Source organism: Microcoleus sp. S1D4 (assembly GCF_036700765.1).
GTDB lineage: Bacteria > Cyanobacteriota > Cyanobacteriia > Cyanobacteriales > Microcoleaceae > Microcoleus.
The window spans coordinates 1-57,671 of record NZ_JAUBPP010000006.1; the positions used below are offsets into that span (position 1 = coordinate 1).

The 57,671-nt window shown below is 46.8% G+C and carries 42 protein-coding genes and 1 pseudogene (1 of these 43 running past the window's edge); 23 read left to right on the forward strand and 20 right to left on the reverse strand.

Annotated features, from left to right (window positions below):
• Positions 1 to 685: 685 nt before the first annotated feature.
• Positions 686 to 979, forward strand: a complete 294-nt coding sequence (locus QT998_RS08260; RefSeq protein ID WP_333090219.1) for a hypothetical protein — start codon at positions 686 to 688, stop codon at positions 977 to 979.
• 14 nt (positions 980 to 993) lie between these two features.
• Here the strand turns inward: QT998_RS08260 and QT998_RS08265 are convergent, their stop codons facing one another.
• The 3 genes from QT998_RS08265 to QT998_RS08275 form a co-directional block, all read right to left on the reverse strand.
• Positions 994 to 3,975 (reverse strand): Ig-like domain-containing protein, encoded by a 2,982-nt coding sequence (locus tag QT998_RS08265; RefSeq protein WP_333113746.1) that lies wholly within the window; start codon positions 3,973 to 3,975, stop codon positions 994 to 996.
• 34 nt (positions 3,976 to 4,009) lie between these two features.
• Positions 4,010 to 7,294, reverse strand: a complete 3,285-nt coding sequence (locus QT998_RS08270) for an Ig-like domain-containing protein (RefSeq protein ID WP_333090216.1) — start codon at positions 7,292 to 7,294, stop codon at positions 4,010 to 4,012.
• A 346-nt stretch (positions 7,295 to 7,640) separates the two neighbouring features.
• Positions 7,641 to 9,878, reverse strand: coding sequence for a recombinase family protein (locus tag QT998_RS08275; protein ID WP_333113747.1), 2,238 nt, complete (start codon positions 9,876 to 9,878; stop codon positions 7,641 to 7,643).
• Positions 9,879 to 9,931: 53 nt separating this feature from the next.
• Between QT998_RS08275 and QT998_RS08280 the strand changes: the two genes are divergently transcribed.
• Entirely contained in the window at positions 9,932 to 11,296 is a 1,365-nt protein-coding gene (locus QT998_RS08280; RefSeq protein WP_333090212.1) for a proton extrusion protein PcxA, read from the forward strand.
• 429 nt (positions 11,297 to 11,725) lie between these two features.
• Here the strand turns inward: QT998_RS08280 and rodA are convergent, their stop codons facing one another.
• Positions 11,726 to 12,985, reverse strand: coding sequence for a rod shape-determining protein RodA (gene rodA / locus QT998_RS08285; protein ID WP_333113749.1), 1,260 nt, complete (start codon positions 12,983 to 12,985; stop codon positions 11,726 to 11,728).
• A 455-nt stretch (positions 12,986 to 13,440) separates the two neighbouring features.
• Complete coding sequence (locus tag QT998_RS08290; protein WP_194011581.1) at positions 13,441 to 13,794, reverse strand: VOC family protein; 354 nt, start codon at positions 13,792 to 13,794, stop codon at positions 13,441 to 13,443.
• A 618-nt stretch (positions 13,795 to 14,412) separates the two neighbouring features.
• Between QT998_RS08290 and QT998_RS08295 the strand changes: the two genes are divergently transcribed.
• Entirely contained in the window at positions 14,413 to 15,114 is a 702-nt protein-coding gene (locus QT998_RS08295) for a polysaccharide deacetylase family protein (RefSeq protein WP_333113751.1), read from the forward strand.
• A 35-nt stretch (positions 15,115 to 15,149) separates the two neighbouring features.
• On the opposite strand, the gene QT998_RS08300 is transcribed toward QT998_RS08295, so the two are convergent.
• Both QT998_RS08300 and QT998_RS08305 read right to left on the reverse strand, forming a co-directional pair.
• The gene (locus QT998_RS08300; RefSeq protein WP_333113754.1) at positions 15,150 to 16,340 is read right to left on the reverse strand and encodes an RNA-guided endonuclease InsQ/TnpB family protein; all 1,191 of its coding nucleotides are present in this window, start codon (positions 16,338 to 16,340) and stop codon (positions 15,150 to 15,152) included.
• Positions 16,341 to 16,707: 367 nt separating this feature from the next.
• The gene (locus QT998_RS08305) at positions 16,708 to 17,916 is read right to left on the reverse strand and encodes a lipid-A-disaccharide synthase-related protein (protein WP_333113756.1); all 1,209 of its coding nucleotides are present in this window, start codon (positions 17,914 to 17,916) and stop codon (positions 16,708 to 16,710) included.
• A 110-nt stretch (positions 17,917 to 18,026) separates the two neighbouring features.
• On the opposite strand from QT998_RS08305, the gene QT998_RS08310 reads away from it, so the two are divergent.
• The 8 genes from QT998_RS08310 to cydB all read left to right on the forward strand — a co-directional run bounded on the left by QT998_RS08310 (position 18,027) and on the right by cydB (position 26,275).
• Positions 18,027 to 19,190 carry a GuaB3 family IMP dehydrogenase-related protein gene (locus tag QT998_RS08310; protein ID WP_333090202.1) on the forward strand — a complete coding sequence of 388 codons (1,164 nt, stop codon included), beginning with the start codon at positions 18,027 to 18,029 and terminating at the stop codon, positions 19,188 to 19,190.
• A 225-nt stretch (positions 19,191 to 19,415) separates the two neighbouring features.
• Positions 19,416 to 19,550, forward strand: a complete 135-nt coding sequence (locus tag QT998_RS08315) for a hypothetical protein (protein ID WP_333090199.1) — start codon at positions 19,416 to 19,418, stop codon at positions 19,548 to 19,550.
• Positions 19,551 to 19,754: 204 nt separating this feature from the next.
• Positions 19,755 to 20,078, forward strand: a complete 324-nt coding sequence (gene trxA / locus QT998_RS08320; protein WP_194011591.1) for a thioredoxin — start codon at positions 19,755 to 19,757, stop codon at positions 20,076 to 20,078.
• 322 nt (positions 20,079 to 20,400) lie between these two features.
• The gene (locus tag QT998_RS08325; RefSeq protein ID WP_333090195.1) at positions 20,401 to 21,462 is read left to right on the forward strand and encodes an LOG family protein; all 1,062 of its coding nucleotides are present in this window, start codon (positions 20,401 to 20,403) and stop codon (positions 21,460 to 21,462) included.
• A gap of 369 nt (positions 21,463 to 21,831) precedes the next feature.
• Positions 21,832 to 23,037 (forward strand): urease accessory protein UreH domain-containing protein, encoded by a 1,206-nt coding sequence (locus tag QT998_RS08330; RefSeq protein ID WP_333113759.1) that lies wholly within the window; start codon positions 21,832 to 21,834, stop codon positions 23,035 to 23,037.
• Positions 23,012 to 23,485 (forward strand): hypothetical protein, encoded by a 474-nt coding sequence (locus QT998_RS08335; protein ID WP_333113761.1) that lies wholly within the window; start codon positions 23,012 to 23,014, stop codon positions 23,483 to 23,485. The genes QT998_RS08330 and QT998_RS08335 overlap by 26 nt, the downstream gene beginning before the upstream one ends.
• Positions 23,486 to 23,813: 328 nt before the next feature.
• Positions 23,814 to 25,256, forward strand: coding sequence for a cytochrome ubiquinol oxidase subunit I (locus QT998_RS08340; RefSeq protein WP_333113764.1), 1,443 nt, complete (start codon positions 23,814 to 23,816; stop codon positions 25,254 to 25,256).
• Between the two features lie 8 nt (positions 25,257 to 25,264).
• Positions 25,265 to 26,275 carry a cytochrome d ubiquinol oxidase subunit II gene (gene cydB / locus QT998_RS08345; RefSeq protein WP_333090185.1) on the forward strand — a complete coding sequence of 337 codons (1,011 nt, stop codon included), beginning with the start codon at positions 25,265 to 25,267 and terminating at the stop codon, positions 26,273 to 26,275.
• Between the two features lie 38 nt (positions 26,276 to 26,313).
• Here cydB and QT998_RS08350 read toward each other — a convergent pair whose 3' ends face one another.
• Both QT998_RS08350 and QT998_RS08355 read right to left on the reverse strand, forming a co-directional pair.
• The gene (locus tag QT998_RS08350) at positions 26,314 to 27,510 is read right to left on the reverse strand and encodes an MbnH family di-heme enzyme (protein WP_333113766.1); all 1,197 of its coding nucleotides are present in this window, start codon (positions 27,508 to 27,510) and stop codon (positions 26,314 to 26,316) included.
• A gap of 143 nt (positions 27,511 to 27,653) precedes the next feature.
• Positions 27,654 to 28,604, reverse strand: coding sequence for an MbnP family copper-binding protein (locus QT998_RS08355; RefSeq protein ID WP_333090180.1), 951 nt, complete (start codon positions 28,602 to 28,604; stop codon positions 27,654 to 27,656).
• Between the two features lie 211 nt (positions 28,605 to 28,815).
• On the opposite strand from QT998_RS08355, the gene QT998_RS08360 reads away from it, so the two are divergent.
• Both QT998_RS08360 and QT998_RS08365 read left to right on the forward strand, forming a co-directional pair.
• The gene (locus QT998_RS08360; RefSeq protein WP_333090177.1) at positions 28,816 to 29,238 is read left to right on the forward strand and encodes a BlaI/MecI/CopY family transcriptional regulator; all 423 of its coding nucleotides are present in this window, start codon (positions 28,816 to 28,818) and stop codon (positions 29,236 to 29,238) included.
• The gene (locus QT998_RS08365) at positions 29,238 to 30,077 is read left to right on the forward strand and encodes a M56 family metallopeptidase (RefSeq protein ID WP_333113769.1); all 840 of its coding nucleotides are present in this window, start codon (positions 29,238 to 29,240) and stop codon (positions 30,075 to 30,077) included. Before QT998_RS08360 ends, QT998_RS08365 begins: the two co-directional genes overlap by 1 nt.
• Before the next feature lie 333 nt (positions 30,078 to 30,410).
• On the opposite strand, the gene QT998_RS08370 is transcribed toward QT998_RS08365, so the two are convergent.
• Positions 30,411 to 30,536, reverse strand: a complete 126-nt coding sequence (locus QT998_RS08370; protein WP_333090171.1) for a hypothetical protein — start codon at positions 30,534 to 30,536, stop codon at positions 30,411 to 30,413.
• Positions 30,537 to 30,690: 154 nt separating this feature from the next.
• Between QT998_RS08370 and QT998_RS08375 the strand changes: the two genes are divergently transcribed.
• Complete coding sequence (locus QT998_RS08375) at positions 30,691 to 36,054, forward strand: trifunctional serine/threonine-protein kinase/ATP-binding protein/sensor histidine kinase (RefSeq protein WP_333113770.1); 5,364 nt, start codon at positions 30,691 to 30,693, stop codon at positions 36,052 to 36,054.
• 129 nt (positions 36,055 to 36,183) lie between these two features.
• Here QT998_RS08375 and QT998_RS08380 read toward each other — a convergent pair whose 3' ends face one another.
• Together QT998_RS08380 and QT998_RS08385 are read right to left on the reverse strand one after the other, a co-directional pair.
• A complete protein-coding gene (locus QT998_RS08380; RefSeq protein WP_333113772.1) occupies positions 36,184 to 38,403 on the reverse strand; it encodes a PAS domain-containing sensor histidine kinase in 2,220 nt (739 codons plus the stop codon).
• A 644-nt stretch (positions 38,404 to 39,047) separates the two neighbouring features.
• Positions 39,048 to 40,526, reverse strand: coding sequence for a leucyl aminopeptidase (locus QT998_RS08385; RefSeq protein WP_333090164.1), 1,479 nt, complete (start codon positions 40,524 to 40,526; stop codon positions 39,048 to 39,050).
• A gap of 245 nt (positions 40,527 to 40,771) precedes the next feature.
• Here QT998_RS08385 and QT998_RS08390 point away from each other — a divergent pair, with 245 nt between their 5' ends.
• Positions 40,772 to 42,973 (forward strand): lytic transglycosylase domain-containing protein, encoded by a 2,202-nt coding sequence (locus tag QT998_RS08390; protein ID WP_333113774.1) that lies wholly within the window; start codon positions 40,772 to 40,774, stop codon positions 42,971 to 42,973.
• 183 nt (positions 42,974 to 43,156) lie between these two features.
• Here QT998_RS08390 and QT998_RS08395 read toward each other — a convergent pair whose 3' ends face one another.
• Positions 43,157 to 43,654 carry a pentapeptide repeat-containing protein gene (locus QT998_RS08395; protein WP_333090159.1) on the reverse strand — a complete coding sequence of 166 codons (498 nt, stop codon included), beginning with the start codon at positions 43,652 to 43,654 and terminating at the stop codon, positions 43,157 to 43,159.
• Between the two features lie 109 nt (positions 43,655 to 43,763).
• Between QT998_RS08395 and QT998_RS08400 the strand changes: the two genes are divergently transcribed.
• Positions 43,764 to 44,129, forward strand: coding sequence for a phage holin family protein (locus QT998_RS08400; RefSeq protein ID WP_194066400.1), 366 nt, complete (start codon positions 43,764 to 43,766; stop codon positions 44,127 to 44,129).
• Positions 44,130 to 44,136: 7 nt separating this feature from the next.
• Here QT998_RS08400 and QT998_RS08405 read toward each other — a convergent pair whose 3' ends face one another.
• Positions 44,137 to 44,898: a cobalamin biosynthesis protein gene (locus tag QT998_RS08405; RefSeq protein ID WP_333113776.1), complete on the reverse strand. Its 762-nt coding sequence runs from the start codon at positions 44,896 to 44,898 to the stop codon at positions 44,137 to 44,139.
• Positions 44,899 to 45,017: 119 nt separating this feature from the next.
• On the opposite strand from QT998_RS08405, the gene QT998_RS08410 reads away from it, so the two are divergent.
• Positions 45,018 to 45,380 carry a hypothetical protein gene (locus QT998_RS08410; RefSeq protein WP_333113778.1) on the forward strand — a complete coding sequence of 121 codons (363 nt, stop codon included), beginning with the start codon at positions 45,018 to 45,020 and terminating at the stop codon, positions 45,378 to 45,380.
• Positions 45,381 to 45,448: 68 nt separating this feature from the next.
• On the opposite strand, the pseudogene QT998_RS08415 reads toward QT998_RS08410, so the two are convergent.
• Positions 45,449 to 45,589, reverse strand: a pseudogene (locus QT998_RS08415) (TetR/AcrR family transcriptional regulator); the annotation flags it as partial.
• Positions 45,590 to 45,663: 74 nt separating this feature from the next.
• Between QT998_RS08415 and QT998_RS08420 the strand changes: the two are divergent.
• A complete protein-coding gene (locus tag QT998_RS08420; RefSeq protein ID WP_333090154.1) occupies positions 45,664 to 46,029 on the forward strand; it encodes a hypothetical protein in 366 nt (121 codons plus the stop codon).
• A 377-nt stretch (positions 46,030 to 46,406) separates the two neighbouring features.
• Here the strand turns inward: QT998_RS08420 and QT998_RS08425 are convergent, their stop codons facing one another.
• A complete protein-coding gene (locus tag QT998_RS08425; RefSeq protein ID WP_333090152.1) occupies positions 46,407 to 47,021 on the reverse strand; it encodes a TetR/AcrR family transcriptional regulator in 615 nt (204 codons plus the stop codon).
• Between the two features lie 278 nt (positions 47,022 to 47,299).
• Here QT998_RS08425 and QT998_RS08430 point away from each other — a divergent pair, with 278 nt between their 5' ends.
• From QT998_RS08430 to QT998_RS08440, 3 genes are all read left to right on the forward strand, one after another.
• Positions 47,300 to 48,892, forward strand: coding sequence for a M16 family metallopeptidase (locus QT998_RS08430; RefSeq protein ID WP_333090151.1), 1,593 nt, complete (start codon positions 47,300 to 47,302; stop codon positions 48,890 to 48,892).
• 307 nt (positions 48,893 to 49,199) lie between these two features.
• A complete protein-coding gene (locus QT998_RS08435; RefSeq protein WP_333113971.1) occupies positions 49,200 to 50,681 on the forward strand; it encodes a M16 family metallopeptidase in 1,482 nt (493 codons plus the stop codon).
• Positions 50,682 to 50,944: 263 nt separating this feature from the next.
• Positions 50,945 to 52,171: a class I SAM-dependent methyltransferase gene (locus QT998_RS08440; RefSeq protein WP_333113780.1), complete on the forward strand. Its 1,227-nt coding sequence runs from the start codon at positions 50,945 to 50,947 to the stop codon at positions 52,169 to 52,171.
• A 119-nt stretch (positions 52,172 to 52,290) separates the two neighbouring features.
• On the opposite strand, the gene QT998_RS08445 is transcribed toward QT998_RS08440, so the two are convergent.
• From QT998_RS08445 to QT998_RS08455, 3 genes are all read right to left on the reverse strand, one after another.
• The gene (locus tag QT998_RS08445; protein ID WP_333113781.1) at positions 52,291 to 53,037 is read right to left on the reverse strand and encodes a Uma2 family endonuclease; all 747 of its coding nucleotides are present in this window, start codon (positions 53,035 to 53,037) and stop codon (positions 52,291 to 52,293) included.
• 190 nt (positions 53,038 to 53,227) lie between these two features.
• The gene (gene asnS / locus QT998_RS08450; RefSeq protein WP_333113782.1) at positions 53,228 to 54,619 is read right to left on the reverse strand and encodes an asparagine--tRNA ligase; all 1,392 of its coding nucleotides are present in this window, start codon (positions 54,617 to 54,619) and stop codon (positions 53,228 to 53,230) included.
• A gap of 118 nt (positions 54,620 to 54,737) precedes the next feature.
• Positions 54,738 to 55,103: a DUF2203 domain-containing protein gene (locus tag QT998_RS08455; protein WP_333113783.1), complete on the reverse strand. Its 366-nt coding sequence runs from the start codon at positions 55,101 to 55,103 to the stop codon at positions 54,738 to 54,740.
• 116 nt (positions 55,104 to 55,219) lie between these two features.
• Between QT998_RS08455 and QT998_RS08460 the strand changes: the two genes are divergently transcribed.
• Entirely contained in the window at positions 55,220 to 55,495 is a 276-nt protein-coding gene (locus QT998_RS08460; RefSeq protein WP_194010122.1) for a DUF6439 family protein, read from the forward strand.
• Between the two features lie 249 nt (positions 55,496 to 55,744).
• Here the strand turns inward: QT998_RS08460 and QT998_RS08465 are convergent, their stop codons facing one another.
• Entirely contained in the window at positions 55,745 to 56,233 is a 489-nt protein-coding gene (locus QT998_RS08465) for an ATP-binding protein (protein ID WP_194010121.1), read from the reverse strand.
• A gap of 676 nt (positions 56,234 to 56,909) precedes the next feature.
• On the opposite strand from QT998_RS08465, the gene QT998_RS08470 reads away from it, so the two are divergent.
• On the forward strand, positions 56,910 to 57,671 hold the 5' portion of the coding sequence (locus tag QT998_RS08470) for an alpha/beta fold hydrolase (RefSeq protein WP_333090143.1). It continues 132 nt past the right edge of the window; 762 of the gene's 894 nt are visible here — the first part of the coding sequence; the start codon lies at positions 56,910 to 56,912; the stop codon falls past the right edge of the window.

The window sequence follows — 57,671 nt, forward strand, 5'->3', positions numbered from 1 at the left end:
AGTTTTTTAAGTTCGTGTGTTTTTTGAGCTTAACCTAAAAATTGCCTTTTTTTTGATTTTTGATTCAGATTCCAATAACTTTTGTAGCGAGGCGAGCCTCGCGTCCCTCTTCCAAAACTGTCCGAAGTATTGTAAGGAAGGAGGACATTATAAATTACTTTGTTCACCTAAAGCAGAAGAACAGGTGGATTTTGATAATCGTCTCTCACAACTAATTAATAAAGCTACATCTCATGGGCAGAAAGCTAAAGGAGAACTACTTTAATTAGAGAATCTGAATAACTTCTAGGCTCGAACAGAAGAACGATTTAAGCCATTGTTAACTTGTCCAACCTGTTATAAGAAAAGCGATCGCTTTGAGCCTCTAGATAGCCAGTGCTTCCGTTGTGATTGTAAGAGTGGCAATGATGATTGCGGAACCGAGTGGGGAATGTGAATTTGTGGCAAGTGTAGCGAGCGTTACCCATACATCAAACTCTCTGATTCAGGTATTCTTAACTCATGGTACGATCGACAAGTAGGATCTGTCGATCGCATTTTCGGTAGAAACGTATTAGCAATCCCTTGTCGGAGTGATAAAGATACTAGAAGCTTTATCTGTCCTGCCTGTGGGGCTTGTAGTTGAAACCCACCTTCGGCACCCGCGAGCGTGTCACACCACGAATTTTGGGATGAGTGAGTATTTTTGACTGGCGATCGCCACAATGATTTCCTTGTACGTTGTCTAAAAAGTAACTTGATTTGTTCTCAAAATTCCGAAAAAACCGTGACAGTAGAGGATACCGAAGCTGGGTTACATCTGCGTTTATCTGCGGTTTCAAACCTCTTATTTTTCTCAAAGTTCGGTGTGATGCTTTGCCCTTTGTTGGGATTTTTCCTGAAGATGATGAGATTTACGTTTTTACAGCAGATGAATGCAAATAAACGCCGATTAACTGCCAACAAAATCGGCGTTTATCTGCGTTTATCGGCTGTTTAAAACCTCTTACCTTTCTAGATAAAAGTGAAGTCAAATCCCGAAAGAGAAGCAACTCCAGTTACACCATTTAACTTCGCCAAAATCTGAGAATCGTTGCCGGTGACGTTATTACCATTGCCGTCATAAATGATGTAAGTATTGCCGCCGGAATCGTAGGCAAACAAGAAAGCGGTTCCTCCCAAAATATTTGCAGAAACAGTTGTCTGCACGTTCAGCAGAACTTGACTGCCATTGCTCAGATTCGGGAATCCGGGGGCAAAATTAAACTGATCCTCGATCGGCACGCCGAGACCGCTAAAATCGGTAATCACATCGTATCCGCCCGTGGCGATCGCAGCATCGATCGCCGCCGAAGAAGCCGCATCAAACACCGGCCCACCCTCAGCAGGGCTAGTATACCGGAATTGATTGCTGCCGCCACCTCCGCTCATGGTATCTGCCCCCTGGCCTCCGATCAACACGTCATTATCCAAACCGCCATTAATCGTATCGTTGCCGCCTTGCCCGTCAACAGTATCGCTGCCAAGCAAACCGTTCAAATTGTCCGGCAATGAGCCTCCAATCAATTTGTTGGGGCCCGTATCAGCCGGCAAGATGCCAACGGTGACAGTACCTACGCCCGGAAGTGTCCCGAATCCGTCGCTGACGCTGTAGGTGAAAGTAGTGGTACCCGCTACGTTACCGGGGATGAACTGCACCCGATCGCCCAGATTGACAGCTATGCCCTGTGTTGGCGTACCGACATTGATAATGCTCAGCGGCCCTTTTTGCGGGCTCGAATCGTTGGCGAGCACATCGATGAAAGTGGGCAGCAAATTATTCGTACTCGTAAATACGATGCCGTCATCGCCAACAATCGGCGACAGAGTAGTTGGAACAGTTACCGAGGTATCGAAAGAATTGATATTAATTGCGACAGAGGCTGCAGCCGTGCCGCCTTGGTCGTCAGCTACGCTGTAGCTGAAAGAGCCCGCTTGCCCGATCGCATCAGCTTTAGGTTGGAACTGCAAGCCCAGCAATTCCTGAACCGTCAATTTTTGGTTGATAGCCAGCGGACTCGTACCGATAACTACTTGACCGAAAGTCGGATTGGGAAGTCCAGCTACGTTGACCGCCAGCGCTTGGCCCTCCGGGTCACTGGGCGCAGAAATGCTCAGAGACAAAGGCAAATTTTGCAAACCAGTCAGCGTCTTACCAGTTTCCACGATCGGCGGCTCATTAGGAGTCGGAGATGTGAAACTAGGCGGCACCGGCCCCCCGCCGAAAGGTGGAGGAGTTGGAGTAGCAGCAGTCGGAGTCGGGACGATGGAAGGACTCGGACTCGGAATTGTCCCGCCCGCAGTCGGAGTCGGAGTCGGACTCGGAACCTGTGTCGGCAATGTCCCCGGCGAAGGAGTTGGACTTGGAGTTGTCCCCGGTGATGGTGATGGAGTCGGACTCGGACTTGTCCCTGGTGTCGGAGTCGGTTCGGGAGTCGGAGTCGGTGCCGGAGTTGGAGTCGGAGTCGGAGTCGGTGCCGGAGTTGGAGTCGGTGCCGGAGTCGGAGTCGGAGTCGGAGTTGGTGCCGGAGTTGGAGTCGGAGTCGGAGAAGGCTTTGTCCCCGCCGGAGTCGGTGCCGGAGTTGGAGAAGGCGTTGTCCCCGAAGGAGTTGGAGAAGGCGTTGTCCCCGAAGGAGTTGGAGAAGGACTTGTCCCCGTCGGAGTTGGAGAAGGACTTGTCCCCGAAGGAGTTGGAGAAGGACTTGTCCCCACAATTGTGAAGGGATTGTCCTCTACGCGGGGTATTTGAGCCGTAGTGAACCGAGATTCATCTAGCGAGTTCGATCGCACATCCACCAACACCGCCAAAAATTCCCCAGTTTGCCTGTCCCGAATAATCGTGTTGCTAGAATTCGAGCCTTGACCCTGGAAGATTTCTAACTGTGTAAAGTTGAGACCTCCAGCCAGACCGATCGAATCTTCCGGCTTAAAATCTCTAATTAAATCAGCATCCCCGATGTCGCGGCCGCCTGTCGTGAGAAACCCGTTGCCACTAGGCGAAGTGCCCACCCTAGCGAGAACAAAAATATCCGATCCATCGCCTCCAGTCAGAGTATCAGACCCGCGATCGCCAGAAAGAATATCATCCCCACCACCTCCAGATAGAGAATCATTGTCATCCCCCCCGAAGATCAAGTCATCACCCTCACCGCCATCACCAGTATCATTACCCACACCACCGCTGATGACATCGCCCCCGTCGCCGCCCAACAAAATATCGTTACCCCTAGCGCCGATCAGACAGTCATTACCAGTGTCGCCAAAAATAGTGTCACTGCCCTTGTCGCCAAAAATCAGGTCATCCTCGGCACCGCCGCGCAGACAATCATTGCCTTTACCGCCGTACAGCGTGTCGTTACCTTCAGCACCCAAAACAATATCATTGCCCTGGTCGCCAAAAGCTACATCATTACCAACGTCGCCCGAAACCAAGTCATCGTCTTTGCCGCCCCGCGCCGTGTCATTGCCGCTGCCGCCTTCAACAATATCTTGACCGGCACCACCGTTGAGAGAATCGTCACCATCATCGCCCCTGACGATATCGGCCCCGTCGCGACTCAGAATCGTGTCGTCACCGATACCCCCGGAAATCGTGTCATTGAACAAACTGCCGACTAAATAGTTATTCCCCTCATTTCCCACAACTAAGCCATCGACCAAAACTGGTTCTGGGGGAGGCGTGGGTGCAGTCGGAACTGGCCGCGGCACCGGCGTGACCGAAATCCCCGGGCCCGTCCCCATCATCGTCGGAGTTGTCCCCGTCATCGAAGGAGTTGTCCCCGTCATCGAAGGAGTTGTCCCCATCATCGTCGGAGTTGTCCCCGTCATCGTCGGAGTTGTCCCCATCATCGTCGGAGTTGTCCCCGTCATCGAAGGAGTTGTCCCCGGTGACGGCGAGGGCGACGGCGTAGGTTCCGTCATCGTTTCGACAATAATTGCTGGTACTGCACTCGGCATTGTTTCGACTCCTTGCGACGCTACTCAAAAACTACTAAATAAACTTAAAGTCAGAGGCAGTAATAACTGTGCTCAGAGCTCCCGGCACTGTAGGAATAGTATTCAACACTGCCAAATCGAAAGCTGGGAGACTGTCATCTGCCACATTTGGGTCAAACCCGAGAACGTACTTGTCAAAAGTATTGTTCAAGTACACGAAGAAAGCTCCTGTTTTGCTCGAACCGTTTTGATTTTTCAACACTGCGTTGACAGCTTGAGCGTTGTCAAATTTAGATTCAAACAAAATGACTTCTTGATTGCTGATATTGTCGCCGCCGCTGCCGATATTCCTGACGATAAAACTGGTGAAATCGTTAGTAGTTCCAGAGTTGGTTAGACCGGCAAAATTTGACGACCTGAACAAGAATCTGTCGGTGCCTGTGCCGCCAACATTGAAGTCAGCAATAATATCCACACCTTCACTCGGAACTTCGTAGTAGAAGAAATCATCGCCAGCGCCGCCTGTGAGCAAGTCAGAACCGTTCCCGCCGCCCAAAATGTCATTGCCGGCACCGCCTTCTAGGGTGTCGTTGTCATCGCCGCCCAACACCAAATCGTTGCCAAATGCGCCACTGAGACAGTCGCTGCCGGCACCGCCGTCTACAGTGTCGTCGCCCGCTTCGCCGAACAGGGAGTCGCTGCCGCCCTCTCCCAAAATGTAGTCGTTGCCGATACCTCCGAGTGCGGTGTCGCTGCCTTCTCCGCCCAAAATCGTGTCTTCGCTGTCGCCGCCGGAGATGAAATCGTTATTGATACCGCCGTCGAGCAAGTCTCTGCCGAGGCTGCCGTCGAGGATATCGTCGCCTGCACCGCCGTCAATGGTGTCGTCACCTAAACCACCCAATAAGGTGTCCATGCCGGTGCCTCCAAGTATCGAGTCCTCGCCGGCTTCTCCCAATATTGAGTCATTGCCTGTTCCGCCATCAATGGTGTCGCCGTTGTCGCCGCCCAAGATGATGTCGTTATCATTGCCGCCGAACATCAGGTCGTTGCCCTGTCCGCCGATGAGGGAGTCGATGCCGTCTTCGCCGTCGATGGTGTCGTTGCCGAGTCCGCCGTCGAGGATGTCGTTGCCGATCGAACCTAGCAGTGAGTCGTTACCTCCTTCACCGAATTGGAGGTCGTCGCCGCCCCTGCCGTCGATGATGTCGTTGCCGTCGCCTCCAGAGAGGGTATCGTTGCCCGCCCCGCCGATGATGTAGTCGCTGAGGTTGCTGCCTGTAAAGGTACTTGCTGGGAGTGCGGTGCGATCGACAATATTATCTACCACCGTAATGCTGAAGGATGCAGGCCCGATCGTTGCAGACCCGTCGGAAGCTGTAAACGTGAAACTGTCGCTACTGCCAGCCGCCAGCAAGTTGTATTTGACAATGTTGTTGTTGATATCGTCTTGGCTGAATTTGCCACCGACGTTGAGAAACGTGGTGCCCCTTTGGACAAAACCTCTAGTAGCATCCGGGGCTTTGGTAATCGTGTAAACGATTTCCGACGGCGGGTTGTCGGGATCTGTTACCAACAAATCCGCAGCGGTGATTGTCTGGGTAGGAGCAGCTTTGGCAACCACCACACCGCCGTTAACTACTAACTGCGGCGGGTTGCTGACGTTGATGGTTACTACCGCCTGACTGGTGCCGCCCCTGCCATCTGAGATCGAGTAACTGAAGCTGTCACTACCCGAAAAGCCTGGATTCGGCGTGTACTTGAATACGCCCCCACCAGAGGGAGTCAGGGTTCCTTTGGTTGTTGGAGTAAAAGTGCTGACACTCAGGGGGTTCTTGTCAGGATCGGTGTCGTTGAATAGAACGTTAAGACTGAGTTCTTGACCCGAAACCGTGGTGAAGTTGTCGTTAACTGCTCTGGGAGCCTGATTCGGGAAGGGTGTAGGATTTGGTGTCGGACTCGGTGTCGGACTTGCTGTCGGCGTCGGTGTCGGACTTGCTGTCGGTGTCGGAAACATCGGTGTCGGACTTGCTGTCGGCGTCGGGAACATCGGTGTCGGACTCGGTGTCGGTGTCGGACTTGATGTCGGTGTTGGTGTCGGACTGTCTGTCGGAGTCGGTGTCGGACTTGCTGTCGGAGTCGGTGTCGGAGAAGGACTGGGGGTGGGTAGGGGTAGTGGGGTGGCGCTACCGGGAACTGTGGGGGCAATTACAAAGGAGTTGCGTCCTAGGGTTCTGCTGTCAACTCCGGGCAATACTGCTAAAAAGTCGCCGCTGACTCCGTTGCGAATAATTGTGCTGCCGGCTTTGCTGTCGGTGCTTTGGAAGATTACCAAATCTTCAAACTTGAGGTCGCCGCTGAGTCCGATCGAATCTTCGCCTTGGCGAAAGTCTGTGAAAATGTCCGCATCGGCGATATCCGGGCCGCCTGTGGTCACAAATGCCGGGTTAGTGCCGTTGCTGCTGCCGCTGGGGGAACTGAAGCCACCAATGACAAAGACATCTCTGCCTTCGCCTCCGGCCACGATGTCTTTGCCTGCTTCGCCCCACAGCACGTCGTTGCCAGCGCCGCCGTCGATGATGTCGTCTCCAGCACCTCCAAACACGATGTCGTCACCGTCGCCAGCAAAAATTGTGTCCGCGCCGGCATCTCCGTAGAGCCAGTCGCCTCCTTCGTTGCCAAATAGCAAGTCTTCGCCGTCGCCGCCGAAGAGCGAGTCGTTACCTTGGTCGCCCCACACGATGTCGTCGCCTTTGTCGCCCAAAAAGCTATCGTCGCCAGAGCCCCCGCGCAAGCTGTCGCCGCCTTTGCCGCCGTAAGCGGTGTCTTTGCCTTCGCCTCCGATTACTGTGTCGTTGCCGTCATTGCCGTACAGCAGGTCGGGGTTATTTCCCCCATCAAGGGAGTCGTTGCCTTTACCTCCGTAGATGGTATCGAGTCCTGAACCGCCGTCGAGTACGTCGTTGCCGGGCCCGCCGAACAGCACGTCGTCATCCTCGTTGCCAAATACTAAATCGTCGCCGTCCAAGCCTAGGACGGTATCGTTGCCTTGCAGCCCGGAAATCACGTCTGGGCCGGGACTGCCTCCTAGGGAGTCGTTGGCTTCTGTGCCCCGGATCACGCCTCCGATCGTTGAGGGTGCGGTACCGCCTCCGCCCAAGGTGTCGTCTATGCCACCAAATGTGTCGTCGCCGGAGGGAGGGGGAGTCGGTGCGGGTGTCGGTGTCGGTGCGGGTGTCGGTGTCGGTGCGGGTGTCGGAGTTGGCTCTGGAGTTGGCGTTGGTGCTGGCTCTGGAGTTGGAGTTGGCTCAATTATGATACGCGGTACTGCACTGGGCATTATTTTGGCTCCTTTAAACGACGGTTCCGATTAACTTTAAGAACTGATCAATCTCAGTTTGTTGCCTCAAATCTGGCTTATTATTGATTAATAATCTCGCTCATTTCTAGCATAATAAATCAAAATTGCCAGGGCTATTGATTTTTTTGAACTCTGGCATTTTTTGCGCTAGAAATAGTAATGTTTGCAAGTTTTGATGTGGGTTTTGGGTACACTCTAATATCGCCGGATTTTGCTCGACCCTAAAAGTCTGAATTTAAGTCAGCCTCGATGAGCTATCCAAGGGTGGAAAAAATGAAAATCTTTGCATTCATAATTTTCTTGATGCCTGCCAAATCTCTTAGTTTTAGCCGGACTGCTGACAAGAAACAGAACTCTGAATGAGGGGCAGAAGTGGCCCAGTTTGCTCTTGTCCGTTGACGGCTAGTTCGCTGTGACAAAGGTAAAGTACAGAACAGCGACTTAACAAATCTAGCAGAATTCGCCGCAGCCGCTGTTGGTCGGCGGTGGTTTCGTCTTCGGTTTCCCAGGGACGCCCCAGTTGCGATCGCACAAATAAGGGTGCACCAAACAATGTCGCCGCACCGCCACTCAGCCACAGGGACGAGCCGGCATCCAGCCAAAAGTGCCATTTGTGGGCGCGGCGGCTGCTGCGGTACTGGAAGATGTTGGCCAGGGTGACGGCTTGGGTTTGGGTTCCTTGGGCGCGGACGGGATAGGGGTTGGCGGTGACGGTTCCTTGGCGCAATAACTGGATGAACCAGGCGATGGTTTCTGATTCGCTGCTGTTTGTTGGTTCTTGGCGCTGCATTCGTCCGTGTATTTCCCAGTAGTGGGCGGCGGTTTCCATTAACTCTCGCAGGGCTGATAGCCGATCGTAGGCTAGGTATCTGTCGTTGATCAGAAATTTCTGGATGGCTCGATCGAGCAGGGCTATGGGACTCGGCAACAGCCGCTCTTGTTGTTGCGATCGCTGCTGTTCGATCCACTCGACAATTTGCTCGTAGGCGGCACAGGCTCGTTGTCCCACTCTGTCCCACCGGGGAAAGGCTGTAATTGGTAGCAATTGAGGTCGATCGACATCGGGACAAAAACAGCTATCGGCGATTAAACCTGCTCTCACTTGGTCGATCGATTTTTGATTCGGAATTCTTCGACTTCGCTCAGAAAAAGTTTGAGATTTTAGATGGAAATTGGGCTGGGAATCTTCTGTTTCCGCTACTTCCCGATGTTTCTGGCTGCCTAAAATTACTAGCATTTCGGCTACTGCGTCTCGATCGACTAAACGGCCTAGTCTCGGATAAACTAAGGCTAACAAAGTCAGCAAAGCTCGAATTTCTGGGGTAGTCGAGAGGGGACGCTGATCGTTGAGAGATTCGGCGGCGATGCCGTGTCTGGCTAGAATTTCCGTTAAACTGTAACGGGCGATCGCATCCATCCCCGGAGCAATTACGGCGATTTCTTGCGGCTCTACGGCTGCTGATTTCACTGCATCCACGATGATTTCGGCGGTTTCTCGCAGCAGTTGGGCCCGAGAAATTGTTTCGAGCGATCGAACCGATCCGGGCAAACTCAAGCCTAAAGGATAAAAACCCTCAGAATTTACTGCTAAACTTACCGCCAATTCGCCAATTTCTGGGGATAAACCCGCTTTTGCGTCCAATTTTTCGACGATGCGACACCTGCTTTCGAGTTGGGCGAGGTCTTCGGTGTCCGCCCCCAAACCCAAACGCACTCCTCCATCTGGATTGTAGGAGAAGGCTCCCGCCACGCCTCGATCGAGCATTCGATCGAACAAATGGCGGCTGATGGCTGGATAATCGTCAACATCATCTGCGATCGTAGCTTGGTATCTAGAGGTCAACTGCTGCTGGTAAGTAACATTTGGCAACAAGTAACGCCAGTAGAGTTCGCAAACAATCCCGTAAGTCAGCAGCCCCCGCGTCAAGCACCATTCCCACCACCTTTCGAGCAATTCTCCCATGCTAGCCCACAGGCTGTGCGAGTCGCCAAAGCCGACAAATCCCTGTTCCAAAATGCTCTTAATTTCTTCTCTGGGGGTGCCGCTGACAGCAGCAAGTTGTAATAAGTCTAGAGTTCGACGCACCATTCGGTTTGGACTGACTCCTGTTTGTTGCAAAATGCCTTCGTCTAATTCGCGACGCCAGAGTCGGGCGGCAAGTTCCAATTCTGTTTCCGGTTGCAGCCTCAGCGGAAATTGAGCCTTCAACTGCAGTGACTCAACTAGCAGCGGCCAAAATAGCAATACTTCTTGCTCAAAAAAACCGAAGGGTGTTGTGGAGTGAAAGGCATATTTTCCTTGGGTGGCTACGGCGATGCGATCGGCTAGTTCCAGCCGATTGTCGCCGTTAGCTGCTAATACTAAAATTGCTGGGGCTGTTTGTCCCGCCCGCCACCGCCCGGAATGCCCCCGGCTTGAAACTGTTGCGGGCAAAGACTTAACGGTTTCGCTCCAAATACAGAACTGCTCGACTAAACGAGCGGTTTTGCCGGTTTTGGCGGCTCCGACAATCCAAATTGAATTTTCTGCCGACGTTCCCAATTTTTGTAAATCTGTTACCATACCATGAATAATTTAGTCACTAATGTCTGCTGCGAACGAACCAGCTTTTAGTTATGAATACTTCTGCGTGGAATAGGTTTGTCAAATATCTCTACAGCGCTAACCAGTGGTATAGAGATACACCTGAAAGAGCTCTAGAACAAGCTTATGATGCTGCTTTAGCAATTAAGGCGATCGAAGATGAGCATTTTGGGGGCCAACGGATTTCGGAGCGATCGGGCGATTACGGACAAAGCACCCTGTCTTACTTTAAATCCGAACTGCAAAAATACCTCAAGGTGATCCACACCAGGATGGTTGAGTTTAATGCTAGCCGTTATTTTTTGGAATTGCCCGATCGGGTGGGGGCCAAACCGCAGGCGGCAGATAATAGCACAGAGCGCCGTCAGCACCGATTAGGTTTGGACGATCGAGATGGAGCGTCCCTTGTCTTTGAGAAGCTCGCATTTATTGATGGGGTCATCGACAAATATATTAATCAGGGTAAATCAACTGCGATCGTTCCGGTTTTCAGCTCGGAAAACCTACAATTAAAATCTACAAATAGCACATCTCAACCTAACGGAAACCCAGGTTCAGCTAATTCACTTCAAACTCAGGCGGACGAAGTTAATACTAACTCTGAAGAGGTTAATTTATTACCCAGATCGCTTCTGGGAACCTTGAATCGAATCACTAAAGAACTTAACCCAGAAGCAGAAAAAGACGTAGTTAAGAATTTTCGCAATTCCCAAGTAAAAACAGTCATTTCTCTCAGATTTATTTTGCTGCTGATTTTAGTTCCGCTGTTGGCGAATCAAATTTCTAAAAACTTTATAGTAGGGCCGATAGTTGACCATTTTAGAGTCCCGGAAGAATCTCGCATATTCATAAATTATGAGCTGGAAGAAGAAGCATTTGAAAAACTAGAGCAATTTGAGAGGCAGCTCAAATTTGAAAAGTTAATTGGCATTGCTCCGTCGCTTTCGGAAGAGGAAACGGAGAAGAAGATTACCGCAAAAGCAGTTGAGCTAGCGGAGGAATACCGTGGTGAAAGCGGTGGAGCCATTAAAAATATTTTTGCCGATTTAATTTCTTGCTTTGTTTTTGTCTGGATTCTCCTTGTTAACAAGAGAGAGATTGAGATTTTAAAATCTTTCATGGACGATGTGATTTACGGACTTAGCGACAGTGCTAAGGCTTTCATAATTATTTTGTTTACGGATGTGTTTGTCGGATTTCACTCGCCGCACGGTTGGGAAATAATTCTCGAAGGTTTATCGAGGCATTTGGGACTACCAGAAAATAGGCAGTTTATATTTCTGTTCATCGCGACGTTTCCAGTTATCTTGGATACAGTATTTAAGTATTGGATATTCCGCTATTTAAACCGGAGTTCGCCTTCTGCGGTTGCAACTTACAAGAATATGAACGAGTAATATCAAATCTGGTAGCATAGGAACAAATAAACCGCGAAGACGCTGATAACGCCTTCGCGGTTTATTCGATTTTACCACCTATAGAACCCATTTGACATCTTTGAGTTTTTGGGTTGGGTGACGAAAAATATAGAGAGAAACTGGTTTCTGAGATTTACGCAAGGGGCGAGAAACCGGGTATTCTTGGAGTTTTTGGTTGGGTGACGAGAAATATAGAGATCAACCCGGTTTCTGAGATTTATGCAATAGATATCAAATGGGTTCTATAGCAGTTCGATCGCGTTGTGAGGTATGCCCTATTGTTTGCCAAACCCCCATGCCCTATGCCCCATGCCCCATGCCCCAATGCCCAATCCCCTATGCCCTATGCCCCATCCCTCCGCTTCGCTCCGCCCGACAGCACCTCATCTTTCGCTTGAAATGCTATATCTAATTCCAACGCTTCTTGCGCTGTCGCTGGTTGGCTACCGACTCCACCAGTCCCAGTGCGAGAAAGTTACTCAGCAGCGACGCATTCCCGTAACTCAGGAAAGGTAGCGGAATTCCTGTCACCGGGGCTAAGCCGATGTTCATCCCAATATTTACGAATACCTGAAAAATTAACATTGACAGTACGCCGATCGCCAGCAATGAACCAAAATTGTCGTTAGCAGTCTGAGCAATAATCACCAACCGGAAACAAATTATCCAGAACGTCACCAGAACGCAAATACAGCCAATAAAGCCCAATTCTTCGCCGATCGCTGAAAAGATAAAGTCCGTATGCTGTTCGGGAATAAAGTTAAGCTGAGTTTGGGTTCCGTGAAACAAACCCCTGCCTTTGAGCTCCCCAGCCCCGATCGCAATCCGAGATTGAATCAAGTGATATCCGCTGCCTAAAGGGTCTTTCTCGGGGTTTAAAAAGCCTGTCAGGCGCATTTTTTGATAATCCTGAAGCACACCCCAAAAAATATGTCCGACGTGTCCCGAAACCACGTTCACCACCACAGCAGCAAAAGTCCCCAACCAAGGCCAAGGTAGGCTTCGCCAAGCGATAATCCCCGCAACGACTACCCAAGCAACCCAAATCGGTGTAGACAAGTTGTTTAGGAGAACCGAGATTAGAGGAGAAAACAGCAATATTAGCCAGCCGGGATTGACATTACCCCAGTAAAACATCCCCATTGTGATCGCGCCAAACACCAGAGAAGTACCTAAATTTGGTTCAGCAAAGATCAATCCCCAGGGTAGGGCCATAATCGCCAGCATCTTCAACATATCCCTGACTGTGGGGACAGTTTTGTCGTGCAGGAGAGCTGCTAAAGTGATAATCATCCCTACTTTGGCAAATTCTGACGGTTGCAGGTAAAAGCCGCCGATATTGATCCACCGCTGGGCACCGAGCCCTGTAGTACCGATAAATCGAACTGCGATTAGTGACAAATTGATAACTGTGTAAATCGGCCATTTCCACTGAAGGAGTATCTCGTAGCGGCAGCGGGAAATGATGATGGCTAGGAACAAACCGACTGCGCCAGTTACCCAGTGTCGCCACCAGTCGATCGATGCCTGGTTCATTTCGACGCTGCGGATCATGATTCCGCCGAAGATGGTGAGGCCTATGCAGGCGATAAACAGCCAAGGATCTGATTCTTCCCAGGGTTTGAAGATGGATTTCCAGCGGTTTCTGCTTTGTATTCTCTGCAACATGAGGATTTTAGATTTTAGATTTTAGATTTTAGATTATCGAACCGATGTTCGGAAGTTGTGGATATATTTCCGATTCTGAGCTTACACCCTACTGCGCGAGCATTGGTGTCAGTACGTCACTTTATTCGGCGACTCCTACAGAGGTTCCGGGCCTTCAGCTACGGGCTTTTGCTGATTCGCACCAATCCCGTGGCGTGTGGATTCCGCACCAATCTAGGGCTTAATTTCGCGTTCCGATTTTTTAATTAGTTAAAGCCCAAAAAATTGCTTGGGGGATCTTGGTTTTACAATCAAAACGCCCAAACGCCGATCGACAGGCGATTTCCACTGGCCCACAAAGTCAACACTAAGCGCAGCGCACGCGCTACAAACCCTGCACAGCAACCAATCTTCACGGTGGGTCGGGGGCGCGCCTTATCTGGATTTAATAGCCGATCGCCACCCAAGCCCTAAAATCATCCTTTGGCGGGTTCGTAAAGATACTCAAAACCGTTACCGTCGAGGTCTCTACCATAAAAAGAGGCTGTACCGTCACGGTGTTCGTGAATCTGAGTGACGGAAACACCTTCGGATTTAAGCTGTTGGTAGGCGGATTCCATTTCGGTGCGATCGTCAAACACAAAACCAAAATGCGGCCCTGCTTGGTCGTAACTCGGACTCAACAGCGCCAAGCCGTCCTCTCCCGCTTTCAAATAAGCCCAGTCTGCATCTTTCCACACTAACTCCATCCCCAAATTTCGGTAGAATTCAGCAGATTTTTCGATGTCTTGCACGCAGACGGCTACGTGTCCCAATCGTTTTAGTTTCATGTCTATAATTTTTATGGTTGTGTTTGAGTTTATTGTATCTTTTTTTTGATTTGTTTCTCGGTTAATTAGGTATGTTTTGTAAATCTTTGGTGCGAGCTAACTGTACCTTTTCTACTTTTTTGCTGGCATTCATTGGGCTGAACAGTTTAATAGTGCGATCGGATTTTTCTTGGGTTCTATCGGTGTTACCAAGTTATTGTTCTGTCAGAGCTAGTTGATAGCAAGCTTCGGCTCGGTTTAATTTGTTGGAGCGATCGAGTATTTCTAGGGCTGCATGGTGCTATGGCTCGGTCTAATTCTCCCCCTTCTCGGAACACAGAAGCTTTAGAGGTGAGTGCTTTGGGTTTTAGGCTCGCTTGTCTACCTCTGCTTAATGCCAGTTTGTCCCAAAAATGCTCCAGCCTACCCGCGATTTAAGCCCATACAGAATAAGTCATTTTTCAATTCTTTAATCTCAAACTTGTACCCTCGCGACTTGTGAGCCAGCGTCTTGTCTTGAGCGAAGCCGAAGGGAGCCGAAGCAAGCCGAAGTATCTCCAATCATTTCATGCCATCCGTTGCAATTTGTGGTAATCTGTCTGCAATCCACTTTAATGCTCGATCGAGCCTTGTCCAGCTATGCGAATAGGTAAAAATTTACAAAAGTTTCTGCTGTTCACGATAGCATTAGTCTTTGCAGCATCGCTGCTGATTAAAGTTACTAAATTTAACAATTATTTCGGTTTTAACCGCGCCGATACCGGAGAAAAAGTTGTTGCCCTTACCTACGACGACGGCCCTTTTCCTCCGTATACAAATCAGCTTTTAGATATTTTAGACCGCTATCAAATTAAAGCAACTTTTTTTGAAGTCGGTCGCAATATTGAGAAACATCCAGAAATCGTGCCAATGATTGTGGCGAGGGGAAATGAGTTGGGAAACCATTCCTACTCTCACAAAGATATGATGTTTAAACCCCAGCCACATTTGGTTTCTGAGATCGAAAAAACTGACAAGCTTTTGCAGAAAAATGGGGTGAAGCAGGACAGTATTAATTTTCGGCCACCTTGGGGACGGAGATTTATAGGTTTGTCTTATTTAATTTCCCAAATGCACAAAAAATTGATTATGTGGGATGTGGATTCTCAAGATTATGAGAAAACTCACACGGTAGATGATATTGCAAATCAGGTGATTAATAATGTGCGACCGGGTTCGATTGTGGTGATGCACGACGGCGGGGGCGATCGCTCGAAAACGGTAGCAGCTACTGAGATAATTGTCAAGACTTTGCAGTCGAAAGGTTACTCATTTAAGACTGTTTCGGAGTTGCTGAATTGACACTCTCCGGCGTGAACGCACGGAGATTCTTTAATCTACGAGCCGACTTGCTGAGGCAGGATTTCTCCAGCGACAGTAGAGGTCAACTCTCCTAAAGCGTTGCTTGGCTCAAGACCAAAGGTTCCGATATGCCCTATCGTACCCAATCCCCGACTTAGGATGTTTCTAGCTGCATTTTCGTCACGAGCTAAAATACAACCGCACTTACAAACGTGCGTTCTTGTAGATAGCGTTTTCTTGACAATTACACCACAGCTAGAGCATTCTTGGCTGGTATATTGCGGATTTACCGCCACCGTCACGCGCTCCAACACTTTTCCGAAGTATTCAAGCCAAACACGAAATTGATACCAAGAAGCGTCGTTAATAGACTTGGCTAAGCAATGATTCTTCACCATGTTTTTGATTCTCAAATCTTCGTAGACGACTACATCGTTTGATGAGATTACGCACCTTGCAAGTTTTATTGCATGGTCTTTGCGCTGCCTACTTATTTTGAGGTGGCGTTTGCCTAGAATCTGCCTAGCCTTGCCCCTGTTATTTGAACCTTTAACTTTTCTGGATACGCGGCGTTGAGCGCGTTTAAGAACTTGATCACCTTTGATCAGAAACCTCGGATTTTCCACCGTAGTTCCGTTCGAGTCGGTGTAATATTCTTTCAAACCTACGTCTAATCCGATTGTAGTACCATTCGGTTCTGTGTTTTCTTTTCTGTTAACATCCACACAGAATTGGATGTACACGCCATCAGCACGTTTAACCAATCTTACCCTTTTTATTTGATTGATTTGGTAGAAGTGCAGGTCGCGTGTACCTTTGAGCTTTAATTTCCCAATCCCTTTTTTGTCGGTAAAAGTTATCGATTTTCTATCATCTGCAAGCTTCCATCCTGACGTTTTGTATTCCACGGAACGACAATCTTTCTGAAAATTGGGATATCCTTTTTTACCTGGGACATTCTTCTTGCAGTTGTCGTAAAACCGGGAGATAGCAGACCATGCTCGCTCTGCGCTCGATTGTCGAGCCATTGAGTTTAGTTCCGAGGCAAAAGGAAAGTCGCGAGCCAGTACAGCGCAGTATTTATTCAAGTCGTGCCGACTCACTTTTTTATGATCCATCCAATATCGCAAACAGCTATTGCGGATGAATTGAGCGGTACGAATTGCTTCATCTACTGCGTTGTACTGATTCTGCTTGCCGTTTGATTTAAACTCAAAAACTAACATGGCTTTACCTCCCGCTTTTATCTTATATCGTTTGACGTAAGATTGTTCGATCAGTCAAAAAAATTTACAATGATGAAACAGGAAGCTTACGCTTGAGGCTAAAGCCTCCCGCGACCTTTCATCCCCGGAATGAAGTCACAGGGTTTTCAGCTTGTTTATTATAATAGAGGATTTGATTAAACCGCAGAGGACGCAGAGGACGCTGAGAAAGAAAAGAGAATTGAATGATGCTGATGCTAACTGATACCAAAGTGCAGACGCGGTTTTAACCGCCGAGTCATCTTAGGCTAGAACATTTGTCACAGTTTGTAGAAATGACAAGAATTCGGTTGTGGAGGTTTTATGCGTGCAGGATTGTGGTAACAATTTATTTTAGATATTTTGCGATGTAATTAGCAATTTTGAGGCTGCCTCCTGGTGCGCCCATTCTTTCTAAGCCATTTTTTACGCAATTTTCTAAATATTTTTTGTCTTGAAATGTGCGCTCGACTGAAGCGGCAGCTTCTTTAATAATGTCAAGTGTTGCTGTTTCTGTGCCAATAACTTGTACGGAACCACCTAAAAGCCGACTTTGAGCCTCTGCAAACCGATAGGTAAATGATGGGCCGTTTCCGGGGATGGTAATTACGGGTTTCCCTAAGCCTACTGCTTGTTCGATCGCACTTCCTGTCATCCCGATTACTAAATTCGACTGCTGCACAATGTCGGCGAAAGTATCTGAATAACAAATTACTTCCACGGTTTGTGCTTCTTCGCTACCCTGCTGTTTGATTCCTGGAAAAGTTAGCTTTCCTTCTCGGTGCAGCCATCCGGCTTGTGCTGCAATATTATCTAATTCGAGCATTAGACTCGGAACTAATGCGGCCCGAAACTGCACCGATTGCGAAGCAGTGGCAGCAATTTCTTTGACTAATTCCAGCAGCAAAATTAGGTTGTCGCTGGCTTCGGGGAGGCGCGAACCGGGGAGAAGCGCGATCGTCCTAACTCCGGCTTTTAACTGCAAATCTTTGCCTGCAGGACTGAGGTTGTCCATGACAGGATTGCCGACAAATATGGCTTTCTCGAAACCCTGTCGGTTTAAGTCCGCAGCAGTCAATGCGTCCCTCGTGAAAATAGCTAGACATTGCTCGGAGGAAAGCAAATAATTCAAGAAAAAACCCAAATCGGCTAGCCCTTCGTAATAAGTAGAATGAGCTGACAGAAAAATTATATAGGGCCGACCTGTGGCATGGGCGAACCCCGCCGCGACAATATCTCCAGTCGTCACTACCAAATCGCAGCACGGAGAATGCTTCCTAGTAGCCTTGAGTTGCTGTAAAGTCAAACGAACTAGCCCCGCCCTCACATCTTTGAGGAAAAACAGGGGATTCATGTAAAAAACTCCGCCAGATGGCATGGGACTTGTGGGCCCGATAATTGGTACGCCCGATCGCCCGTAAGCAGCCCCGTCGCCTACAATCGGTATCGCAGCCACGTCAACATCCGCGCCTGATGCTCTCAAAGCTTGGACTATTTGACAGTTGATCGCATCTTCTCCGTGGCCGTTGCTGATAAAAAGTATTTCCTGGGATTCCATAGAGTCAGAATTAGTGCCGAACTTTTTTTAACACACTCGCGCGATCGCTACCCTCAAGCAGGCTACGATTTTGTTAATCTAATTTAAATACATTGTGGAAGTGAAACAGCGTGAATATTGAAATTGGGCGGGGCAAAAGCGCTCGCCGAGCTTACGGCATAGATGAAATCGCGCTGGTACCGGGACAGCGCACTCTCGATCCGAGTTTGGCAGATACCAAGTGGCAGATTGGCGGGATCGATCGAGAAATCCCAATCATTGCTAGCGCCATGGATGGAGTAGTCGATGTGCGGATGGCCATTTTGCTGTCGGAATTGGGAGCAATGGGCGTTCTCAACCTAGAAGGAATTCAAACGCGCTATGCCGACCCCCAACCAATTTTAGAGCGGATCGCTTCTGTTGGGAACCACGAATTTGTTTCCCTGATGCAGCAACTCTATGCAGAACCCATTAAGCCCGAATTAATCGAGCTCAGAATTAAAGAAATTAAAGCTGGAGGAGGGATTGCTGCTGTCAGCGGTACACCTGCTGCCGCGAGCAAATACGGCCAGGCGGTTGCTAAATCGGGAGCAGATATATTTTTTGTGCAAGCGACTGTAGTCTCGACGGCTTTTCTTTCCCCTGAGTCGATCGCCTCCTTAGACTTGACCCAGTTCTGTCAAGAGATGCCAATACCCGTAATTTTGGGCAACTGCGTGACCTACGAAGTCGCCATGAATTTAATGAAAACTGGCGCTGCAGGCATTCTCGTGGGCATCGGGCCGGGAGCTGCTTGCACGTCTCGGGGCGTATTGGGTGTCGGCGTTCCTCAAGCCACAGCGGTAGCAGACTGCGCCGCCGCGCGGGACGACTACTATCGCGAAACTGGCAAATACGTGTCGGTGATTGCTGACGGTGGTTTAATTACCGGCGGCGATATCTGCAAGTGCATTGCTTGCGGTGCCGATGGAGTGATGATTGGTTCGCCCTTTGCTAGGGCTGCTGAAGCTCCAGGCCGGGGCTTCCACTGGGGGATGGCGACTCCGAGCCCTGTTTTGCCGCGGGGTACTCGGATTCGTGTCGGGACTACGGGTACTGCGGAGCAAATTTTGCGGGGGCCTGCGCTGCTAGATGATGGTACGCACAACTTGCTCGGAGCTCTCAAAACTAGCATGGGAACTCTGGGTGCGAAAAATATTAAGGAGATGCAGCAAGTGGAAGTGGTGATTGCTCCTTCTCTGCTGACTGAGGGTAAAGTCTATCAAAAAGCTCAGCAGTTGGGCATGGGTAAGTAGATTTACCGATCGAATTCCAGGATATCTTGACAAAATTTGTTCAAGAGTCTCAAAATTTACAGAATTTTTGTGGAATTATCCAAAAGGAGATGTCACAATAGAGGAAGCGGAGACAAAAGTTTCCGTTCACTCCTCACACCACACTCCGCCCGGACTACTGTTCGGGCGGTTCCTTTTTTAGTGCCGGCGCTCTTGTTTGCTTACTGGCTAAGGGGTTAAGGCTGTTTGCTCCCAATTTTGGGGGAGATTGGGGAGGGCTGTTCTGATGTCCGATCGATTACCATCACCAAAATGGCGGCCGGAGGCGAAGCCACCCTCGTATTTGGGATGCTACGGGATTTGATGACTTTTCAGTTTTGAGCGAAAAAAGTATTTTTCATGCTCGGTTTTGCTCGATCGCCCCAGCACGAATGTCTTGCGCCCTTAACATCAATCCGTTCAATCGGTTACATCCGTTACAACATTGGTTGCCAAACTTCGTTCTGTTAAAATCGGTCATGCAAGTGGTAACACTATTTGCTAAACTTGTTAACAAAGAAATAGTATTTACAAGGATGGCTAGGGATGTCAGCAGCCGCGCAAGTAACCGACTCTACCTTTAAGCAGGAAGTGCTCGATAGCGAAGTTCCAGTTCTAGTGGATTTTTGGGCTCCTTGGTGCGGGCCCTGTCGCATGGTGGCACCCGTCGTAGAGGAAATTGCCAACCAATATGAAGGGCAAGTGAAGGTAGTAAAAGTTAATACCGACGAAAACCCTAACGTCGCCAGCCAATACGGTATCCGCAGCATTCCGACGCTGATGATATTTAAGGGCGGTCAGCGGGTTGATATGGTGGTTGGGGCAGTTCCGAAAACTACTCTGGCCAACACTCTGGAAAAGTACATTTAACCCAACATATTGCACCATTGCCAATAAGTTTTTCAAGAGCGGGTTGCTGAAACTGCCCACCCCACAAGAAATTCGATATCTCGCTTAACAGGGCATACAGCCTGTTAAGCGAGAATGGTGCAAAAAGTAAGTTTCGCCCAACTCCGAGCAGTGTGGCACTGTTTTTTTGGGCAGCGAAAGCCGCAGCTTCAGAACGGGGGCAAAGCTAGTAGAAAAGTTATTAGTTGTCAGCAGGGCAATTTGCTGGTGGCTATTAACTTCTAAATTTGGCTTGCCCCTTAATTTTTTTTAGCAATAAATTGTTACCATTTCAGAAAAGTTCATGGTTCCTTCAAGTCAAGGTTTTGAGTCCCTCCAAGCTGATGCGCTCGATTTGATCGATCGCCTACCAATGTTGAAGCACTCAGAGTGGATCGAACGATCGCTCTCGACTATAGTGCAAATGGCAGGAGAGGAGCTCGATCGCCTGGACTGGAAAATTATCTCGTCGTCTCTGCGAGATATGGAAAAAGCTTTCTCCCTGTTTTATCCTTACCTCCACGTTCGCAAAATCGCGATTTTTGGTTCGGCGAGGGTATCCCCAAAATCGCCGGAATATTTGATAGCGAGAGATTTTGCACGGGCGATCGCCCAGCAGGGATTTATGGTGATTACTGGCGGCGGCGGCGGAATCATGCAGGCGGCGAATGAGGGGGCGACTGCTGAACGTTCTTTCGGGCTCAACATTCAGTTACCTTTCGAGCAAGATTCCAATCCTTTTATTGCCGGCGACTCCAAGTTGCTCAATTTTAAATATTTCTTCACTCGCAAGTTATTTTTTCTGCGGGAAAGCGATGCTTTAGCTTTGTTTCCGGGCGGTTTCGGCACTCTCGACGAGGCTTTTGAGTGTCTGACTTTGACTCAAACCGGCAAATTCGGGCCTGCTCCTGTAATATTGATCGATCGACCCGGAGGAGATTACTGGCTTGATTGGAATAATTTTGTGCAAAAACAATTGGGTGGCCGGGGTTTGATTTCTGCTGACGATCGCAGTCTCTACACGATTACAGACGATGTAAATGTAGCTTGCGAGGCGATCGCAAGTTTTTATCTAGTTTATCACTCCTGCCGCTACGTGCGCGAACAACTGGTAATTCGCTTGAAAACTGAGCTTTCTGAGGAAAATGTCGATCGGCTAAATACTGATTTTAGCGATATTGTTGTCACCGGAAAAATCGCAAAAAGTCAAGCTTTGGCTCCAGAAATAGGAGATCCAACTTTCGATCTACCGCGCCTGACTTTGCATTTCAACCAGCGGAATTTGGGGCGGCTTTATCAGCTAATTGCTGCTATCAATCAAATGGGTTCAGCTTCGCCGGCGGCCGCGCATCCAGAACAAAAATAATTATTAGTCAGTAGTCAGTAGTCAGTAGTCAGTAGTTATTAGTTATTGGTTATTGGTTATTGGTTGTTAGTCATTAGTCATTTTAGCTGCTCGCGAAGTTGAAGGCTAGTGATTAGTGATTAGTCAATATAGCGGTTATCACAAAAGTACAGTTATAACATTTTTCTAAAAATGTGCTGATGAAGTCTTAGTCCCCCAAAGCATCGGGGGGGTTGGGGGGTGTAATATCTAGCGCTACTTTATGAAATTGTTATTAGAAGTTTGACAGCCTGTCTTTTGACAAAAGCGATCGACTGAGAGCAAAATTTGTACGAGGTCAAAAAATATTGTCAATATCTCGATCGCCTTATTTAGGGAAAAACCAGCAAAATGCTAGACCTGCTGCTAATTAGCACTTTGGGATTTCTCGGCAGTTTCGGTCACTGCGCGGGAATGTGTGGCCCGCTGACAGTGGCGTTTTCTCTCTCCAATTCCCGCAACGAAAAATTAGCGACTTTCCGCTTTCATTTGCTGCTGAATTTAGGGAGAATTGCGGCCTACGCTGTGGTTGGTGCCGCCATTGGCGGACTGGGTTCAGCATTAATTGCTGGCGGACAAATGGCCGGTACCGGTAGCGGATTGCGGCGGGCGATCGCACTTCTGACAGGTACAATGCTGGTTTGGTTCGGAGTAGTCCAAATCAAACCGGGTTTGCTGCCCAGATTACCACTGTTGCACCCAATGTCGCACGATCGAGTCGCACAAGCCATGAACAAGCTTTCGACGCAAAAAAAATGGTGGGTGCCCGTGGCTTTGGGCTTGCTTTGGGGTTTAATTCCCTGCGGTTTCCTCTACGCCGCCCAGATTAAAGCCGCCCAAACGGGAAATCCGGTTTTGGGTGCGGCGACGATGTTGGCTTTTGGACTGGGAACCCTACCAACCATGCTGGGAGTAGGTTTTTTTGCCGGCAGGTTGAGCGCCCACAAACAAAGTCAACTGTTTCGGATGGGCGGATGGGTGACAATTTCGATCGGGATTCTTACCTTGCTGCGAACCGACGAAATGGTCGATTTTACAGGCCACGCAGCGCTGCTGTGCTTGATGCTAGCACTGTTGGCGCGTCCCGTTAGCAAGTTTTTGCCGGCACTGCTGCGTTACCGGCGCGCTTTGGGTGTGGGTGCGATCGCGATCGCCCTTGCCCACACCTTTCATATGCTGGATCATACGCTGAAGTGGAATTTTGATGCCGTGTCTTTCATGTTGCCGCAGCATCAGTTGGGAATCCTAGCTGGGATGACGGCGCTGCTGTTAATGGTACCTGCAGCGGTAACAAGTGTCGATCGCCTTCAACATTATTTAGGCCAACTGTGGCGGCGAATTCACCTGTTAACCGTCCCCGCTTTTTTGCTGTCCGCCATCCACGCAGCCCTCATCGGTTCCCACTATCTCGGCGGCTTTGAATGGAAGTTGCACAATCAACTGCTGACCGCCGTTTTAGCCGTAGTTGCAGTGTTAGTTTTGTGCGTGCGATCGCGCTTATTTTGGTCAATTTTATCACTGGAGAATTTCTATGTTTCGCCTGTCAAACCAAAATAAAATTTTGGGAATATTAGTTTTTTTAGGATTGCTAATTGAAGCAGCAATTCCCACAGCCCCACACTTGAATGCAACTTCAGTTTTTGCCCACGAAGTCGAAGTTTCCGGCGATGTTGCTGCTACCTTTCACCTAGAACCCAACCACAACCCCCGCGCCGGAGAAACCGCCAGAGTTTGGTTTTCCCTGACTCGCAGGGGCGGTCAAATTATCCCACTAGAGCAGTGTAACTGCAAATTAGCAGTTTATCCCAAACAGCACAAAGAGGGGGACAAGCCCCTGATGCAGCCGCCTTTAAAAGCAGTATCTGCGGAGAAATATCAAGGCATTCCGGGCACCGATATCGTATTTCCAAAAGCTGGTATTTACGAACTTGAATTGAGCGGAACAGCCAAAAACAAAGCTAATTTTAAACCATTTGAATTTAATTATACTGTCACGGTTCGCTAAGATCATCTTTCCATCACCGAACATAAATCTTGTAGGGGCGGGTAAACCTGCCAATAAACGCCTAAAACCCACAATCTCATAAACCCGCCCCCACCCAACCTTCGGTAATATCATATACGCTCTTCATCAGAATTATTCGTCTCTCTCTTCTCTTCTCTTCTCTTTCTCTGCGTTATCTGCGGTTAAATCATTCGGATCAAATCTGTATAAAACCTTAAAAATTGCCAACCCTACAAAATATCACAAATTTTTACATTACATTATAACCAGCGTCAATTCTGGAAATTGTTCAAACTAACCTCTCTTGAACTGACTAAAGGATATAACAATGGATATCTTATCAAACACCGTCGCGCTATCGCGGATGCAATTTGCGCTAACGGCAATATTCCATATGCTATGGCCAGTTCTGACTACTGGAATGGGAATTTATCTAGTAATTGTTGAAGGAATGTGGCTAAAAACTCGCAATCCTGACTACTACCACCACGCTCGTTTTTGGTCGAAACTCTACGTCCTCAACTTCGGCATTGGCGTAGCTTCCGGGATTCCGATGGAATTTCAATTTGGCACGAACTGGGCCCCATTTTCGGAAGCTGTTGGTGACTTTTTTGGCAGCATTTTAGGCTTTGAAGCTTCAATGGCATTTATGCTAGAAGCAGGCTTTTTAGGAATTATGTTGTTCGGTTGGGAGCGCGTTCACCCGATCGTCCATTATTTCGCTACAATCATGGTAGCCTTCGGCGCAAACCTTTCCACAGTCTGGATTTTAGTCGCCAACTCTTGGCTGCAAACTCCAGCGGGCGGAGAAATGGTCAACGGCAAATTTATTGTCAGCGATTACTTTCAAGCAATTATGAACCCCTTCGCATTAAACAGCATTTTGCATATGTTTTTTGCGACGTTAGAAACTTCACTGTTTGTAATTGGCGGCATTAGCGCTTGGTACATTCTTAACAAGCGCAACCAAGCCTTTTTTTCCAAATCATTAAAAATTGCCATAGCCACAGCAATCGCCGTTGCACCTTTGCAGATATTCATCGGACATTTGAGCGCCGAACAAGTTTATCACTATCAACCCACTAAATTAGCTGCGATTGAAGCTAAGTGGGAAACCTCCCCAGCCGGAGAGTCAGCCGATTGGACTTTGCTGGCTTTACCTAACGAAAAAGCTCAAAAAAATGACTGGGAAATTAAGATTCCCAATGGCTTAGGATACGTTCTGGAATTCAAGCAAAAACTATCCGAACCAGTTCTCGGCTTAAAAGAATGGAAGCCCGAAGATAGACCCCGGATGGTGGGTTTAATCTACTATTCTTTCCGCATCATGTCCGGGATTGGATTCTTCTTTCTAGGATTGATGCTATTCAGTATAATTCAGTGGCTGCGAGGCAAACTTTTGCCCGAAAATATTAGCAATCAAGCTTGGCTGATGCGCGCTTGGGTATTAGCTGCGCCGCTGGGATATATTGCTGTAGAATCCGGTTGGATAGTGCGCTGTGTCGGCAGACAGCCCTGGGTTTTATACGGGCAAATTCGCACTGCTGATGGTGTATCGGCAATCCCCGCTAGCAATGTTTTAACTTCCCTCACTTTCTTTGCCGTTATCTACAGCTTTTTGTTTGTTTGTGCGATGTATTTCGGCAGCAGAATTATCCGCAAAGGGCCGAATTTAAATCTACCTGTGCCGGGATTAGAGAATGAACCCGCCATCGAAACTCAACCCGCAGAACATATTCCCAATCAACGTCCAGCAGAAGCACAACAATAGGAGATTTTATGCAAGCTTTGGAGCATTTTCTCCCGCAAGTTTGGTTTGTAGTCTTGGCTTTATTTCTACTCCTTTACATCATGCTAGACGGTTTTGATTTGGGAGTGGGAATCTTGTCTTTGACTGCTGACGATGAGGAACGCAGGGGCATTTTAATGACCAGTCTGGGCAACGTTTGGGATGCTAACGAAACTTGGCTGGTTTTAATGGGAGGCGCTTTGTTTGGGGCATTTCCCCTCGCTTACGGCACGATTTTAACTGCTTTGTACATACCGATTTGCATGATGCTTTTTGGTTTGATATTTCGGGCTGTCGCCTTTGAATTTCGGGAGCATTCTAACCGGAAAAAATTTTGGAATTATGCTTTTGGGGTCGGCAGTTTTTTGGCTGCTTTAGCTCAAGGATTTGCCCTCGGTGCGGTGCTTGAAGGCATTGCGGTGGATGAGGCCGGGCATTTTGTGGGGACAACTTGGGATTGGCTGGATTGGCGATCGATCTTGGTAGCTTTGACGCTGGTTCAAGGCTATGTTTTGATCGGTTCCACCTATCTAATTATGAAGACTGACGGAGAACTGCAAACAAATCACTATCGCACTGCTAAAATTGCGGCGGTGACGACTTTAATCGGAGCAGTTTTAATTACAATTGCCACTCCGATTTTTTACGAAAGTGCTAGATCCAGGTTGTTCGAGAAACCGCTCGTTTATGTATTTGTGGCTATTCCTTTGGTGGGATTGCTACTGGTAGGAATGCTGCTAAAAAGCCTAGCAAAAAAAGAAGAAAAAACGCCGTTTGTGTGGACAATATTAATTTTTTTGCTAAGTTTTATTGGCTTGGGATTGATTGTTTTTCCGTACATTATTCCGACCAAAATTACGATTTACCAAGCCGCAGCTTCCCCCAGCGCCCTGGTGTTTATGATTGTGTTCATTGGCTTTTTGATCCCGATCATGATTTTTTACAACATCTACAATTACATTGTATTTCGGGGTAAGGTTACTGGCGGCTACGGCGAATAAAATAGGTTCGTAGTGAGGGCTAAAATCCTCCTAAAAATTTAAGGACTAAAGTCTTCACTACGAACGAATGGGTGGCTAAAAGCAGAATTTGTGATAAATTTTTCATCTGTTAAACTGTGCAAAAAAGCCAACAAATCGCGCTGTTCTTGCGCGTTGAGTTTGAAGCCAGAAACAAAGTTACTTTTGAGCGGATTTTCGCTACCTATTCCCGCCAATTCTCCTTTTTTAATAGTTCTGCCGCCCGCTTTGTAGTGGCCGATAACTTCGGGCAAGGTTTTGATACTTCCGTCGTGCATATAAGGCGCTGTCAAAGCAATATTTCGCAGGGTTGGTGCTTTGAATTTGCCCATGTCCGAGGGTTCGCTGGTGATTTCGTATACTCCAGTATTGTTGGGCGGATAAGCGCCTTTGCCGTCAAGATTGTACAATCCTGTATTGTGAAAGGCTATTTCTTTGAAAGCTAGGCGATCGTGCATAATAGAATCTGAGAAGTTTAGTCCGCCGTGGCAGTGAAAGCATTCTAAACGTTCGCTGTTAAATAATTCTTCGCCCCGCTTGGCTGAAGCTGAAATCGCGCCGGAGTCGCCGCTGTAGCGGTATCTGTCGTAGGGAGAAGTCAGGGAAATTAAAGTGCGTTCAAAAGAGGCGATCGCCTTTGCTAAGTTGCTAATATCAATAGGGTTGGGTTGTTGACTAAAAGCTGCCGCAAACATTTTTTGGTATTGCGAATCCGATCGCAATATTAGCAAAAGTTCCTCTTCTTTACCAACCATTCCCATTTCTACGGGATGTTCGCCAAACAAAGGTACTAATAGCTGAGATTCGAGTTTATTTTGTAGCGGGTTTGCCCAAGTCAGCACGGCATTGTAGCCAATGTTAGCTAAACTCATAGCATTGCGCGGGTGTTTTTCTCCGGTTGCGCCGACTCCTAGCGTTTTTCCGTCGGTAAAAGCTTTGGCTTGAATGTGACAGGAAGCGCAGGAAAATTTTCCTGTGATTGACAGGCGTTTTTCATAGAAAAGATGCCTGCCTAATTCGACTTTTTCTTGGCTGATTGGGTTGTCGGCTGGTACAATTGGTTTTGGTATTCCAGCGGGAATGTTCCAATTGTAAGTTGGAGGCGGTGCAGTGGCTAAACTAAAATTTGGCTGGGATAATACTGCACTCAAACTAATTGCTAGCAATCCCGAAAAAATGCCGATCGCACTTAAACTTAGCAGTCGATTTCCCTTCATGTAAATAATTAAACAACGGTCGGTTGCAACTAGATCGAATTCGCTAGGTTGATGATAATATCTCAGCCCAAGCGTGGGTACGGGTGATAGGATTTGTATTAGAGACTTTGGCAAACCCGCCCCTAGAGAAATCAATATCTATTTTACTGAATTTTAAAGAAAGTTTGTCCCCCAGCAGGTTGATCTCCAAATGGCAAACCTAAGTTTTTCATAATTCCGGCGCAGTCGCCGTCCTTCGGTTCCGACATACATCCGGGCGGAGTATTGGCTTGATTTGCTGTTAAATTAGTTTGAGAAACTAGGGAGTTCAAGTCAGCAATTACTGTATTTTTAGTTGAATCAAAGTTGCTAAAAATTACTTTTGATTTGTTAGGATTGGCACAGCTAGTCGGCTTTTGATTGTTGCCTTCAGCTTTGCATCCCGTGCTACCTAAATGAATCATAAAACCGTGCAATCCGCCACCGTGACTGCTGCCGTGATTGCCTGCGTTGTGAGCAATTTGGCTGCTTTCTGTGCCTGATTTACCGTCGGGGTTTTTGTCAGCCATGTGATTTTTCATGTCAATCCTCAGAAATTTGTATCCGCCGCGCCAGTTCCACCACAGGGATGTTAAATTGAGGGGAGAAGCTGCTAGACTTGCGTCTTCGTGATTGAGGGTAAAAGGTACGCCGAGGGTGAATTGCAGGCCTTTGTAGTTGCCTTTGGGTATTGTGCCGATTACTCGATCGCGAATTTCGACTGTTCCGTTAGCGCAATCACCGGATTTATTTTCAAAGTCTAGCAAAGCCACATTTTGATGCTGCCATTTGCCGTCTTGTTTTAGAGTCAGCGGTACAGCTTTGCCACTACCGTCAATTAAAGCAACTTCGGATACATAAAAGCGGAAATCTGTAGGTGTAACGGTAGCAGCCGAAGTGCCTAAATTGCTGTAGCTTTCGCCACAGTTAAAAGATTTTTCGCCTACCGTTGCGCTAAATTTAATTTCGATTTCTTGAGTTTCTGCGGCTGTGGCTTGATGCCTGTCAATCACCAAAAAGCTGCCCAAAATAGCTGCGCCTGCCAAGGTTGAGGCCAAGATTAGTTGTTTTTTCATTTAGGGATACTTAAAATACTAACTCAGGTAATTCCGGCCTGATTTTTACACTTTTTGCTGCAACTGTCAAATGACGGCTTGTCAAACTTATAAATAGCAAAGTGATTAAGCCTTTCTAAAGAAACAGTCGATAAAAAGCCTTAATGATGTATTGTCGATCGATAATTAATTACCTTATCCCTAAAATCTCAAACCTCAAATCTAAAATTACATGAATCCTCTGCCGAATTATCGCCCCAAGCAACTTTCTCTCGGCCCTTTGGAGGCTGAGATTTTAAATATAGTTTGGGAGCTAGAAATTGCTACAGTCAAAGACGTGCACGATCGCATTTTAGCCGATCCGGATCGCGAATTAGCCTACGCTTCAGTAACAACAGTGCTGCGCCGCTTGACAGAGAAGGGTTGGCTGGCCTGCGACAAAACAGAACGGACGTTCGCTTGGCAACCTTTAGTTTCTTGCGAAGAAGCCCGATCGCTGTTTGCTTACGATCGCTTGCAGAAGTTTCTAGCAGTTGGCAATCCCGATATTGTAGCAGCATTTGCCGACAGCCTCGACCAAGCAACAGTCGAACAATTACAAGAAATTTCCCTTCGCATTCAAGCTGTCCGCCAAGCCCGGGAGGAGCAAAAATAATGCACTTAATCCTGATTGTTACCGCGTTGGTTGCAGCTTGTTTTTTGAGAATTAGATGGTCTGTTCCTCAAGGAAATTGGGCCCGTCGCTGGCAGCGATCGCTCTTATTTTTCTTATTTCCTCCGCTGCTGTTGCTCGCGACAGCTACAGCAGTTGTTGTTATGGGAACTCAGGGACAAATGGTAAGATTGTGGGACGGATGGTTTAGCTATTTGCTAGCTGTAACTTTTTTGAACGTAGCTACAATTTTGTGGGTCAAGTTAGCGACAGATGGCTATCTATTTTTAAAGCAAATTCGCACTTTTCCTCAGAAAAAAATAGCCGGAATTAATGTCAAAATTATCAACACGCCAGCTTTTTTTTCTGCTATAATTGGTTTTTGGAAAACCGAATTTGCAGTCAGTACGGGATTGTTAAAAACCCTCGACTCGGCTCACCTGCAAGCAGTAATTGCTCACGAACAAGCCCACTACTATTATCGCGATACGTTCTGGTTTTTTTGGTTGGGATGGCTGCGAAAAATTACTGTGTGGCTGCCGAATACACAAGCTTTGTGGGAAGAGTTATTAACGCTGCGGGAATTGCGGGCTGATGCCAAGGCGGCGGCGGGAGTGGATGGTTTATTGTTAGCAGAAGCTTTGCTGTTAGTGGCGAGTTATCCGCACCGAAATTTTGATGTAGATTGCGTGGTTGGTGCTGTCGGTTCGCAAAATAGATTGGGAGAGAGAATAGAGGCGCTGTTGGCAGAGCCTGAATTAGTTTTAAAGGTGAATAAGTGGTTTTTTGGTTGGCTAATTTTAACACTTTTGCCTTTGTTGACGGTGCCGTTTCACAGTTGATTGATACCAAACCTGGGTTTTGGATACCCCTCGATCGACCAGTCAATCTTCGGCGGACGAAAGTTTGACTTGCTGCTTGAAACCGTCCCCATCATAACTCAATAAGCGATTGTTAAGCTGTTAATTCCCGGAGAGATCCCTCGCATCTGCATGATTGTCGGGGGATGAAAGAGCAACTTCTTGTCCGCACCTTGATTAGGGAGGCTAGGGGGGATTTGTCTGGGAGCATCTCATATTTATAAAAACACTTCTTGTGACTCCTTCTTTCTTCCTCTTTCCTCCTGTCTCCTGTCTCCTGTCTCCTGCCTCCTGCTATCCGGGAGCATCTCATATTTATAAAAACACTTCTTCTAGCTCCTTGCTTCTTCTTCTTCTTTCCTCCTGTCTCAAAACTCCAATTTCTAGCTTAGCTGCTTTCCGACAGAGATGCTCTCTCAGACTATCTTGATAGAGCGTCATCTTTTTATTCAAAAGTTAAAAAGCATAAAAACGGTAGAGCTTGTAGGCTGGGGATTTCGCAGTTTTATTTTTATCAGACTAGATCAATAAAAGTGTATAATTAGTTACAAGAGTCAATGTCATCTGAGATGGAGTAATCCAGAGGAGTACCGCAGTGGATTTGACAAACCGAATTTATGGATATCATCTAGTTGAGCAATTATACTGTGGTTCGAGAACCGTAGTTTATCGAGCCATTCGAGAAACAGATCGGCTGCCGGTTGTCATTAAACTATTAAATCGAGACTATCCCAGTTTCAGCGAACTGCTGCAATTCCGCAACCAGTACACCATCGCCAAAAATCTAGGTCTGCCGGGAGTCGTTGAACCATACAATTTAGAGTCTTATCGCCACAGCTATGCCCTCGTGATGGAGGATTTTGGTGGCATTTCCCTACGAGACTACGCCCAAGAACGGAAGCTGACTCTAGCAGAAATCTTAGAAATTGCCATTCAAATAACTGACATTCTTGACGGACTGTACCGAAACAGAGTCATTCACAAAGATATTAAGCCAGCTAACGTCCTAATACATCCCGAAACTAAACAAATTAAACTCATAGACTTTAGCATCGCCTCCCTACTTCCAAGAGAAACTCAAGAAATTCAACATCCCAACGTTTTAGAAGGAACCCTCGCCTATATTTCTCCCGAACAAACCGGACGTATGAACCGAGGCATAGACTACCGCACCGACTTTTATTCTCTGGGAGCGACTTTTTACGAACTGCTGACAGGAAAACTGCCATTTGAATGTGACGATCCCATGGAGTTGGTTCACTGCCATATTGCCAAAAAACCTCCTTCAATCAACACGGAAGAAATCCCGCAGGTAGTGTCGGATCTTGTGATGAAGTTGATGGCAAAAAATGCCGAACAGCGCTATCAAAGTGCCTTGGGATTGAAGAATGACTTAGAACGATGTTTGCAGCAGTGGCAAGAAACTGGGAACATTGAGACTTTTGAGTTAGGAACGCGGGATGTATGCGATCGCTTCCTGATTCCCGAAAAACTCTATGGTCGAGAAACCGAAGTACAAACCCTGTTGAATGCCTTCGATCGCGTCGCAAATGGCACATCAGAATTAATGCTAGTCGCTGGGTTCTCCGGAATTGGGAAAACGGCTGTAGTCAACGAGGTACATAAACCGATTGTCCGGCAACGCGGCTATTTCATCAAAGGCAAATTCGACCAGTTTAACCGCAACATTCCCTTCTCGGCATTTGTCCAAGCCTTCCGCGATTTTATGGCACAGTTACTCAGTGAAAGTGATGCCAAAATCCAAGAATGGAAAACTCAAATTCTCGAAGCGCTCGGTGACAGCGGACAAGTCATTATTGAAGTCATTCCCGAACTAGAACTGATTATTGGATCACAACCCCCAACCCCTGAATTATCGGGGATGGCTGCTCAAAATCTTTTTAATTTGCTCTTCCACAAATTCATTGCTGTCTTCACCACAAAAGAGCATCCATTGGTGATATTTTTGGATGACTTACAATGGGCGGATTCGGCATCGCTGAAGTTAATGCAATTGCTCGTCAATGAGTCGCAATTGGGTTATCTGTTGCTGCTGGGAGCCTATCGGGATAATGAAGTATCACCAGGCCATCCCCTGATGTTGACCCTAGATGAAGTGAGGAAAGCAGGAACCACACTCAACACTATTACATTAGCACCGCTGGATAAAATCAGTTTAAATCAATTGGTAGCGGATACGCTAGTTTGTCATCCTGATTTGGCACAAACGCTGACCGAATTTGTCTATCAAAAAACTCAAGGAAACCCATTTTTTACGACGCAGTTTCTCAAAGCATTGCATCAGGATGAATTGATTACTTTTGAGATGCAATCGGGACATTGGCAGTGCGATATTAGCAAAGTGAGAGAGGCAGCGCTCACTGATGATGTGGTGCTATTTATGGGGCAGCAGTTGCAAAAAATGCCAGCAACAACTCAGTCAGTTTTAAAATTAGCTGCTTGTATTGGCAACCAGTTCGATCTGGCAACATTGGCAATTGTTTCCGAGAGTTCTGAGACTGAAACCGCAACCGCATTGTGGAAAGCTTTACAGGAAGAGCTGATTATTCCCCAAAGTGAAGTTTATAAATTTTATGTAGGCGCTCAACAGGCGATTTCTGAAGCGACTTCTCAAACCGTTGCCTATCGTTTCTTGCACGATCGCGTTCAGCAAGCTGCTTATTCTTTGATTCCCGAAGGAGAACGCGCGATCGCCCATTATCAAATCGGGCAACTACTCCTGCAACAAATTTCACCAGAAGCCAGAGAAGAACGCATTTTTGAATTAGTCAATCAGTTGAACTACGGAACCATACTGGTTGTAGAACAACAGGAAAGGCAGGAACTCGCCCAACTCAACCTCACTGCTTGCCACAAAGCCAGAGCCGCCACTGCCTATCAAGCCGCTCGCGAATATGCCACAGTGGGCCTGCAACTGCTGGGAACAGACGCTTGGGAACGGCATTACGAAATGACCCTATCCCTGCACGACTTAGCTGCCGAGGTGGCTTTCTTGGCGGGCGATTTTGAGCAGATGCACAAGTGGATTGAAGCGGTGATTCATCATGCGAAAACACCTTTAGAACAGGTGCAAGTTTACCAAGTTAAAATTCAGGCATTGGTCGCCCATAATAAATTTGTCGAGGCGATCGCGATCGGTCAATCCGTCTTCCAAATGTTAGGCGTAAACCTACCAAATGAACCAACCCTAGACGATATTCGGCAGTTGAAGGAAGAAATTGATGTCTTAATTGAAGGTCGCTCTATTGAATCATTCTTTGATCTGCCGAAAATGAGTGACCCTCAGCAATTAGCCATTATGCAAAATGCGGCTCGCCTAACACCCGTCTGTTATATGTCCGGCACCAAGCTTTATTTCCTGGTGGTGGCGCTGCAGGTTAAGTTGTCCATCCAATTCGGCAATAGTCCGGTTTCAGCTTTTTGCTACGTGGGTTACGCCTTCCAACTGAGGATGCTGTGGGGCGACATGACAATGGTGCCTCAGTTTGGGCAATTAGGATATCAACTCGCCTTAGAACCCGATGCCAAAAACATTCGAGCTGCAACCGCCATGTTAATGGGGGCATATGTGGGTTGTTGGACAATCCATCTGCAAGAAACGCTGCCTATTCTTCTCGATGGCTATCAAGCTGGATTAGAAACAGGCAATCTAGAATTTATGGGCTACGACGCTCAGTTGTACTGTTTCAATGCTTATTGGTACGGTCAACCGCTGGCTGAACTCGAACCGCAAATTCAGGCTTATTACCAACAGTTGTGCGACCTCAACCAATTGACGGCAGCAAACTGTGTGTTGGCGTACTGGCAGGCGGCTCAAATTCTCTTGGGTGAGTCAGAGGAAGAGATTCCCCTACGTCAGGATTTATACGAAGAAAAAGTCTTGGATGAGGCCAAAGTCGATTTTTACCGACTATCCTTCTTCTACTTGTATCGATTCACCTTGGATTACTGGTTGGAAAACTTTCCTAAAGCAGAACACGATGCCGCTCAAACGCGACATTACTTGGCTGGAGGGATGGGAAGTATTGTTGAACCGATCTTCTATTTCTATGATTCTCTGAACGTGCTGGCGACTCCTGGTGAATCGATGTCTGAGTCAGAGCCGCGATGGCAGCGAATGCTAGAAAATCAAGCCAAGCTAAAAGACTGGGCAGATTATGGCCCCATGAATTACTTGCACAAATATCATTTAGTTGAAGCCCAAAAGTATCAACTCCTCAATTGCAAAACAGAAGCTCTAGAATTTTATGATTTAGCAATTCAAGGAGCTAAGGAAAACGGTTATATTCAAGAGGAAGGGTTGGCAAACGAACTCGCGGCCAAATTCTACTGGGAATGGGGTAAAGAAAAAGTGGCTGCCAGCTATATGCAGGAAGCATATTACTGTTATGCCCGTTGGGGTGCACTCGCCAAGGTTCAAGACTTAGAACAACGCTATCCGCAGTTACTTCATCCCATCCTGAATCAGCCCCAACTTCGCTTTAATCCTCTAGAGACGCTGGCAACGATTAGCCACTCTTCGCAGACTTCCAGTAATAGCAGCACCAGTATTTCCGAGGCCCTTGATTTCGCATCTATTGTGCAAGCTGCTCAAGCTTTATCCAGTAAAATTCAGATTGATGAATTGCTCACCACCCTCAACCAAATTATTTTAAAAACTTCGGGCGCAGAAACTTGTGCTTTGCTACTCCCCCATCAGGATGAATGGCAAATCCGGGCAATAACTCACATCAATCCAGATAACGAGTTACCCACAACCTTACTGCAAACCCAACCTCTAGATGGCTCGGCGGTGATTCCGCTCAAGCTAGTTTATTATGTCAAAAATACCCTGCAAACTGTCGTTATTGAAGGCGGTAAGACCGATATTCCGGGTTTAATGAATGACTGTATGCTCCAGTATCAGTCTCAGAGTATGCTGTGTACTCCGATTCTCGATCGCGGGAACTTAGTTGCGATACTTTATCTCGAACATAGCTCGACAAAAGGAGTGTTTACTCGCGATCGTCTCCTCGTCCTCAACTTCCTCTGCACTCAGGCTGCCATTTCCTTAGAAAATGCGCGATTGTATCAGCAAGCGCAGGACTACGCCCATCAGGTGGAACAATCACAACTGCAATTAGTGCAGAGCGAAAAAATGTCGGCGTTGGGGAATTTAGTGGCCGGGGTTGCCCATGAAATTAATAATCCAGTTGGATTTATTTCTGGCAATATTCATGAAGCGATCGCCGCCGTCAAAGATATTACAGAATACTTGCAACTCTATAAAGAAAAATTTCCCAGTCCGGGTGAGGAGATTGAAGAAAAAGCTGAAGAGAGCGATATCGAATATCTCTTAGAAGATTTACCCAAAATGTTGAATTCGATGCAAATCGGGTGCGATCGCATTCAAGGTATCAGCACCAGTCTCCGCACCTTTTCCCGAGCTGACAAAGATTACAAAGTTCCTTTCAATCTTCATGACGGAATTAACAGTACGATTTTGATTCTCAAACACAGATTGAAAGCGAACGAACAGCGTCCAGCGATTGAAGTTGTGAAAGAGTACGGGAACTTGCCATCAGTTGATTGCTTCCCCGGACAATTAAATCAGGTGTTTATGAATATATTAGCTAATGCCATTGATGCACTGGAAGAATCAAATCGGGAAGCGAGTTTAGAGAAGATTAAAGCCCCAGCCAAGTGCATCACGATTCGCACAGAAAGACAGTCTAAGGAGTGGGTTACAATTCGCATTTCTGACAACGGGCTAGGGATATCAGATGAGATAAAAGGTCATATTTTTGACAACTTATTTACAACTAAAGGTGTGGGGAAAGGCACGGGATTAGGTTTGGCGATCGCACGGCAGATTGTAGTTGAGAAACACGGTGGTACAATCGAGGTAAATTCTGTATTAGGAGAAGGGACAGAGTTTACGATCTCATTTCCATGTTGATTATTACCTTGGTAATTTATAGCCAATTTTGGGATTTTTCTTGAAAAGTGAAATTATTTTACAGCCCACTTGGCAATTTATAGTGACAGATAACTTCTCCCAGAGTCTTGATAATTCCGTCGGACTAATTCACAAAGGAAGCTCGATCGCAAATTCCGTCCCCTCACCCAAAACTGAACTACAGGTTAAGGTTCCGCCGTGTTTTTCAACAATAATTCGGTAGCTGATGGATAACCCTAAACCTGTGCCTTTTCCTAGGGGTTTTGTGGTAAAAAACGGGTCAAACAATTGGCTGCGAACGTCTTCTGTCATGCCGAGCGCATTATCGGCAATTTTGATGCAAATACTATTTTCGTTAAGGGCTTCGGTGCGAATACTAATAGTTGGTGTCCAGTCGCTGTCGCCCGTTAGCGAAGCCCTCGGAGAGGCTCGCCTTTTTTGGTTGCAAGCATCTTCTAGCGCGTCAATACTGTTGCTCGCCAGATTCATAAATACCTGATTTAGCTGACCTGAATAACATTCAATTAATGGTAATTCACCGTAATTTTTAATTATTGTAATTTCGGGATATTCGGATCTGGCTCGCAGTTTGTTATGCAAAATTAGGAGCGTGTTATCTATACCTTCGTGAATGTTGGCCGGCTTCTTTGCGGAGTCGTCTAAACGCGAGAAGTTTCGCAAACTCATAACTATTTCGCGAATCCGATCGGAGCCCATTTTCATTGAAGATAATATTTTTAGTAAATCTTCTCTCAGGAATTCTAAATCGATGTTTTCAATATATTTTTGAACTTCTACTGTTGGCTGAGGATAATGTGTTTGATAAAGTTCCACAAGCTGCAACAAGTCTTTCATGTATTGGGTGGCGTAGGAAATATTGCCGTAGATAAAACTGACTGGGTTGTTGATTTCGTGAGCCACTCCCGCTACCATTTGACCGAGACTTGACATTTTTTCGGTATGAATTAGGTGAGATTGGGTTTCTCGGAGTTCTTTGAGAGCGATTTCTAGCTGCTGGGCTCTGTTGTTGGCGATCGCCTCGGACAGCCGCAAAGCGTCCTCGGCTGCTTTGCGCTCTGTGATGTCAAAAATAGCGCCGTTGAGGGATAATATTTGACCGTCTGTGTGGAAAATGGCTTGACCTTTTTCTGCAACCCACCGCACATTTCCGTCGCTGTGAATCAGGCGATATTCGATCGCGTAAGGTTGCTTTGTCTGAATCGCGCGATCGATAAATTGCTCGATCGCCTCCGCATCATCGGGATGAACTATACTAGGAAAAGCCTGCACCGGTTGAATCATAAAGTTAGCTGCGGGGTAGCCAGAAATAGCTTCTATGCCGCTGCTGATAAACGTTAGGCTCGATCGCCCTGCCGCACTACAACGATAAACTGCGCCGGGAATGTTAGAAACTAAGGATCTAAATTCTTCTTCCCTTTCCCGCAAAGCTGCCTCAATCCGCTTGCGTTCGCTAATGTCGCGAGCAAAGGCGCACTGATATTCTTTACCGTTAAATTCCAAATGGTCGATCGTAATTTCCACCGGAAAAATGCGACCGTACTTAGTGAGGTGGTGAACTTCAATATTAACAGAGCCGCACCTTTTTAAGACTTTCCAGTGCAAACTCCAAGCAGTTTCTGGAAAATCGGGATTGATGTCATGTATAGTTAGGTCGAGCAATTCTTCGGCAGAATATCCCAAGGAAGAGCAAGCCGCGTCGTTGACGTATACAAATTTACCGTCGGCTCCGATCCAGAATACCGCATCTGCCGATCGGTCGATCGCAAATTGAGCCAACTGCCACTTTTCCTCAACCCGGTGGCGATCGGCAATTTCTTTTTCTAACTGTTCGTTAAGCGAATTGACAATGGTTTCGGGATCGGCCAGCGCGATCGATTGTTTGGCAAATTCTCCTGTATGGATATCTGGGTTTTCGTAATTTTCTTCTACTTGTTTGAACAGCATTTTTTGAAGATTTTTTGTTTTATTTAAGGTTGATTGAGTCAGTGCTTTCGGCATCATAGCGATCGTCGCTGCGGCTAACAATAAAAAAATTACTGCAGTTGCAGCTTTGAGAGTTACAGACCACCAATAAATAGAATGCCAAAGCATCCAAACTTGCATCAATTGAGCAGCGCCGCAGGCAAAAAGACCAACAGCAAACAGCCGTCCAATCTTGCTGCGAGAACCTTGGCGGGTAAAATAGACTAAAGATGGCGCCACAGAGCAATAAGCCAGAGCCGTCAGCGAGTCAAAAACAGCGTACAGTCGCAACTCCCGCAGCGCGTCACAGCCAACGGCGGAAGATACAGGAAGTGTGGCAAAAAAAATTGTTAATTGTTCTTGCATAAAGTTCAAGAAAATTTATCTGTACCAATGCAAATCCGCTCAAATACAATTATTTGATTTCTGGGAGTGAAATATTTAGATAATTATATACTTTTTTGAGTTGGTTTGAAACAACACTTCGCAGAGTTTTTGGAAATCCCACCGTATAATCATGGTTTCGGGGGCGCTTGAGGCACAGGATATGCCTGCTTGAAAATCAAGGTTTTCATACTGCGAGCTAAAAACTTAGTTGGCTGATGCGCGCTGAATTCAGAAACCGGGTTTCTTCGTCGTATATTTCTCGCTATCAAACGTAAATTGTGTAGAAACCGGGTTTTTCGCCCCTGCGCTTCAACAGCAAACAGAAAACAACAAACAGTAGACAATAGTCCCCGCTCGCGTGCTTTGTAAAGCACCAGAGTTCCCGACAGCACTGGGAGCATCTGGTGTTTTGCAAAAAGCATTTTTTTATCGAGCGTGCGATCGTCCCCGCTGGCGTATTGTAATTGCGAGCAGGGACGATCGCACTATAAATGCTTGCGCTGAGATACTCCCGACAGCAATTTTCAGAAAAAATGCTTTTTCCCCAACCGGAAATGCTCCCAATTAGCGGACTTTTAAGGCAGCGCAAATCTCAATTTTTGCGCTCAATAATCCACAATTAATTAAGCGCCTCCAAGCACCCAATGCACCAAAGTCCGAACTCCAAAACCTGTAGCTCCGGGGCCGTTGTAGCCGTTTTCTTTCTCGATCCAAACCGGGCCGGCAATATCTAAATGCGCCCAAGGAGTATCCTTGACAAACTGCTTCAAAAAGAGCGCCGCTGTAATCGAACCACCGGGACGGGGGCCTGTATTTTTCATGTCAGCGTGCAATGCTTTTAAACCATCAAAATACTTCTCTTCCATCGGCATTCGCCAAAACTTTTCGCCAGCCAATTCTGAGGCGGCGACTATTTCGGCGGCGACGCTATCTTGAGGACTCCACAAACCGGCGATATCGTCGCCCAATGCAATTACGCAAGCCCCTGTCAGAGTTGCTAAATCGACAATTGCATCAAGTCCCAATTTATCAGCAAATACCAAAGCGTCAGCCAGGGTTAAACGCCCTTCTGCGTCGGTATTGTTGACTTCAATTGTTTTACCGTTGGAAGCTGTGAGGATGTCTCCAGGGCGCATGGCGCGACCGCTAATCATGTTTTCGGTGACGGCGCTGATAAAGTGAACTTCGACATCTGGTTTGATGTGTCCGATCGCCTTTGCCGCTCCCAGGGTAGCCGCAGCGCCGCCCATATCTACTTTCATCATTTCAATGCCGCTGCCGGCTCCTTTGATGTTCAAACCGCCGGAATCAAAGGTCAATCCTTTGCCGACAATTGCTATTTTGCGGCGCGGTGTACCTTCGGGTTTGTAAGTTAAATGGATGAATTTAGGCGGTAAATCGGATGCTAGGGCAACGCCGAGAAAGGCTCCCATACCTAGTTTTTCACAGTCTTCCCGCTCCAGTATTTCTAATTCTAAACCGCATTCTGCAGCTAGACTTTGAGCAGTTTCTGCCATTGTAATTGGGGTGACATAATTGGCCGGCGCTGCGACTAATTCCCGTGCTAAAATGACTCCGGCAGTAATTTGGCGGGCGCGGGCGATCGCACTTTCGGTACCGGCAAAACCGAGCAACTGAATTTGTTCGACCTGCGGGGTTTTATTGTCTGGTTCCGATTTGAAACGGTTGTCTTGATGCAGGGAGAGTTCTACACCTTCGACGATGGCGCTTGCTGTAGCGTCCGCTGCGTTTTTCCATACAGGAAAGCTAATTCCGAGGGTTTTACATTTCTCTTTTTTGCCTAACTTGGCGCAAACGCCTGCAGCTTGCCGCACGGTGTCTAATTTTAAGTCTGGGGCTTTTCCTAAACCGACGATCGCAATTTTGCGAATCGGATTGTTGCCGCCGACTCTGGCGATCGCGCTGGTGCCGGTTTTACCCTTAAAATCTACTTCCTGAATCAGCTCTTTTAAAGTGCCTGCGAGTTGTTCGTCTAATTGTGCCAAATCGCCCGTGAGTTCCAAAGCGTCCTCAAATAGACCAATTGCTAGGGCATCTCCCGTCCAAGCAGAACGGGGCGTATCGGTGACTAGAAATTCCATGTTTTGATTTACTGTTTAGATTTGAGATTTTTGATTGTACTTTGTTGTGGGCGGTTTGTGGTTTTTCCTTGGTGCGCGTAAATATATCGATCGCACAAATTCCCCGCTCCACATCAAAATAAATTCTGGTACTATATCAGCGTGGAACGGGCTCGATGCCAGCGATGGCGTGGAACACCCCTCCTGCCTGTGATGGCTCTTGACAAGAGATCGATTTTCTATTCTTAATTATCTGAAATTTTCCCATGCTAAAGCAACGTAAAACCCAACTTTCTATTTTAATCAGCGTTTCAGTTTGCGTGATGGTGCTCGGCTCTTTGGTGGCGGCAGCAAAATTGATGGGTGTCGGCCCCTTCCAGAAGGCTCAGCAGCCCCTAGATGCAGCGAATTCTGCAGCGTCGTCGGTTAAGATGCTCGTATCGCTCTCACCCCAGGAGCGATCGGCAAAATTAGTTGAACTCGCCACCCTGCAGCCTGCAAGTACCAACCCCGGGCAGGAAATCTCCCCTCAAATTCGCGCCCGCTACCTGCTTGCGAGCGATTTAATCCAGCAAGGAGATGCCACCAAAGCATTAGAATTATTGGACAAACTAGAGCAACAATATCCTGTTTTAGCCTCTCATATTGCCCAAAAACGCGCCCAAGCTTACGAATTAAGTGGCGACAAAGGCAAAGCACAAAAAGCTTGGCAAGAACTGCTAAAAAATTATCCCAACGACCCCGTAGCAGCGGAAGCTTTATATGTTTTAGGCAAGTCAAAACCGGAATATTGGCAGCAGGCAATTACTGAATTTCCTGCTCATCCGCGCAGCATAGAAATTGCCCTGAAGAAGTTAAAAGAAAATCCCAACCAGCCGCAGTTGATGCTGCTAGTAGCAAAACACGGTCATTATGTCAAAGATTACGGTACATTATTAGAACAATTGGTGCAGCAAAACAGCGCTAGTTTGAAACCCGAAGATTGGGAAGAAATTGCCTTTGGGTATTGGGAAAAACAGGATTACGGCAAAGGAGCAATTGCTTACGGAAAAGCTCCCCGCACCGCCAAAAATCTTTACCGGAAAGCTCGCGGTTTGTGGCTTGACGGCAAAATTCCAGAATCAAAAATTGCCTATCAAGAATTAATTGCGGCGTTTCCCGATTCCGAAGATACTGGTTTGGGTTTAATTCGGCTGTCGCGACTGAATGAGCCCAAGGATGCGATGGTTTTGCTCGATCGCGCGATCGGCAAATTTCCCAATTATGCCCCCGAAGCTTTGCTAGACAAATCCAAACTTCTCGACAAAGCAAACAGCGCTAAATCCGCCTCAAATACCCGCAAATTGCTATTGACAAAATACAGTAATTCTGATAAAGCAAGTGAGTTACGTTGGGCGATCGCCCAACAATATGCCAAAGCCGGAGATTTAAAATCAGCTTGGCAGTGGGCGAGGGAACTAACCACCAACAATCCCGACAGCGAACCAGCGCCAGAAGCAGCATTTTGGGTGGGGAAATGGGCGCAGCAACTCGGCCGCGACCAAGATGCAAAAACATCATTTGAATACACCATTTTACGCTATCCCGAATCATATTTTGCATGGCGGTCGGCCGTACTTCTGGGCTGGCCAGTAGGCGACTTCACCACAGTCCGAGATTTGTCTCCCAAGGTAGTGCGGCCGCTTCAGCGCCCGGAACCAAGCGCAGGTTCTCCAGCATTAAAAGAACTCTATCAACTAGGTCAAGATAGAGATGCTTGGACGCTGTGGCAAATAGAATTTATCGACCGCATCGAACCGAGTATTTCCGAACAATTTACCGACGGTTTAATGCGAATTGGAGTAGGAGACAACTTAGACGGTTTGTGGATGATTGGGAGTTTGCGGCAGCGCGACAAACCCGACGATAGAACCGAATACCTCGCCCTCAGACAGCAGTCGGCCTATTGGCAAGCATTATATCCTTTTCCGTACCTAGAAACCATTGTTAAATGGTCTCAAGAGCGCCAAATAAATTCATTATTAGTGACAGCATTAATCCGGCAAGAATCGCGATTCATGCCTGGTATTAAATCAATAGTTGGCGCGACCGGTTTAATGCAAGTAATGCCGGAGACAGCAACTTGGGTTGCTGAGAAAATTAATCTCAAAAAATATTCATTGGAGAATATAGACGACAATATTAAACTCGGAACTTGGTATTTGGATCACACTCACGACGAATACAAGAATAACTCGATGTTAGCTGTGGCGAGTTACAATGCCGGGCCGAATGCAGTAGCAGATTGGTTGAAGAGATTTAGCTTTAGCGACCCGGATGCTTTTGCGGAAAAAATTCCGTTTCCTGAAACTAAAGGATACGTAAAATCGGTGTTTGAGAATTACTGGAACTATCTGCGGATTTACAATCCAGAAGTTAATCAGTTAATGAGCGATAATTATGAGGCTTCACAGAAAAAAGCAAAGTAAATTATTCGTCGTGTGGGGGCGGGTTTATCTAAATTGTTGCTAATCGTTATATATTTTGGGTGAACCTGCCCCGACAAAATAGGGTTTCTTAGGGGCGAGTTCACCAACCATAATCGCCCCAAACACTCTCAAAAACTATCCCCCACCCAACAAACAATCATCAGTAATTGGCCGAATATAGTATCAGCGGCATCCCAAGGAATCGCGAGTAGAAATGCCTGTGTGAGAATTAATTCCGCTGGCTTTCGCGCACAATTCTTTAACTTGTGCGCCATCCATAATTGCGTCAGTAAAATCAGCACCGGTGATATCAACTCCATCAAAAGTAGAACGCAACAAAATTGTTTCCACTAAAATGGCATCACTTAAATCAGCCTTAGTAAATTTAATTTGATCGATCATGGCATTAGTTAAATTTGCGCCGTGCAAATTCGCCTCAGTCATCACCGAAGCGCTCATAATTGCTCCCCGCAAATCGGCATTAGAAAAATTAGTTAAGTCCATATTAGCGTTAGAAAACTCAGCAGCCCGCAGCATTTGACCGGAAAAATCGCGTCTTGTGAGTTCGGCGTTGCTAAAGGACAGCGGCGGCGCGTAATATTTAGATTGAGCCAGGGCTGGTCGCGGGAGGATGAAGATAGTTAGCGCTAAGAGGAATGCTGCTAGTTGCCGGAGTTTCATAAGTCTGATATTCTCACAAGGTGGGTATTTTGTAGTGTATCCCGAACTTTGGTCGATCGACCAAACAGTTACAATCTCAATTAATAGTGATGGAGATGAAAAAAGCGATATGTTAAGTTTTTTCTTAACTTGGATAGTGGCCGCAGTTTCGCTGGTGATTACAGCTAACATTGTACCAGGTATTGCGGTGGTTAGTTTTCCGGCGGCGATGGTGGCTGCTGTGGTGATCGGATTGGTGAATGCGGTTGTCAGGCCGATTATTACACTGCTGACGCTTCCTTTGACTGTGATTACTTTAGGTTTGTTTTTGTTTGTTGTGAATGCAATTTCGCTTTCCTTGGCTTCCTGGTTGGCGGGTATATTCAATATTGGTTTTGCAGTTAACGGTTTTTGGCCTGCTTTGTTTGGTTCGATTGTTTTGTCGTTTGTTTCTGGGTTGATTGGTCGTTTTGTGAATCCGGGCACTTTGGATTAGGAAGATATTATCCCAGATAGTCGATCGGGCAAACAGCAACCGCTACTGTAACAGAGCCTAGTTTTTTTTCCGATCGAAAGATTTTTTTGGGAACTAAGAGGGGATGGGAAACAGCCCCAAACGCAGATAAACGCGGATGACTGATGGATATCTGCGTTTCTTGATGTTGGCGGGCGGTTACAATTTGGGCGATCGCACAAAGTGCAGCCGCTTCTGCTACACTTTTAGTCCCGACCTTTTGCGTTACCACATTGGAAGGATTCGGAACTTCTACAGAATTTAAAATATCAGCAGCAAAAGTTTTTAACGGCCAGTTTCGCCCAGCACAAAGTTCCAGCAAACCGACTTCACCTGCTTTAGTATCAACAGTAGCAATACCTGCGATCGCACTTTCGGCCAAATGAGCGCCCCGACAGACATTTTGAATCGCAGTTTCGATTAATTCCCGTGGCGTTCCGCCTTCGCAACCTATCCCTACCCACAACACTCGCGGGTGCAACTGAACCTTTGGTAAAGTAGATTCCGGTGCAAATCTTCTCTGGGTGAAACTCATCCAAATTCGCCCTTTGATAGTTGACAGATTTTCCCCTTCCCAATACAATGAATGATTGTCTGGCAGACTGTTTTGCCACAAAGTAGAACCCACTTCTTGAATTACTTCTACAGTTTGTCCTCTCTTCATAGTTGCCGCTATTCCCGCCCAGTCGCCTTCCCCCCGATTCCAAGCGCTGGGAAAGTCTAACATATCTAACGTAAACTCATCCTTCATTATTCAGTTATTTCTTATGTAGTTTCACTGCGACCGCAATCTTAAAAAAAATTAACACTTTGTTTATTGAAAATTTTGGTATAAGTGTAGCATAAACTACAAAAAATCCAACATTTAAGATGGTAGAACTAAATCAGTTACTGTTAGAGTTTGAAAGAAACGTCAAATCGGAACAAGTCACAAAAGAATGGAAAGAGCGCCGGGAAAGTTGGGTTAGCGATGTGGCAGCATCAGTTAACCTGACATATCTAGCAAAATTGCTAGTTGAATTTGAATCCAACTTGCAGGGGGAATCGGTTGATATTCAGTGGAAAGAGCGTCGGAACAGTTGGGTAGAAGAATGTCTGGGAGCATCCATTGTTCAAGAAGTATCAAGTTTATTGCTGGAACTAGAAACCCAGACAAATTCGGAAGCTATGGCTGATGAATGGCAGCAGAATCGCGAGACTTGGGTACAGCAAATGCACACTTTTAACGAGTAGTTTCGACAATTCAGAGCCTGTAAATATGCGTTTTCAGGCTCTAAATTTTCCTAATGACTAATGACTAAAGCATTCGGAGCCACAATCGTATTTTGACTGAAGCACGGCACTGCAAACATTCCCACAAATACCTGAGCGACAATCTTCGGATTCATCTTTGGATAAACTTGTTTTTGCATCGCCGTTTCCCAAAAAGCCACATCGCTCATTATAAAAAAAAACAGTCTAAATCAATAAAATTTGTAATAAAATAGCACAAACTGCAAACAATAAAACATTTAATATGGTAGAAATGAACCAGTTACTGTTAGAGTTTGAAAGCAACCTCACATGGGAAGCTGTGACGAAAGAATGGAAAGAACGTCGCGACAGTTGGGTGAGTAAAGTGCAAGCAGCCGTAGAACCGTCACAGCTAGCAGAATATCTAATTGAATTGGAATCAGACATCCAGTGGGAAGCGGTACAGAGTCAATGGAAACTTCTCCGAAAAAGTTGGAGAGAAGATTGTCAAGTAGTATCGACTCTGGAAGAAGTATCAAGTTTATTGCTGGAACTAGAAAGCAATACAACTTGGGAAGTATTGTCCGATGAATGGCAGGATATTCGGGAGAATTGGGTGCAGCAAGTGTACGAGTTTAACGACGAGTAGTGTCAGCGAGGCAGAGCTTTGTTAGTATGGGTTTTTAACCCCTGTCTAAAAGCGAAAGTCTTCTGGCATAGGACTAAATAACTCATGGGAGCATCTCAGCATTTAGGTGTGCATTTCGGTTAGTGTTAACTTAGATGCCCGCTCCCCAGCGCTTGATATTAAATCCGGTAGCATCGGAATTATATAGTGGGAGTGTCCCCGAAGAGCGATCGACAAATTCGCTCTTCAATGACTAATGACTAATGATATCAATTCCGGTTGCACTCATACATGATGTTAATAGTTAACAGTAAATTTATTCTTGAGATGAAGAGAGGATTTGATATGACTACTGACTACTGACTACTGACTACTGACTACTGACTACTGACTACTGACTAATCCTTAACTAAAACGCCGTTCAGAAAAATATCTGCTAATCCTTCGGCCATTTCCTGCATTTCTTGCGGAGAAGCATTCGGTTCCCCAATCGTATTTTGACTGAAACCGGCTACTGCAAACATTCCCAAAAATACCTGAGCGACAATCTTCGGATTCATCTTCCGATAAACTCCTTTTTCCATCGCCGTTTCAAAAAAAGCCTCAGCTACAACGCTCATTTTTCCGATGACTTCTAACTGAATGCGATCGCGCAAATCCGGGTGAAACTGAGCTTCCAAAAAACAGACCCGCATCATATCGCTATTTGCGCGGATATTCAGCATCCGCCGGCGCATCACCTGAGCCACTGCTTTGTAACTGCCCATCTCACTCAATTCTGTCAGCAAATCTGTCAGTATTTCCACCCATCCTTCCGTCGCCACTTGAATCAAAATCGCTTTTTTATTATCAAAATGCCGAAATAGCGTACCCTCAGCCACCCCCGCCGCCGCTGCTAAATCGCGAGTTGTCGTACCGTCGTATCCGCTGTGGGCAAACAACCGCACAGCCGCTTGTAAAATCCGCTTTTTGGTTTCTGTTTCTGAAGGAGGAGACTGATTAAAAATTCGCATGGCTTAATCGGTAATTGGTGACTGGGAATTGCGGGTTTGGGACGGGCGGGCGAAATAATGTTAAGTTTTAAGTTGTGCGCGGCTTTAATCTTAAACTTCAAACTCCTCGCCGAGATCCAGATTCTTTTTGAGATTGGCTGTATCAGCCTAACATCTGCGGCGCAACAGATCGCTTATGCCTCCAAAAATCTTTATCCTTAGAAAAGTATCGCTGGCATCGATCGCCAACATTTATTTGTTTGACAATCCAAAATCCCCAATCTAAAATCTAAAATCGAATGACCCCGCAGTTCCAAAAACCACGCGCGGCGAAGCTATCCCCTAGGGAATCGCCCCGCCCAACTCGATTCATCGCCTCCCTGCTGGCTGCTGTAATGCTGTGGTGGGGAATTTGCCCTCAAATCGCCTCCGCCCGCGAGAACCCCGCTAACGGCTCTCCAGCAATGTCTGTTCAACCGTCGCTCGATCGAGTAATCGAGCAAGTCACCGAATTCAAGCTCGACAACGGCATGACATTCGTCGTGCTCGAAAGGCCCCGATCGCCCGTAGCATCGTTTTTAATTCACGCTGACGTGGGAGGCGCAAACGAACCCGACGGTCAAACCGGAGTCGCCCACTATCTCGAACATTTAGCTTTTAAGGGCACGCCAAAAATCGGCACTACCGACTACAAAGCCGAAAAGCCGCTGCTAGAAAAACAAGACGAACTCTTCGAGCAAATGCAAGCAGCCAAGGCGATCGGCAAAACCGAAGAAGTCGCCAAATTTAGAGCAGAATTGGACAAAGTTGAAGCAGAAGCAGGGCAATTTGTCAAGCGCAACGAATTCGGCAAAATAGTCGAACAAGCAGGCGGAGTCGGACTAAATGCCGCTACTTCTACCGACTCGACAATGTATTTTTACAGCCTCCCAGCTAACAAATTAGAACTGTGGATGTCGCTGGAATCAGAGCGATTTCTAGAACCTGTATTTCGGGAATTTTACAAAGAAAAACAGGTGATTTTAGAAGAACGGAGGCTGCGAACTGAGAATTCTGCGATCGGACAAATGGTTGAAGCTTTTGCCAGCACAGCCTTCTCGGTTCATCCCTACCGCCGCCCCGTAATTGGCTACACCGAAGACATTAAAAACCTGACACGAGAACAGGTGCAGAAGTTTTTTGAGACTCACTACATCCCCAGCAAGCTAACAGCAGCGGTGGTAGGAGACGTGAAAGCTTCGGAAGTGAAGCGACTCGCTCAAATTTATTTCGGCCGCTACAAAGCGAAACCAGCGCCTTCTGACTTGGAAATTGTGGAGCCTCCGCAAACGCAAACTAAGGAAGTCACGCTGAAGTTAAAAACTCAACCTTGGTATTTGGAAGGATATCACAGGCCGGCGATGAATCATCCCGACAATGCGATTTATGAAATTATTGGTTCTTTGCTCAGCGATGGCCGCACTTCTCGGCTCTACAAATCTTTGGTAGAACAACAGCAATTGGCGCTGGCGGCTCAAGGTTTCAGCGGTTATCCGGGGGAAAAATATCCGAATTTGATGTTGTTTTACGCTCAAACTGCTCCGGGCCGCACGGTTGATGAAGTAGCAGCAGCTTTGAGCAAAGAAATCGATCGCCTGAAAAATGAGCCAGTTTCTGCTATGGAATTGGAGCGGGTGAAAACTCAGGCGAGAGCCGATTTGTTGCGATCGCTCAATTCTAATATGGGCATGGCATTTTCGCTGCTGGACTATCAAGTAAACACCGGTTCGTGGCGAAATTTGTTCAAGGAATTGGATGCGATCGCGGCTGTTACTCCGGCTGACATTCAGCGTGTCGCTCAGGCAACTTTCCGCCCGGAAAATCGCACGATTGGTAAGCTTTTGCCACTTTAATCAGAAGGAAGAAGGAAGAAGGAAGAAGGAAGAAGGAAGAAGGAAAATTTGTTTCCCGACTCTGCCCCTTCTTGCCAACTTAGCTCGTTTCCAGGCTGTGCCTGGAAATGCAGATCCCGAGGCTCTGCCTCGTCGAATTTCAAATCAGCGAGGCAGAGCCTCTAGATATCGGTTCCCAGGCAGAGCCAGGGAACCAGTTAAACCAGTTAAAAAGGTAAAAAACACTCGTTTTCAGGCTCTGCCTGGAAATGCAGATACCGAGGCTCTGCCTCGTCGAATTGTCAACAGATTAAAATTAGGAGAAAGAATGACAAGGACTAAATTGAGACTGAAAAAAGTAAAGTTATTTCTGCTATCGCTTTGCATTTTTACTGTTTCATTGGGCACGTTTAATTTGTTACCTTCCTTCGCGGCAGGGCCAAAACACTATGACGAATTAACATTCCCGGCGGTGCCAGAAATCAAACTGCCTAAATACACTCGCTTCGAGCTAAAAAATGGCATCCGGGTGTATCTGATGGAAGACCGGGAACTCCCGCTAATTGGGGGAACGGCGCTATTTCGCACGGGCGATCGCTTTGAACCTGCTGATAAAATTGGATTGGGAGGATTGACGGGAGAAGTGCTCCGAACTGGCGGCACGAGTCGGCATACGGCTGATGAATTAAATCAGTTGCTGGAACAGCGAGCAGCTTCGGTAGAAACGGGAATTGATGCTACTTCTGGTAGCGCTAATTTTAGTGCTTTAGCTGAAGATTTGGAACCAGTGTTTGACTTGTTTGCGGAGGTGATTCGGGAGCCAATTTTTGAAGAGGAAAAGTTGGATTTAGCGAAGAATCAAACTCAAGGTGCGATCGCCCGCCGCAATGACGATCCTAACGATATTACCGGGCGCGAGTTTGAAAAGTTAATTTATGGCGATCGCAGTCCCTACGCCCGCACGGTAGAATACAAGACTATCGCAAATATTTCTCGCGACGATTTGGTGAGTTTCTACCAGAAGTATTTCCATCCCAAGAATATGATTTTGGGTATTTCTGGTGACTTTGATACAGCTAAAATGCGATCGCTCGTCGAGGAAAAATTCGGCAACTGGCAACCGAGTCAAAGTGCAGAAGTGCCGCCGTTACCAACGGTATCGCCGGCAAATCAAGGTGGCATATTTTTGGTAAATCAGCCGCAATTAAGTCAAAGTTACGTGCAAATGGGACATTTGGGCGGAATGCTCAGCAGTCCAGATTACGGTGCTTTGGACGTAATGAATGGGGTTCTCAACGGTTTCGGTGGCCGTTTGTTCAATAACGTGCGATCGCGCCAAGGTTTAGCTTACACAGTTTACGCCGCTTGGAGTCCGAGATATGACTATCCGGGGGTGTTTGTCGCTGGTGGCCAAACGCGATCGGACGCGACAGTACCGTTTATCAAGGCAATTCGCGCTGAGATCGATCGTATCCGCACCGAACCAATTACCGCCGAAGAATTAGCTTTTGCTAAAGATTCCACCCTCAATTCTTTCATCTTCAAATTTGAAAATCCGAGTCAAACATTGTCGCGATTAATGCGCTACGAATACTACGGTTATCCCGAAGATTTCATTTTTAGCTACCGCCGCAGCATCGAAGCAGCAACAATTGCCGACGTGCAGCGCGTAGCCAAGACTTATTTGCAACCGGAGAATCTGGTAACATTAGTAGTGGGAAATAGTACGGCAATTGAACCGCCGTTATCGAGTTTGGGAAATTCGGTCAAAGTGCAATCTGTTGATATCACAATTCCCTCGGCTACTTAATCGATGATTCCTGTGACGCACCAGACTATTGTGTGGTGCGTCACTGTGAGATTGTGAATCTAATTTGTAAATTTTCGATGGCGAACCTTACGGCTAATGAATAATATAATGCAATACGGTTTACTTAGGACGATCCCCCCTAACCCCCCTTAAAAAGGGGGGTATCAGAATGCCCTCAAAGTCAACCCCTACTCCCCTTCTTAAGGGGGATTTAAGGGGATCTCCGGGGCATAAATATGTTAAGTGAACCGTATTGTAATATAATGAATATAACCACACAAGAGCAATTCGAGTTAATTCTAGGTTCTAGTATAGAAAATCAAGAATTCATCAGATTAACTTTAGGGAAGTATAGAGGAGGAGAAGACGGTTTAACTAAAATTATTGTGAGAATTGTAGAATTAAAAGCAAGCATAAAGCTTTCTTTCACCTATAGTTATCAAACTAAGGAAATAGTCAAAAATCACCCAATCGAAGAAGGATTAAATTTAATCAAAACCCTGATTGGTAGTCAATTTATGAGTATTAGATTATTCTCGATCGAGCAAGATGTTCAACTTGAATATGGCAAAAATAAAAAACCTAAAATTAATTTTATTAAGCCCACCTTTACCAATCCTGTTGATACGACTCCGCAGCAACACGACCGTAGGAAGAAACGGTATATTGAATCAGAAAATAATGTATATCTCAGAGCATTAGGCATTACCAATAGTCAAGGTAATGTCGTAAGAACGATGGAAGATAAGTTCAGACAGATAAATAAGTTTGTGGAAATCATACATGGCTTAGTTGAATCATCAGAATTGGCAGAAAAAAGTCATATTTCTGTAGTTGACATGGGTTCAGGCAAGGGATACTTAACCTTCGCAATATATGATTTTCTGAACAATATTTTAGACAAGGAAGCATCAGTTATTGGTATAGAAAGCAGAATACATTTAGTGGATTTTTGTAACTCTGTTGCCCAATCAGTTAATTTTGAAATGTTACATTTTAATCAAGGAAATATCAGTAACTATAGCGCCAAAAAATCAGACATAACCATCGCACTTCATGCCTGCGATACTGCAACAGATGATGCAATTTATAAAGGGATACAGTCTGATTCTTCCTTAATCATCCTAGCACCATGCTGCCACAAGCAAGTTAGGAAACAAATTCATCCGAATATGGTTTTGAAGGATCTCTTAAAGTCTGGTATTTTGCTGGAGAGGCAATCGGAAATAGTTACTGATGGATTAAGAGCGCTTTTACTTGAATTGTCTGGCTATAAAACTAAGGTTTTTGAGTTTATAGCTGCTGAACATACGAGTAAGAATATAATGATTGTGGGAATTAAAAGCAATCATAGTATCAATAAGGAGCAGATTATTGGACAAATCAAAGAAATTAAAAAACTTTATGGAATAAACTTTCACTATTTAGAGACTTTACTATTTCCCCACTTCTTTCTTTCCCCCGATCTGGCCGATATAATTAATGCTTAGTTGGTAAGCGATCGCGCTATAATACCAATTTCAACCCGATCGCATTCAAGCAGTAATCCTGGGTTTGAAGTGCCCTACGGTCAATTTGGATTGAGTAGCGATTTGCCCGATCGCCCGATTCATGTCAGCCGATCGATATTGACACCCAACTCGCGCAACTTTGCCGCCAATACATCCGCCCGCTGGCGTTCCTGTTGAGCCAGCAGCCGTTCCTGTTGGGCCTGTTCCGAGCTCCACAGCAGCAAATTTCCCTGCGAATCCCACCAACGCAGCCAATTCATAGTTTGCCCCAGCCGTTCCCCCGACCAAATCCCCAGCCACAAATCCAACTCTGGAATCCGCACCCGCCCCTCAGCATCAGCAGCCTGCGTTTCATAGGCTCCATTGAGCAAATACCGCACTTCCAGCTTGGGCTCGTAGGGGTCGTAAGTCACATAGGTGGGCACTTGCAGAATCTGTTCGTAGAAGTAGAGCTTGCCGTAGGGAGGAGTCGATCGCACCGACAATTCGCTGTAATCTTCATTAGACAAAAACTCCATCACCACCGATACCGGCGCACCCTCCAGATTCGGCGTGTAACTCCGGCGAATCGTCCCCTCAGCAACTGGATGCACTTGCGGCACGAAAAACCAATCCGGTGCTTTGACTACAATCTGCTTATTTACAGTCGCTACCAGTCCAAAATTGGAACCAATAAGGGCGATCAATTGAATGCGTCCAGCGGCTCCCAGAGCATCGGTGAGAGCGGCAGCAAGGGGTGGTTGTTGAATATTTTCCACAGGATCGTCGGGTAATACAAAGCCGGCTGGTAAGGCTTCCCAGGTGACAGTTGGTGTTTTGGAACTCGATGGGATTTGAAGTACCATTAGCTCATACCATTTGAGATTTTATATTTTAGATTACTCGTTACCAGACTGGAGCCTGCTAACGCCGATCTGGAGGCTCTGCCTCCATTTTACCAAGCGAGGCAGAGCCTCTGGATATAGTTTCCCAGGCTGGAGCCTGGGAACCAGTTAACTTTGTTTTTGTAGGTGCGGTTTCAACCGCCGTCTGCATCTAAAAATCAATAGTCAAAGGCGCTCTCGGAAACGGAATTACATCGCGAATATTCCCCATTCCCGTCATAAACTGCACTAACCGTTCAAATCCCAAACCAAAGCCAGCGTGAGGCACAGTACCGTAGCGACGCAAATCCAAATACCACCACAATTCCTCCTTATTCATACCCTGGGCTTCCATTCGTCGCTCCAACACATCCAGCCTTTCTTCCCGCTGGGAACCGCCGATAATTTCCCCAATATTAGGAGCCAAAACATCCATTGCTCGCACCGTTTTTTCGTCCTCATTTAAACGCATATAAAATGCTTTAATTCCGACGGGATAGTCGCTGACAATTGTCGGCTTTTTAAACAAATCCTCAGCCAAATAACGCTCGTGTTCCGACTGCAAATCCAAGCCCCAACTTACCGGGAAATCAAACTTTTTGTCGGCTTTTTCCAAAAGTGCGATCGCCTCGGTATAAGTAATCCGCTCAAACTGATTGTTAATAATATTTTCAGCAGTAGCCAAAACCGTCTTGTCAATCCGCTCGTTGAAAAACTCCATATCCTCCGGGCAATGATTCAAAACGTATTTAAAAATGTACTTTAAAAACGCCTCAGCCAAATCCATATCTCCCTGCAGATCGCAGAAAGCCATCTCCGGTTCAATCATCCAAAACTCCGCCAAATGTCGCGAAGTATTAGAATTTTCCGCTCTAAAAGTCGGGCCAAAAGTGTAAACATTGCCGAAAGCCATCGCCATAACTTCCGCTTCCAACTGGCCGCTAACTGTTAAATAGGCGCGCTTTCCAAAAAAGTCTTTAGCATAATCAACCTCTTGCGAATCTGTGCGCGGCACATTCTTTAAATCAAAGTTGGTAACGGCGAACATTTCCCCCGCACCTTCGCAGTCGCTAGCAGCAATAATCGGAGTATGAACCCACAAAAAACCGCGTTCTTGAAAAAATTGGTGTACCGCCGCCGAACAAGCATTGCGGACTCTAAAAACAGCACCGTGAGTGTTTGTGCGCGGCCGCAAATGGGCGATTGTCCGCAAAAATTCCAATGAATGGCGCTTTTTTTGCAGCGGATAAGTTTGCGGGTCTGCTTCGCCGTAAACTTGTACTTGCGAGGCTTTTAACTCAATTCGCTGTCCTTTCGCCGGTGACGCTACCAACACGCCCGACACTTCTAGAGATGCACCTGTATTAAGTTGTTTGAGTATATTTTCAAAATCCGGCAAATCAGCATTGATGACTACCTGCAAATTAGCCATCGCCGAACCGTCGTTAACTTCGACAAAGGCAAATTCTTTCAATTCGCGCTTAGTGCGAACCCAACCTTGAACAGTTACAGTTTCGTCGGGTTCACCTGCGCGCAAAATTGCTGCAATTCGTTGATTTGTCATAATATCCACTCCTATTTATTTAATATTTTGCACCAGAATTCTCTCTTTTCTCTTCCTCTGCGCCCTCTGCGCCCTCTGCGCCCTCTGCGGTAAAAAAAATCATAAATCCCAACATAATTCAACCCGCGTAGGATTTCAAAATCCAACCGATCAAAATGCCGAGTCCCCCAAAGCGAACTGCTTGCCAAAAAGGTTGTTTTATGCTTCCCCAAGAAAACAGACTGCTTTCTAAATTTAACTCGATCGTTTCCAATTCTTGCTCAATTTCCCGCAATTCTTGCTTGAGTTGCGGCAATGGATTTTGGCGCAGAGACTGGCGCACGTCTTCGCGCCGGTGCCCGAGTTCGTCTTGGCGCTGTCGATCGACCTGAATTTGAGTGTAACGCTCTTTGACTGCCGCGAGCGATCGCTCCACTGCTGCGATCGCCTGCACAAACTCGTTTTCTTGCTCTTTTTGATTTAACTCTGACGGCTGTTGAGGCATTTCGATCTGCAAACCTGACGAGAATAAAAAAACCGATTCCCAATTAAATTGTTATTATTATGTGCAGTTATTTAAAAAATTCAGAAACCCTAGCCAAATCCCTATAATTGCCACCTATGCTTGAAACCGCACAAACAACCCAAACTGTCAACCTCAACGAGCTTAGCACGGTAGAACTAGCTCAAGCTCTAGCAGCGCGCCTCGCCATCTCCGAAAAAGATTGGCACCGCCTCAAAGCCAACCGTTCTGCGCGCGCGGGCGAGCAAGCTGCAGCCGCTTTGGTGTTTTTGCTCAAAAAACAGCCAGAAGAAGCTCTCCCGCGCTTACAACAAGCCGCAGGATGGCTGGATCGATCGATCTCTGCTCCTCCCTGTCCCACCCACGGCAAATAATTGTGAGTCGCTGAGTCTTGAGGTGAACAGCGGATTTGTTGCTAAAAAATCAGACGATCGCGCCGCTCGATCGAGCAGCGCGATTGCGAGTTAAAAAAGATTTTATGCTTTTCTAACTCAAAACTCAAATTTTGCATTATCATCTAGTATCAATAGCCAGATAATCCATATTTTCAATCCCTGCTTCAGCGGGGAAAAGAAAAAATTTGCCAGTCTAGCCGAACCTAAAACTGCTGCAAAATATCATTTCTAGTGCAAGCGAGGCAGCCGGTAGCGACTGGAAACTTCTTTGCACAGCCGTAACTCTGTACCTTGAGAATTCCACTCTACCCGATCGAATATTTGGTAAAGAATAAACAGTCCCCTACCACATTCTTGTTCCACATGGGGGAGTGCAGAGTTATCTGCAACATCCTCTGCTATGAGACTGTCAAAATTATCGGTATCAAGATCGCAACCGCAAGGAGTTTTAAAGCCAGCACCTTCATCCGATATCACCCACCAGTATTGGTTTTGGACGATCGAAAAACGGACTCCAACTGTTTTACTGGGGTCTAACTTGTTTCCATGCTTAGCCGCATTTACCAAAGCTTCTTGAAGCCCTAACCGCAATTCCGCTTGCCACCGCTGTGGAACCTCTGCTAGGAGCAGATCCAAAACAGGACAAAGGTATAGGGTAGAAGCGAAGCTAATCGTAATCCAATTGCGTCCGGTCGGACGGGTTGAAATAGCAATCACTCAGAAAACTCCCTAACTTTCAGGTGGATGAACTTCACACCCTGCATAAGTTGGCTCCCTAGTATTCAAAATGCTAATTAATTGAGCTGCGCCACTCTATTTCTATCTTAGAGTATTTGAGCATTTAAGCAAAGCAAACAACGTCACAAAATATTCTGCGATTCTCAGAAACGAATAGCGGCAACCCTCAGTAATTTTACTTATCAGTTTCACTTGCACCAGATTTTTGATCTCGGATCGAGGCAACTCACGGGCGATCGCCGCGACATCTCCCAAGCCGCAAACAGTCGCGGTACGAAACGATCCCCAGCCATAAACAATCTAAAATATCTATTAAAACATCGAGCCCTAGAACCATCGCCGATCGCGCCAGACTCTCTCGCCCCACAGAGCGATCTGGCCGCTTTAGGGTACGAACATCATACCTAGGTGTGTTGCCATCAAGATCTCATCTATTTCTCCTATGCCGGTCGGCGCAAAAAAATCGCACTGCAGTAATCTTGATTAAATCAATATTTGTTACAAAACTTATTTCACATGAGTCAAGAACTCGCGATCGCCCAACCGGCCAAAATTGACAAATCCTTTGCTGGCGAATCTCATGCGCGTTTACCGAACTTTGTAAATCTGAACGTCGCGATACAATAGTTAAAGTAAATAATTATTTCTTTACATTATGCAAACCACCCCAACCATCACCACAGCCCCTATAGCAGGCACTTACTGGCAGTGGCGGGGCCATTCAGTGTACTACGTCCGATCCGGCGATCGGCATCCCGAACACCCTCCCTTGCTGTTAATTCACGGTTTTGGCGCGTCCACAGACCATTGGCGCAAAAATATCAGCGGCCTGAGCAAAGACTTTGAAGTCTGGGCGATCGACCTGATCGGATTTGGGCGATCGGCAAAACCCGAAATCCAGTACAGCGGCGACCTCTGGCGCGACCAACTCCACGACTTCATCACCAACGTCATCGGCCGGCCCGCCGTCCTCGCCGGCAACTCCCTCGGAGGCTACGCCGCCTTGTGTGTCGCCGCCCAGCGTCCCGAATCAGCCGCCGGACTCATCTTAATCAACAGCGCCGGCCCCTTCAGCGAACCCCAACCGGCACCCGAAGCCCCGCCCGTGCAAAAAGCTATATCTGTGGTAGCTAAAACCTTATTCCAGCAAGATTGGGCAAGTTTTCTGCTGTTCCAGTACGCGCGCCAGCGATCGACAATTCGGAAAACTCTAGAAAAAGTGTATCTCGACCAAAGCGCCGTCACAGACCAATTAGTAGAAGAAATTTACCTTCCCTCCTGCGATCCCGGTGCACCCAAAGTATTCGCCTCCGTATTCCGAACGCCCCAAGGTGAAAAAATCGACCTATTGCTGAGTCAATTAACCTCTCCGCTGCTGATGCTGTGGGGAGAAGGCGATCCGTGGATGAATTCTGCA

What these genes read in the sequence shown, in the direction of transcription:
- QT998_RS08425 (WP_333090152.1), bottom strand. Translation starts at nt 47,021, where the DNA reads ATGCGAATTTTTAATCAGTCTCCTCCTTCAGAAACAGAAACCAAAAAG.
- QT998_RS08365 (WP_333113769.1), top strand. Translation starts at nt 29,238, where the DNA reads ATGCACTTAATCCTGATTGTTACCGCGTTGGTTGCAGCTTGTTTTTTG.
- QT998_RS08430 (WP_333090151.1), top strand. Translation starts at nt 47,300, where the DNA reads ATGACCCCGCAGTTCCAAAAACCACGCGCGGCGAAGCTATCCCCTAGG.
- asnS (WP_333113782.1), bottom strand. Translation starts at nt 54,619, where the DNA reads ATGACAAATCAACGAATTGCAGCAATTTTGCGCGCAGGTGAACCCGAC.
- QT998_RS08455 (WP_333113783.1), bottom strand. Translation starts at nt 55,103, where the DNA reads ATGCCTCAACAGCCGTCAGAGTTAAATCAAAAAGAGCAAGAAAACGAG.
- QT998_RS08400 (WP_194066400.1), top strand. Translation starts at nt 43,764, where the DNA reads ATGTTAAGTTTTTTCTTAACTTGGATAGTGGCCGCAGTTTCGCTGGTG.
- trxA (WP_194011591.1), top strand. Translation starts at nt 19,755, where the DNA reads ATGTCAGCAGCCGCGCAAGTAACCGACTCTACCTTTAAGCAGGAAGTG.
- QT998_RS08275 (WP_333113747.1), bottom strand. Translation starts at nt 9,878, where the DNA reads ATGGTAACAGATTTACAAAAATTGGGAACGTCGGCAGAAAATTCAATT.
- QT998_RS08460 (WP_194010122.1), top strand. Translation starts at nt 55,220, where the DNA reads ATGCTTGAAACCGCACAAACAACCCAAACTGTCAACCTCAACGAGCTT.
- QT998_RS08390 (WP_333113774.1), top strand. Translation starts at nt 40,772, where the DNA reads ATGCTAAAGCAACGTAAAACCCAACTTTCTATTTTAATCAGCGTTTCA.
- QT998_RS08340 (WP_333113764.1), top strand. Translation starts at nt 23,814, where the DNA reads ATGGATATCTTATCAAACACCGTCGCGCTATCGCGGATGCAATTTGCG.
- QT998_RS08265 (WP_333113746.1), bottom strand. Translation starts at nt 3,975, where the DNA reads ATGCCGAGTGCAGTACCAGCAATTATTGTCGAAACGATGACGGAACCT.
- QT998_RS08360 (WP_333090177.1), top strand. Translation starts at nt 28,816, where the DNA reads ATGAATCCTCTGCCGAATTATCGCCCCAAGCAACTTTCTCTCGGCCCT.
- QT998_RS08385 (WP_333090164.1), bottom strand. Translation starts at nt 40,526, where the DNA reads ATGGAATTTCTAGTCACCGATACGCCCCGTTCTGCTTGGACGGGAGAT.
- QT998_RS08325 (WP_333090195.1), top strand. Translation starts at nt 20,401, where the DNA reads ATGGTTCCTTCAAGTCAAGGTTTTGAGTCCCTCCAAGCTGATGCGCTC.
- QT998_RS08445 (WP_333113781.1), bottom strand. Translation starts at nt 53,037, where the DNA reads ATGGTACTTCAAATCCCATCGAGTTCCAAAACACCAACTGTCACCTGG.
- QT998_RS08440 (WP_333113780.1), top strand. Translation starts at nt 50,945, where the DNA reads ATGAATATAACCACACAAGAGCAATTCGAGTTAATTCTAGGTTCTAGT.
- QT998_RS08280 (WP_333090212.1), top strand. Translation starts at nt 9,932, where the DNA reads ATGAATACTTCTGCGTGGAATAGGTTTGTCAAATATCTCTACAGCGCT.
- QT998_RS08355 (WP_333090180.1), bottom strand. Translation starts at nt 28,604, where the DNA reads ATGAAAAAACAACTAATCTTGGCCTCAACCTTGGCAGGCGCAGCTATT.
- QT998_RS08300 (WP_333113754.1), bottom strand. Translation starts at nt 16,340, where the DNA reads ATGTTAGTTTTTGAGTTTAAATCAAACGGCAAGCAGAATCAGTACAAC.
- QT998_RS08305 (WP_333113756.1), bottom strand. Translation starts at nt 17,916, where the DNA reads ATGGAATCCCAGGAAATACTTTTTATCAGCAACGGCCACGGAGAAGAT.
- QT998_RS08420 (WP_333090154.1), top strand. Translation starts at nt 45,664, where the DNA reads ATGGTAGAAATGAACCAGTTACTGTTAGAGTTTGAAAGCAACCTCACA.
- QT998_RS08380 (WP_333113772.1), bottom strand. Translation starts at nt 38,403, where the DNA reads ATGCAAGAACAATTAACAATTTTTTTTGCCACACTTCCTGTATCTTCC.
- QT998_RS08295 (WP_333113751.1), top strand. Translation starts at nt 14,413, where the DNA reads ATGCGAATAGGTAAAAATTTACAAAAGTTTCTGCTGTTCACGATAGCA.
- QT998_RS08335 (WP_333113761.1), top strand. Translation starts at nt 23,012, where the DNA reads ATGTTTCGCCTGTCAAACCAAAATAAAATTTTGGGAATATTAGTTTTT.
- QT998_RS08435 (WP_333113971.1), top strand. Translation starts at nt 49,200, where the DNA reads ATGACAAGGACTAAATTGAGACTGAAAAAAGTAAAGTTATTTCTGCTA.
- rodA (WP_333113749.1), bottom strand. Translation starts at nt 12,985, where the DNA reads ATGTTGCAGAGAATACAAAGCAGAAACCGCTGGAAATCCATCTTCAAA.
- QT998_RS08290 (WP_194011581.1), bottom strand. Translation starts at nt 13,794, where the DNA reads ATGAAACTAAAACGATTGGGACACGTAGCCGTCTGCGTGCAAGACATC.
- QT998_RS08410 (WP_333113778.1), top strand. Translation starts at nt 45,018, where the DNA reads ATGGTAGAACTAAATCAGTTACTGTTAGAGTTTGAAAGAAACGTCAAA.
- QT998_RS08395 (WP_333090159.1), bottom strand. Translation starts at nt 43,654, where the DNA reads ATGAAACTCCGGCAACTAGCAGCATTCCTCTTAGCGCTAACTATCTTC.
- QT998_RS08350 (WP_333113766.1), bottom strand. Translation starts at nt 27,510, where the DNA reads ATGAAGGGAAATCGACTGCTAAGTTTAAGTGCGATCGGCATTTTTTCG.
- QT998_RS08330 (WP_333113759.1), top strand. Translation starts at nt 21,832, where the DNA reads ATGCTAGACCTGCTGCTAATTAGCACTTTGGGATTTCTCGGCAGTTTC.
- cydB (WP_333090185.1), top strand. Translation starts at nt 25,265, where the DNA reads ATGCAAGCTTTGGAGCATTTTCTCCCGCAAGTTTGGTTTGTAGTCTTG.
- QT998_RS08270 (WP_333090216.1), bottom strand. Translation starts at nt 7,294, where the DNA reads ATGCCCAGTGCAGTACCGCGTATCATAATTGAGCCAACTCCAACTCCA.
- QT998_RS08405 (WP_333113776.1), bottom strand. Translation starts at nt 44,898, where the DNA reads ATGAAGGATGAGTTTACGTTAGATATGTTAGACTTTCCCAGCGCTTGG.
- QT998_RS08370 (WP_333090171.1), bottom strand. Translation starts at nt 30,536, where the DNA reads ATGACGCTCTATCAAGATAGTCTGAGAGAGCATCTCTGTCGGAAAGCA.